Genomic DNA, 57,671 nt, shown 5'->3' with positions numbered 1-57,671 from the left:
CTGTAATGATTTATTTAATTGTTTAAAAAGGATAATGTGGCGCTTGAGCCTGTACAGTAATCCATTGCCACTGGGTAAATTCATCCGCATTGGCAGGGCCGCCAATACGCGTACCATTACCTGATGAACCAAAACCACCAAATGGATTGACCGTTTCATCATTTACGGTCTGATCGTTGATATGTAGCAAGCCCACTTTAAGCTGTGCACCGAGTTGCATTCCTCGTCCCACATTGGAGGTAATAATGCCTGCTGAAAGCCCATAATCGCCGTCATTGGCTAATTTAATGGCCTGTTCATCTGAGCTAAACGGAATCAACACGGCAACAGGGCCAAAAATCTCTTCACTAAAAATCGAATTGTTTGCAGTCACATCTGTCAGTACAGTCGGTTGAAAAAACACCCCATCGGCATGCCCGCCGATTTCCAAAGTTGCGCCTTCATTAACCGCAGCACTGACCAATTGTTCTACACGTTGCGCTTGTTTGGCATTGATCAATGGCCCAATGGTGACATTCTTGTCACTAGGATTGCCCACCACAAAATTCTGCACTTTTTCAATGACACGCTGTTTGACCTGTTGATAAATTTTTTGATGAATCAAAATCTTGCCAGAGGTCATACAAATCTGCCCAGAATGTAAAAATGCACCCCATGCAATATTTTCTGCTGCCAACTCAATATCCGCATCATCCAAAATAATCAGTGAGTTTTTCCCACCCAGTTCTAGAGAGACTTTCTTTAAGGTCTTTGCTGCATTCGCCCCCACAATCCGTCCAACTTGGGTTGATCCCGTAAATTGGATACTGGCAATATTTTTATCCAAAGTCAGTGCTTCACCAACTTCTGCCCCACCTGGCAATACATGCAGCAGCCCCTTTGGCAATCCTGCAAGTTCAAAAATCCGTGCAATCACATAGCCACTGCACACTGCTGTACGCTCATCAGGTTTTAACACCACCGCATTACCAAAGGCCAAAGCCGGTGCCACAGCACGTAAAGCTAAGTACAGTGGAAAGTTAAATGGAGAAATGACCCCAACAACACCTAAGGGCAAGCGTTTCGCTATACTTAATTTGCCATTTTGCGTAGGTAATAATGTGCCCTGTTCAGTTGCAGGTGAAGCAATACAATGTTTAAGCACTTGAATCGCAATACTCACTTCAAAGCCTGCTTTCAGTTGTAATGAGCCACTTTCCTTAACCAGCCACTCAATCACTTCCGCTTGATTTTCTGTCAGTAAAGCAGCAGCTCGCTCAAACACTGCCTGACGCTCTTGATAATTTAAAGCCCACCACTGTTGTTGAGCGGCTTTGGCTTGTTGTGCAGCACTCACCACATCAGCGGCAGAGGCATAACCGATTTCACCAAGCACTTGACCTGTTGCAACCTCAATCACACTGTAGGTGTCTTGGGCTGACTGCCATGAACCGTTAAATAATTTTTTATCCCAAACTTCTTTTGTGAATATAGACATGATGACCTCTTCAAAATTTATTTAAACAATTGCTTTACTGTTCCAACTGCATCCTTGTAAAAAATGACGCAATCAATGTGTTACACCTGCTTTAAATTAAAAAATGTAAAAAACACGAAAATTCAAACCGTAATCCTTCTTAAATCCGCTTTCTGTTCGTGTGTCTGAAAGCAACTGCGCACTTAATTGAGTTTTTGCATTCAGCATTTGCTGAAACTCCAATCGCGCTTGTTGTTTTTCCATGTTCTGATCCAGTTTGATTCCATCCAATTGTTGCTCACCCCCATAATTTGCGGCATAACCGAGGGCTATTCTCTGTTTAGAATTCAAGTCGTAACGTAAGTTAAATTGAGTTTGATAGCTGGTCGCTTGTGAAAGTGTTTGATCGCCCTTTCCCGCTTCATCGTTGTCTCCATACAAAATCACATCTTGATAAAGTTCAAAAGCAAGCTTGCCATATAGCGGCTGTACCCATGCCAGTTGAAGATCATACTTAAATCGGTTTTCGCCTAAATTCACCGCGTCATTTCGATCATATTGCCCAAATGGCAGATAAATAAATGGGGTAAATGCCAGATAACGACCCGATGAACCTTGTTCAGGTTGATTAATCAACCAAAAAGCAGAAGCAATCACTGGATCTGCAAAACCTGAGGCATTGTTTAAATCAGTATCGCCAATTTGCGTATGCCGTATTGTTCCAAATGGTAAAATTATTTGAGGTGTTGCACGTAAACCAGCGATGTCGGTGTAATGAATTAAGCGCGCAATACCGATATCCGATTTAGATTCAGCTCTGGTTTTATCGCCATTTTGGTAATAACCCTCCATTTGACTATGTTGATAATAGAACACACCTGCATTGGTCCCTTTTGGCAATGCTGTATAATCCCCCACGTTTACGTCAATCGCATGGCTATACTGTACAAACATGCCACTCAACATAAGAAGCAGGCTATTTTTATTGCTAAAACGCATCATTTATTCCCTTTAGTTTCAAGCATCCTTTTCACTACTCATTGCACTTGTTTAAATTTTGAATCAAAAATCAATCGATTTATCCATGACGAATTGACCATCTACACTTGATAAATCGTTTGATAGATTTGTTTTAATCAAATATGAGCCATAGAATATTTGCAGTTAGCGTGCCAATATTTTTATAATTAATAATCATAGACTTAAAACAAGGTTACATTTCCAATGTCCAATAAATGGACAGAATTGAGAATGCACTGTCCAATCAATGGACAATCACTGGGGGCATAAAACAAGGATGGGGGTTAAATATGAATAAGGATTAAAAACAAGAATAAGGGCTAGTTAAGTTTAAAAATAATGCGTACATAATAAGTTGATATTTAGGCAACGTTGAGTTGCCCTAGCATGATGAACAATCAGAAAAAAAGCCCAAGCTGTTCCGACAAGACCTAATATACAGTCCCAAGATCAAGCTTTGGATGGAGTAAACGTTGCAATAAAATCAGTATTAATTGCCAATATATTTATATATCGTTGTTCTTGAAATGTTTAAGCGTTTCGCTGTCCTTGCGATATTGCCATTTTCTTCTTGTAACACCTGCACAATCATTTGCTTGGTCAAGCTATTTAAGTTTTTATTTTCATCTATTATCAGTTGCTTACTTTGCTGCTGAATCGCTAAATCAGCTTCAGGTAAATATAAATGATTTAAAATTTCACTGTCTTTAAATGCTGCGGATAGCTTCACTACATGAATTAATTCACGAATATTTCCTTCCCATGCGTGCCTATTAAATTGTTCTTCTACATGGCTCGACCATTGTGCTATACCAAATTGATCCAGAACGTGATGTAAAATGATCTGTTTATCTTGACGTAAGCGTAAGGGTTGTAAATGTACCTGAAAACCGCAAATACGATAATATAAATCACGGCGGAATGACTGCTGTTGTATTTTACTTTTTAAATCCTGATGTGTTGCACATAACAGTTTAAATGCTGACTTGATCGGTTTACGTCCTCCGACCCGATAGAACTGCTGATCTTGTAACACTCTTAAAATTTTCACTTGTAAATGTAACGGTAAATCACCAATCTCATCGAGAAAGAGTATGCCTTGATCCGCCAGTTCAATTAAACCTTTTTCGCCTTGCCGTTTAGCGCCTGTAAAAGCACCGCCTTCATAACCAAATAATTCTGCTTCAAGCAAATGATCTGGTATTGCACCGCAATTAATCGAAATAAAAGGTAAATCTACATCGAGCTTCTGATGTAACTGCTGAGCAAAATGATCCTTACCTGTACCTGTTTCTCCGGTAATCAATACAGGAATATCGGCTTTTAATGCTTTCAGCGCTTGATCAAGCAAATGCTGTGTCGTGAATTTGCTTGTTTTATTCTGCAACGGCCCATTCACACTGCGTAGCTGGGCATAAAAAAATGCATGGTCAAAACTCTGAATTAAAAAACAATCACTCGAATTTAATGGATTCAAATGCTCAGTGAGTAAAAAATGATCCATTGGTTGCTGCAACAATTGCTCAATAGAACAATTTAGCAGTTTCAACGCCATTTGGTTGGCTTTGAGGATTTTTCCTGATTGATCCAGTACCATCATGCCCGTATAGGCATTGTCCAGCAAATCTTTGGAATGTTGAAAATAAAGAACCCGTTGTTCAGGTTGTAGTGCTGCCTGAATAATCTTATTTTCCAAAATATAACTTTGGTAAAGTAAGTGACGCAACCAATTGCTCGCCAAAAGCCCTTGTGGTGAAGTGATATCTAAAGCACCGAGTACATCACCACAGCCATTGAATATCGGAACCGATGCACAAGAATAATTCGAAAATTCATCTAGATAATGTTGATGCCCTGTCATGATCATAGGCTGTTTAGACATCACACTACATGTCGGTGCAATCGCACCAAACACAGAGGGCTCAATAATACGACCCGTGCATAAATAATGATATTGATCATCTAAATCAGGATTGTGACGTTCAGCAATAATTTTAAGCTGATGATTAATTAAGAAAACGATAACATCCTGTTGCCCAAATAAGCGCCAGACATCATTTAATACACCTTCAGCCAATGCGGCTAATTTTATATCGCCCTGTGAAAGGTCAGCGACAGGAAACTCGTCTAAGTCAGTGATTTTGGAGAAAGGACTTAAGCCCGAATTTTTTGCACTTTCCCAAAGCTGTAAAATAGGTGAATCTCGTTGCACAATCTCTGGCAGTTCTCCAGTATTGTAAAAGTTATATTTAATATTTTGCCAAGAAAATTCAGATAACCCATCCATAAGCCTATTCCAAATCCAGCAGTTGCTTTCGATCATCCCTTTGATGATCCCAATATAAAATCACCCTCTCTAGAATATGACAAGGGCTAAATACAATTAAATATGTAGCGCAAAACCAGCACCATCACAAAATCCTATACGGAGATTTAAAATAAATATTGATGTAAATCAATTATATTACACATTGCATACTGTCTTTAAATGCAATCTAGACTTCATTTTTCAATCTAAATAAAATGAAATCAAACAATATGTTTAATCAATGAAATCATAAATGGCGCAAATAACACCATGATGATTCCTGAAATAATCATGGATAGACTGGCAATCACCCCTTCCAATTCATGGCGCTGTCTTGCTCGCGCAATCCCCATCGCATGAGCGGCATTTCCTAGAGCAGCGCCTTGAGCAATACGGTTTTTATAGCGCATCCATAACAGTAAAAAATCACCAAATAACATCCCCACTAAGCCTGTTATGACCGTAAACAAGGGAATTAAACTGATTGAGCCGCCAATTTTTTCAGTCAACTCCAAAGCAAATGGAATAGAAATCGAACGTGCCAAAAGACTATTTTTCAAAATTTCGTCGAAATTGAACATACTTGCCAATAGCCAACTACTTAAAATCCCCACCAGCATAGACACACTAGAACTGACGATTAAAACGAAAAAATACTGTTTGACGATCGCTCTATAACGAAATACAGGAATCGCAAATGCCACTGTAATTGGTCCTAACATGGCAACCAAATATTGAGTGTATTGGTAATAGTCTTGAAAGCGATGTTGAAATATAAAGATCAAAATAATACTGAGACTCGGTACTACAATAATCGGAGAAAAATATATTTTCTGGGTAAAAACAAATACGCGCTTTGCCAAAAAGTAACACAGTACTGTCCACAGCAAGTAAAAAATTCCCCACAACTCCATCATTCCACATCATCCTGTTGCAAGAATAGTTTCACCATCAACACAGAGCTTGCCATCACCAAAGCGGTACTGAGTAAAATCACCAGAAATATTTTCCAACCACTGATCAAAAGCAATTGCTGATACTGAATCACACCGACCACTGGCGGAATAAAAAACAGTAACAGCTCACCCAACAGAATATCTGCACCTAGACTCACCTTTTCCAAATTGAGCCATTGCATTTGCAATAAAATCAGCAATATAAAAAAACCTAAAACACCTGATGCAATGGGTAAATTCAACAGTTTTTGCAACATATATGCAAAACCCCAAATCGCTATAATCAAGCTGATTTGGTAGCTCGCGCGCTTAATGGTGGTTAACTCAGATATTGTATAAAACACTGTCATTTACATCCGTATATTCATCATGACTCAAGCTAAATATAAAGGTACATACCTTTTTTCAACTTGAAATTGAGTGATATATCCGTAGTTTGCAGTGCATTAAAGAAAAAAAATAGCTACAAAAGCAGTCGATAAAAATATAACAGTTTAGCCATGTTTTAAAAATCTGTTATATTTTTTCTCCTCATTTTCTGTACCTACATCCCAACTAAATAATGGTGCAAGATCATAATAATTATTTCTAAGTAGGTAGTTTTTATGGAACGATCTATGGTTTTTTCCATACTTAATCATGACGGTCATGGGTCTATAGAAATCCAATGCCTCAAGCAACCATGGGGCATGCGATGAGTCTCGGATTAACTGCACTAGAACTGGCAAGAATTCAGTTTGCTTTCACTGTGTCTTTTCACATTATTTTCCCTGCAACCTCTATTGGTTTAGCCTGTTTCCTTGCACTGCTGGAATGGAAATGGTTGCGGACACAAAACCCTGTTTACAAAGATCTATTCAAATACTGGATTAAAATTTTTGCTGTTGCATTTGCTATGGGTGTTGTTTCAGGCATTGTCATGGCCTACCAGTTTGGTACCAACTGGAGTGAGTTCTCGCGTATCTCAGGGAGTGTGACGGGACCATTACTCACCTATGAGGTTTTAAGCGCATTTTTCTTAGAAGCAGGCTTCTTAGGAATCATGCTTTTTGGTTGGGGCCGAGTCACCGCAAAAGCCCATTTTTTTGCCACACTTATGGTCGCCATTGGAACCTGTATTTCCATGTTCTGGATTTTATCCTCTAACAGTTGGATGCAAACACCACAAGGCTTTGCAATAGAAAATGGCATCATTGTCCCGACAGACTGGTGGGCAATTGTATTTAACCCCTCGTTCCCCTATCGCTTTGCACATATGGCAACAGCTGCATTTTTAGTGTCTTCATTATTGGTTGTAGGCACAGCGGGCTGGCACCTGCTTAAAGGTCGTCGTGATGAATTAATTAAAAAATCATTCTCTATGGGTTTATGGATGGTGCTGGTAACCTCTTGTTTACAAGTGGTTATTGGCGACAACCATGGTTTAAACACCTTAAAACATCAACCAGCGAAATTGGCAGCAATTGAAGGACACTGGGAGACCAACCGTGACCATGCGATGCCACTTCTGCTGTTTGCAACACCAAACATGCAACAAGAAAAAAATACAACTGAATTCGGTATTCCCTATTTAGGCAGTTTGATTCTAACCCACTCCTTAGATGGCGAAGTCACTGGATTAAAGGATTTTGCAGCTGAAGATCGCCCAAATGTAGCCATCGTGTTCTGGAGCTTCCGTGTCATGGTGGGGCTTGGCATGTTAATGGTACTGCTGTCTTTAACAGCCTTATGGTTACGCAAAAAGAATCGGCTATACGAGTCTACATGGTTTCATAAATTCGCCATTGTGATGGGCCCAACGGGTTATATCGCTTTACTCGCAGGTTGGGTTACAACAGAAGTAGGAAGACAGCCTTGGGTGGTTTATGGCGTGTTACGTACCAAAGATGCGTTATCGCATACCGTAACAGCAGACCAAGTGGGACTCAGTCTGATCATTTTTGTATTGGTGTATACCGTTGTATTTGGTGCTGGGATTTATTATATGTTCAGACTCATGAAATCTGGACCTGAGTTTTTAACTCATTTAAATCCTGAAATAACCGGTTTAGGGCATTTTAAAACCCCATTACGACCACTCAGTGCTGTGGATGATCCAATCGATGGACAACAAGCGCCGCTAGATCAAAATAAGGAGAAACATCATGATTGATCTCGCTTTAATATGGGTCGGCATTATCGGTTTAGGTGTACTGATTTATGTAGTGATGGATGGTTTTGATTTAGGTATTGGAATTCTCTTTCCATTTATTCCAGACCGACAAGAACGTGATGTCATGATGAATACGGTCGCCCCTGTCTGGGATGGTAACGAAACATGGATGGTGCTTGGCGGCGCGGGATTATTTGCAGCCTTTCCGCTGGTCTATTCTACGGTACTCTCTGCTTTATACCTTCCCATTATATTTATGGTGGTCGCATTGATTTTCCGTGGTGTTGCCTTCGAGTTCCGCTTTAAAGCAACTCGAACCAAATACTTATGGGATCAAGCCTTTATTTGGGGATCGATCTTATCTAGCTTTTTCCAAGGGGTTATCCTTGGTGCATATATCCAAGGTATTCAAACCTCTGCGGGTATTTATAGTGGCGGTGTATGGGATTGGTTTACCCCTTTTTCACTTTTCACTGGTTTAGGTGTTGTTGTCATGTATGCCACTTTAGGTTGTGGCTGGTTGATTTTAAAAACGGAAGCGCGTTTACAAGACATCATGTATACGCTGATGCCAAAGCTGTTAATTACGTTAATGATTATTTTTGCTGCCGTCAGTATCTATACCCCGATCACACATCCTGAAATTGCCCAGCGCTGGTTTGCATTACCAAACCTTATATATTTCAGCCCTGTGCCTATTTTAGTTGTACTCTTTTCTGGTTTAATTTTACATGCCTGTAAGCAACGACATGAGGTCAAACCTTTTGTTTATACGCTGGCATTGGTTTTTCTGGCATTTACTGGATTTGTAATTAGTTTATGGCCAAACATCATTCCACCATCAGTTTCAATTTGGCAAGCCGCTGCGCCAGAATCAAGTCTTAAATTTACCTTGGTCGGTGCGGCAATTCTGATCCCAATTATTATCGCTTATACCTTCTTGTCTTACTGGGTTTTCCGAGACAAAGTCCGTATTGGTGATGAAGGCTACCATTGATCAAGGAGTTTTAGATGAACAAATACATCAAACAACTCACCCCTGTAACATGGTTTATTTTGTTGTGGTGTTTCGGTTTTGCGGCATTGGCTTTAATTGCGGGTTTATTTAGATTGATGCTTATTAGGCATATACCTATTGATGATCTGACTAGCGAAGAAAGGATAAGTATTTAACTATGCTTATCCTTATTTATAGCCAAACCACCTAAATATTTATACAACTGATTTGCATCAAGTCATTGATCAGAAATGAAGCTTAAGTATTTGTATAAACTTTTAGAAACTGCTGGTTATCAATTCACTTTTTGTGCTTTTGAAGCATAGATACTTATCCTACCGTGGGGCGACAAGGATGTCGCCGTTGAGCGGGGGTATAGGATGTACCCCTCGCTCAATAAAAGATTTTTGTCCCTTTTTATCTCTAAAAAGGGAGGCATCGCCTACGCAAAGATATTTAAACTTTGAATGTAAGGTGTGGCAATGCAAGCTTTTTAGAATCAAACAATTTATTTTCTCCATACAATTGATTTAATTAAAAATGTTAATTAAGAGAAATTATATTCTTGTGTCTCAGTTTTTACAGGTTAACTATACTTGGACGCTTAAATGTCCTGACTACTAAAGATGATACCCCTTGTTTTTAATAGGGGCACCATTTAATTTATCGGATTAAGCAAAAATTTAGAATTTAAAGGTATAGGTTGTGATAAAACGATTTTCCACAAAATCTTTGCCTGGCATGTTTCCAACCCCATATTTAATATTGGCATCAATATAGCGCCATTCCACTCCAAGCCCCTTTAACCGTCCTTCTGGAACAGTATAGTTTACAATCAAATTCTTCTCGGTTTCTTTATTATCCTTAAAGCCAGCCCGATAAATGTCACTACCATTTAAATAACGCAAGGTCAGTTTCAAGCCCGGTACGCCATGATCTTTAAAGTCATAACTATATAAGGCATGCCAAGTAAACTCTTTCGCTTTATAAAATGCAATTGCAGACCAAGTCTGTAAATATCCTTGCGGGACATAACCATTTAAAAGTGGAATATTATCCTCACCGAAATGTTTTTGCACACCCGCTAAAAAGGTATTTGGACCATGTTGTGCACTCGCTTGTAATCCTACAGACTGGACATCGATGTTTCCAAAATAAGCATCGCCATCCTCTTTATAATTAAAATAGCGCGCATCTACTTTTAGCTTGGTCTCATTGACTTTTTCTGTATAAACCGCATTGAAATAGTGTTGTTGATAAATATCTTCCAACTGACCAAACCAGTATGAACCAGTGAAGTTTGGGCTAAACTTATAGTCTAATCCGATAAAATTTAAACCATCACTTCTTTTGTTGGGATCTGTGGAGTTGCCCAAAGTGAATTTTCTATATTCATCATCATCTCGGGCATTAACATGGGTAAAACGGCCTGCGGACAGTTTTAAATTTTGAATGTCTTGGCTTTCTAACATTACCCCAGCATAGGTCGTCACCAATTGTCGAGAATCATCAATAAATAAAACTGGTGTTTTTGGAAAAAGCTCCCCCACTTTAAGCTCTGTATTTTGATATTTAAGTTTTAAGGTGGCACCTAATTTTAAATAATCCCGTGCTTGTTGGGCTTCACTTTTGTCATATTTAAAAACGGTATCTAAACGTTCATCATAACGATCATTTAAACGTAGGGCATATTGAAAACCAAAATCCAAACCGACTTGTAGCGCAGTGTCGCTATAACCCGATTCAAAGCGCCCAGATGCCGCCTGCGACCAACTGCCGAGGTCATGTTTGGTATCTTCGTAGTCACGTTCATTATAGAAATTACGTAAATAAATACTGGTGTTACTCTCTTCTAAAAACTCGGCATAAGCGGCATCTATACTCAGACATCCAAACAGCGTATAAAGTGCAACTCGTTGAGTTCTATAAAGCAGATTTAGCTTTAACATGGGAAATCCTTTCCTGAATCTTTGAAATTCTTGTTGTGTAAGTTCTAGGGTGTTCTTTGTCTTATCCTCCAGACAAAAACTTTTGCACTTCCTTAAAATATAAATAAATTCAAAACGATATAATTAAGGGAATACATCAGCACTCCCCCATTATCAGAATTATTAATGTAATTTTCCATGTATAATGTGGTATATGTTTATACCTTTTCAGTCATACCACTGCTATTTTAAACCTAGATAAACAATTTTTTGCTGTATAAAAATACATTTTAAGATATTGAAAAATAAATATTTTTTATTGTTTTTTAATGATCTAACAACATTGTTATTTTCAAGCTATAGCATGACAGCATCACAGTTTTATCATTTGAGCAGGTTAAATATACCTTTTAAGTATTTAAAGATACCGAATTCAGTCTAGATAAGGGGATTACATTCAATTAAGGTATATAGAAGGATTTATGAACCAAGCAAGATTAGGAATGATGCTGGCTCAACGCACAACATATCTTAAAAGATATGACGCAAGCCAGCATTATGGCAAGATTAAGGAGATAGCCATGACAGCCAATAATATTAGAATTTTCGAGACGGAAGAAGTACAGAATTTCATTAACCTACTCAGCGGACTTGAGCAAGACGGTGGAAATCCTCGTACTAAGCAAATCATTCATCGAGTGGTTTCTGACTTATTTAAGACCATTGAAGATTTAGAGATTTCTTCTGACGAATATTGGGCTGCAATTGCATATTTAAACCAGTTAGGTACCAGTCATGAAGCAGGCTTACTTTCTCCTGGTTTAGGCTTTGACCACTTCCTTGATATGCGTATGGATGCAATTGATGCCGCTTTGGGTATTGAGAACCCAACCCCGCGTACCATTGAAGGCCCCCTTTATGTCGCAGGTGCACCTGTTGCCCAAGGTTTTGCTCGTATGGATGATGGCAGTGATCCAAATGGTCATACCCTGATTTTGCACGGTACAATTTACGCTGCAGATGGTCAACCACTGCCAAATGCACAAGTTGAAATCTGGCATGCCAATACCAAAGGTTTTTATTCACACTTTGACCCAACTGGCGAACAACAGCCTTTTAATATGCGTCGTACCATTATGACAGATGCTCAAGGTCAATACCGTGTACAAACGATTCTGCCTGCAGGTTATGGCTGTCCACCAGAAGGCCCAACTCAACAATTGTTAAATCAATTAGGCCGTCATGGTAATCGTCCTGCACATATTCATTTCTTTGTATCTGCAGATGGTCATCGCAAACTAACCACGCAAATTAACGTTGCTGGCGACCCGTACACTTACGATGACTTCGCCTACGCAACACGTGAAGGCCTTGTGGTTGACGCAATCGAACATACAGATGCAGCAGCGATCCAAGCCAACGGTGTTGAAGGTCCATTTGCCGAAATGGTATTTGACCTCAGACTTAGCCGCCTTGTAGATGGTGTTGATAACCATGTGGTTGACCGCCCTCGCCTACAAGCTTAATTCAGCTAAAAGTCATTTTGTGAATCTTGAAATCAGGCGAGCTGTAACGGTTTAGCCTGATTTATTTTATGGAAAAGATATTTAGATGGATATTCATACTTTTGATGCAGCAAGCAATACTATTTTAGCCGTTGTACCTGAAGATGCGAAAGCTCTGGCTCGACTGCGTGCCATTCTACAGGCAGGTCAATTTCCGACGGTTACAGTGATTGGCAAATATAATCATGGTAAAAGCCGACTGTTAAATGAGCTTATTGGTCAAGATATTTTCTCAGTTGCGGATAAACGAGAAACGGTAGCCCTCTCCGAACATCTGCAACATCAAATCCGCTGGTTAGATGCACCAGGTTTGGATGCTGATGTGGCGACAATCGATGATCAACTTGCTCAAGATGCGATGTGGAACAAAGCGGATATTCGCCTAATGGTGCATTCGGTACGTGAAGGTGAGTTTGATCCTTATGAATTACACTTATTCCAGCAATTCGAGCGAGATGCAAAGCAAACCCAACGACAAAGCTTACTGCTGCTTACTCAAATTGACCAGATTCCAGATCAAGCCGTTTTAGCACAGATTATTGATAGCATTCAAAATCAAGCACCAACTGCAACGATACGACCTGTATCAGCTACACGGCACCGTCAAGGTATCGAAAATTCCAAACCCGTACTGGTACAACGCAGTGGTATCCCCGAACTACAACACACACTTCATCTGATGCTTGAGCAAGTCCCCGCAATACGTCAATTTGAAAAAAAACAGATCATTGTTGATCTAAAAACGCGCTTATCCCAGCATCTAGAAACCATTCAAAGCAACATTCAGCAACTTACAGCAAGCTTACAGCAGCAACGCCAAAATTTTGAGCGTGATCTCAATCAAATATTAGATAAAGTGCGTCAAGATTTACAACCGGTCCTACAGATCTCTGGGCAGGATAATTCGCTAGAACCAGATTCTTTTGCCAATATGTATAAAGTAACCGCGGGCAAACGTGATCGTAACCGTATTCAAGTGGCTTATTCTCGTGCCTGTATCGAAATCAATAGCCATCTGGTGCGCTATGGTGTGGTGGGTTTACCCGATACGCAAAAAAGTAATGTCCGCAGTCTAGATACGGTCATGGTTGCGGTGATGGGGGTTTCAGTCAAACTGCGTAAGGATCTCAATCTTATTTTTGTCGAAGAATCAGGTCGTCAGCGTTTACGTGGTGAATTTGCCCATTATTTTGAATTGTCTTCTGATCGAATGCAGTTGCAACAGCAATTACTTAATTTGCAGCAGCAACAGCAGCTCATCATACAAGCTCAACAGGCATCAACCACTTTGGAGCAGGTATAATGACCGTCCATGATTCGCATGATTCGATTCAGACACTGATTGCGAGCACCGAAGCTTTTGATCAGCAGGAACAGGACATCATCCTGCATTTAAATAAGATGCACACGTGGCATCAACAACTGGCGATCAATCTCAATAAACAACGTATCAATCCCATTGGACTGACATCATATAGTCAGATTGCCCAAGACATCGCAGTACTCAATTCACAGCTTGAAAGCTATCTCAGCCATTGGGAAACACAATTAGAAACCCTACATGCTGCACAATCCATCGCAGATCATTTTGACGATAAGATTATTTTGCTGATTTTCGGAAAATTCAATGCGGGTAAAAGTTCATTCTGTAATGTATTGGCAGAGTGTTTTCACAGACGCCAGCAAAGCGTTGAATATTTTTATCTCGACTCAGGTCAAATTATCAATAGTCAGGAGCGTTTTAAAGAAGGTGCCACAGAAACCACCACACGCTTACAAGGGGTTTGTTTAGCAAACAACCTCATTTTATTGGATACCCCAGGACTTCATTCCGTTACGCCAGAAAATGCAGCATTAACCCAACGCTTTATGGATAGTGCGGATGGTGTCCTTTGGCTCAGTAGTTCCTCCTCACCCGGTCAAGTCAAAGAATTAGCGGCTTTGGGGCAGGAATTACGCCGACATAAACCGTTATTGCCAGTGCTGACACGCAGTGATTATTTTGAAGAAGATGAAATCGATGGCGACATTTGCCAGATTCTATGCAATAAAACCTCTGACCAACGTTATCTGCAAGAAACCGATGTTCAAACCCGCGCTATTGACCAACTGATCGCAATGCAAGTTGATCCTGTGCTGTTGCAATCGCCAATTTCAACCTCCTCACAGATGTTGAAAAATGCGGATTTCAATGATCAGGCCATGCAAAATGCAGGTTTTAATCGTTTATTTGATGCACTTTTACATTTGATCCAACCTGCTCTGGCTTATAAACATCGTAAACCTGCGGAAGCCTTGTTACATCATTTACAAGAACAAATTCTAACGCCTTTACAACTTGAGGTTGTGCCACAACTGCATCAATTACAGCTGCAGCTAAGCAATGCTATGAGCGCTTTGCTGCAACATAAACAGCAAATCATTACGCAAACATGGCGCAGTATGATTGCAACCCTACCAAGCTTATTAGAGCAACATGCCGAGCAGCAAGCGGTGGATGAATTGTATAGTGCACTGACCCAACAGGCTCAACAGCTTCTATCACAACATATTGCAAATACTTTATCGGATTATCAACTGCAATATACCCCTCTCAGTCCGTTACAGTTTGCTGAGCATCTGGCATATGAAGTGATTTATGCTGATGATGCAACCGAGATCTTAGCCATTGGCCATGACCGTTTATATAGCGAGATCTCACATAGTTTGTGGCAAAAGCTTGATCAATATAGCGATGAAGTTATCGCACAATGCCAAGAACTGCTGAGCAATCTTCAAGAGCAAATTGCCATCATCCAGCAAGGCATAATCAATGACGAACAGGAACTACAATACATTGCGAATTCATTAAGAATGCAAGGATAAAGACCGAAAATGTCATTTTAAAATCATTAATTCAATAGGTCTCATTCATAAATCAAAAAAGATCATATTGAGTGAATTAGATTGGTATTGAAAGTCCCTTCTCCCGTTGGGAGAAGGCGAGGATGAGGGGACTTTAGCTTGATCTCAGCGCAGACACAGACTCGATTAATCCCCATCGAGTTGAAGTGGAATCCCTTCCTCTTCAAAGACTTGCCGAATACATTCTAAAATCTTAGGTAAATAAGGACTTTGATCCATATTTCTCACGGCTAATGAAATAGGACTATAGGCCTCTATATCCAAAATCGGAATATAGACCAGATTTTTCATGCCTATTTCACTGGCGCTTTCAGGAATAATGCATATCCCCTCCCCAGATGAAACCAAGCCCAAAGCCATATGGATTTCTCGAACTTCAACCATATCTTTCGGTACCAAGCCTAATTCGGTAAAAATAGATTGAATCAAGGTTGAGAAATTGGGCTTCTGTGTGGCTGGATAAGAAAAAATAGGTTCATTGATAATTTGCGATAAATAAATACCTTTATCGATATAACTGGTTAAATGATGATTTTTATGCGCGGCTAATTTTAATTTCTCTTTGTACAATAAAATGCGCTTAATCGATGGATCACTAATTCTTAAACGACCAAAGCCTAAATCTATTTTACCCAGTTTGAGTGCTTCGATTTGATCTTTGGTACTGTGTTCAATCAGCTCAACCTGAATGTCAGGGTTATTTTGACGAAATAAATAAATTACCTGAGGCAATAACGCATACAGCAATGAACTGACATAACCAATACGGACAATTGTATTCATTGAACTAATACGCTTCGCCATAGAGGTGGCTTGCGCAGTATGAGTCAAAATTTGTACCGCATGTTGGTAAAAGAATTGTCCTGCTTCAGTTGTTCTTACTGGACGTGTGCCACGCTCAAATAAAAGAATACCGAGTTCTTCTTCTAACTTTTGAATCTGACGGCTCAATGGCGGTTGAGCAATACATAATTTTTCTGCAGCTTTGGTAATACTCTGCTCTTCGACCACTGTAACGAAATAACGAAGATATCTTAATTCCATCTCTATAAATCCCTTTTATATACCTTTTAAGTATCTAAAAATACCAAAATCGGCCTAGTTAAAGATATTACATTAAATTAGGGTATATAAATAGATTGATACTTAAGAAATAACCACGATGTACAAGTCCATAGAAACGCTGTTAATCGAAATTCCAACGATACGTCCTCACAAGATGGCCGTTGCGACAATGCAAACCCAAACCTTGGTCCTGATTAAAATCACGACTGAAGATGGTTTAATTGGCTGGGGTGAAGCGACCACAATTGGCGGTTTAGGTTATGGCGAAGAAAGCCCTGAAAGTGTAAAAACCAATATTGAAACCTATTTTGCGCCATTGTTAAAAACACTGTCTGGTGCCAATATTGCCCAAACAATGCAAGTGATCCATCGTAATATCAACGGTAATCGTTTTGCGAAATGTGCTGTTCAAACTGCATTATTAGATATTCAAGCGCAACGTTTAGGTCAACCCCTGAGTGAGATTCTAGGCGGTCGCTTACGTGACAGTATTCCTGTGCTTTGGGTTTTGGCATCGGGTAATACCGAAAAAGACATTGCCGAAGCAGAAAAAATGATTGCGTTAAAACGTCACAATGTCTTTAAGTTAAAAATCGGCTCACGTCCTGTTGAACAAGATGTTGAGCATGTATTGGCAATCAAAAAAGCCTTGGGCGCAGACATCTCAATTCGTGTAGACGTTAACCGTGCTTGGTCTGAACTGAATGCAATTAAAGGGATTCAAATGCTTCAAGATGGTGGCGTTGACCTGATTGAACAGCCTTGTGCAATACATAATATTGATGCTATGCAACGTCTTAGCCGTAAGTTTGATATCGCGATCATGGCAGATGAGTCGTTAACAGGTCCGCAAAGTGCTTATAACTTGGCAAAAACCAATGCAGCCTCAGTTTTTGCGGTAAAAGTTGCGCAATCTGGTGGTCTGATTGAAGCATGTGAAGTCGGCAAAATCGCCAATCTGGCAGGTATTGATCTTTATGGTGGCACTATGCTTGAAGGTCCTGTTGGAACAATTGCCTCAGCACATGCCTTCTCTACATTTAGCAATCTCGCAGCGGGAACTGAATTATTTGGCCCACTGCTACTGACTGAAGAAATTTTAAAAACACCGCTTCAATATGGCAATTTTGAGCTCAAAATTCCAACTGGTCCGGGCCTCGGCATTGAACTAGATGAAGACAAAATCGACAACCTACGTCGTCAATAATTCAAGGAGCTGACATGCTTTTCCAAGTACGAATGGATGTACACATCCCCCTCGATATGCCCGTCGAAAAAGCCAATGAAATTAAAGCAATTGAAAAGGCTTATTCACAAGATTTACAACGTCAAGGGAAATGGCGTCATATCTGGCGTATTACAGGTCAATACTCAAACACCAGTATTTTTGATGTAGAGAGCAATGAAGAACTCCACAATATTTTACAGGGATTGCCTTTATATCCTTATATGAATATCGAAGTGACTGCCTTAAACCGTCATCCGTCTTCAATTCGAGAAGATGACCATTAAGCAGCGGGTGTAAATTCATTGACCAAATAACTGTGAGATAAGTTCTTTCTCACAGTTTTTTTAAGTTTCTATACATGTCTATCTTTGCTAATGCGGCATGTATAGAAATTTAAAAACATGGATAAAAGGTTCGTCTTATGATTGATAAAAGTAAGCTCTCGTTGACTGAGGTTCTGTCCCACATCAAAGATGGTGCAACCATTATGATTGGTGGCTTTGGAACAGCAGGACAGCCCGCAGAGCTGATCGATGGGCTGATTGAACTTGGCGTTAAAGATCTGGTGATTGTCAATAACAATGCAGGCAATGGCGATTATGGTCTGGCTAAACTGCTTAAATCGGGTGCAGTTCGTAAAATCATTTGTTCTTTCCCACGTCAGTCTGACTCTTGGGTATTTGATGAACTCTATCATGCGGGCAAGATCGAACTGGAACTGGTTCCACAAGGTAATCTCGCGTGTCGTATTCAAGCCGCAGGAATGGGTTTAGGTGCAGTGTTTACCCCAACAGGTTTTGGCACCTTATTGGCAGATGGTAAAGAAACCCGTCATATCGATGGCAAAGACTACGTGCTTGAATATCCAATTAAAGCAGACTTTGCACTGATTAAAGCACATCAAGGCGACCGTTGGGGCAACTTGGTTTATAACAAATCAGCACGTAACTTTGGTCCAATTATGGCGATGGCTGCAGATGTCACTATTGCACAGGTTTCAGAGGTGGTTGAACTGGGTCAGCTCGATCCTGAACACATTATTACCCCAGGGATTTTTGTTCAGTATGTGGTTGCAGTTAATGCAGCCAATGGTAATGGAGAATAACAATGAGCTACCAAAAACTAAGCCGTGACCAAATTGCTGAACGTGTTGCCCAAGATATTCCCGATGGTGCTTATGTCAATTTAGGTATTGGTTTACCGACCAAGATTTCAAAATATCTGCCAACAGACAAAGATGTCTTTCTACATTCTGAAAATGGTTTATTGGCTTTTGGTCCTCCACCCGCCAAAGGTGAAGAAGATCCTGAGCTGATTAATGCAGGCAAAGAATATGTCACCATGCTAACGGGTGGCTCGTTTTTCCATCATGGTGATTCTTTTGCCATGATGCGTGGTGGACATCTGGATATTGCTGTATTAGGTGCATTCCAAGTGGCAGCTAATGGTGATCTTGCCAACTGGCATACCGGTGCGCCAGATGCGATTCCTGCGGTGGGTGGTGCAATGGATTTGGCTGTAGGGGCAAAGAAAGTGTTTATCACCACCGATCATGTAACCAAACAAGGTGAACCTAAGATTGTTGAAGAACTAAGCTATCCCGTGACAGGTAAGCATTGTGTTGATCGTATTTATACCGACTTATGCGTGATTGATGTGACTACAGATGGCTTAAAAGTACTTGAAAAAGTTGCAGGTCTGAGCTTTGAAGAATTACAGGCTTTGACGGGTGCTCACTTAATTGATGCGACACAGGGATAATAAATCCTTCCTTTGCGGAATGATTAAATCTCCCCTAACCCCTCTTTATGAAAGAGGGGAACTTCTTCTTTTACAAAGAGGTGAGCTGTGGTAGTAGCAGCGCAAGGGAGATTATTTAAGGATATAAACAACATGAAAAACGCTTACATCATAGATGCCATCCGTACTCCATTTGGTCGTTATGCCGGTGGTCTTGCACCAGTCCGTGCAGATGACCTCGGTGCTATTCCAATTCAAGCATTGATACAACGTAATCCAACGGTAGATTGGCAGCAAGTCGATGATGTGATTTATGGTTGTGCCAATCAGGCTGGTGAAGACAATCGTAATGTCGGGCGTATGTCAGCATTATTGGCAGGTGTGCCATACCAAGTGCCAGCAACCACTGTGAACCGTTTATGTGGATCATCACTGGATGCAATTGCCATGGCAGCTCGTGCCATCAAAGCCAATGAAGCAGATTTAATCATTGCCGGTGGTGTAGAAAGCATGAGCCGTGCGCCCTATGTGATGGGTAAGTCGGACAGTGCTTTTGGACGCAGTCAAAAGATTGAAGACACCACCATGGGCTGGCGCTTTATCAACCCAAAACTCAAAGAATTGTATGGTGTGGACAGCATGCCACAAACTGCTGAAAACGTGGCAGAGCAATTCAATATTAACCGTGCGGATCAAGATCAGTTTGCGCTCAACAGCCAACAACGTACTGCGGCAGCACAAGCTCAAGGCTTTTTCCAAAATGAGATTGTGCCTGTCACTATTCCACAGCGTAAAGGTGATGCTGTGCTTGTGGATACCGATGAACATCCACGTGCATCAACCACTTTAGCAGCACTGACAAAACTTAAAGGCGTGGTCAAAGCTGATGGTACGGTCACGGCGGGTAATGCATCAGGGATTAATGATGGTGCAGCGGCATTATTGATCGCCTCAGATGAAGCTGTAGAAAAATACCAATTAAAACCACGCGGCAAAATTATTGCAGCAACCACGGTGGGGGTTGAACCACGAATTATGGGCTTTGCACCTGCGCCTGCAATTAAGAAACTGCTCAAACAAGCTGATCTTAGTTTAGCGCAAATGGATGTGATTGAACTAAATGAAGCTTTTGCTGCCCAAGCTTTGGCTGTAACCCGTGATTTAGGTTTGGCAGATGATGATGCACGCGTCAATCCCAATGGTGGTGCAATTGCTTTGGGTCATCCTTTGGGTGCATCAGGTGCCAGACTGGTGACCACTGCCTTAAATCAACTTGAACAGATCAAGGGTGAATATGCCTTATGTTCAATGTGTATTGGGGTAGGTCAAGGTATCGCACTCATTATCCAACGTGTTGATCAAAATTAAGGAACGAGCAATGCCAACTTTTCAATCAGCGGATGCACAAATTAATTATCAAAGTTTTGGAAACCCTAACTCCCCTGCACTGGTCTTTTCAAATTCCTTAGGGACCAACTATGGCATGTGGCAAAAGCAGTTCAATTATTTTAAAGAACGTTTTTTTGTCATTTGCTATGACACCCGTGGACATGGTTCTTCATCTGCGCCACTAGGTCCTTATACCTTGCCCCAATTGGCTGAAGATGTGATTCGATTACTGGATCATTTAAATATTGAAAAAGCCAGTTTCTGTGGCATTTCTATGGGGGGGTTAACAGGTCAATGGTTAGCCATCCATTATCCACAACGATTTAATGCTGTTGTTATCAGTAATACTGCAGCAAAAATTGGACAAGAACAAGCATGGCTAGATCGTGCCCAACTTGTCCGAGAACAAGGTTTAACTAGCATCGCAGCAACCGCTGCATCACGTTGGTTTACAGATCCCTTTATCCAAAGTCATCCTGCAATTGTCAATAATCTGTGTAACGACTTAAGTGCTGGCAGCGCAATAGGTTATGCCAATTGTTGTGAGGCTTTGGCTAAAGCGGATGTCCGCAATCAACTCAAAGACATCACAATACCAGTTTTGGTCATTGCAGGGACGCAAGACCCTGTAACTACAGTTTCAGATGGGCAATTTATGCAACAGCACATTCCGCAATCCCAACTTGTGGAAATTCAAGCATCGCATATTTCAAATATTGAATGTCCTGAAGCATTCAATGCTGCACTTGAAAAATTTCTCTCAGCAATTTTTGCGACTGAACTTTGACACTTTATCTTTGACACTTAATTTTTTGAAGCAGCATAAAGGGATAGAACATATCCCTTTATTTTTTGGCATTTCACCAAGACTTGATAAAGCATATTTAAAATAAAATGATGAGATAAAATTAAGTCTATTTATTTAAAAGTATAAATATATACCCACAAAGTAATAGAAAATTACATATAAAAATAACAATCATTTTATTTAATCAGGACCTGCATATCGATAAATCTGCTGTTTTTAGAAAACATCTAAAAACATTTCTTTCTCAATACTCTATTTCTCAACAATAATGAAAAGGATATTTCAATTGAAAAAAAGACCCTCAAATAATCAACTGAGCGATAAACACCACTTAATCAAATTAGGTGTTTTAAGTTGTTTATTGCTTGCAGGATGTAGTTCATCCTCTCGTTTAGAATCAAACCCAGTGCAAAAACAGGTCACGATTCAACGTGACAATTTTGGCACACCGCATGTCTATGCCAAGGATACTTATGGTCTTTTTTATGGCTATGCTTATGCAGTCGCAACTGATCGTTTATTTCAAATGGAAATGTCAAAACGTACAGGTTTAGGCACTGTTGCTGAAGTGCTCGGTCCTGACTATCTACAGTATGATATTGCAACCCATAGTCGTTTTAATCCTGAACAGATTAAACAACAAATTGCCCGACTTTCTCCTGAAGATCGTGCCATTTTCGATGGTTATGCTGCTGGTTTTAATAAGCGTGTCCAAGAGGTTTTGGCCAATCCAGAGCTGATGCCTAAAGAGTTTGTTGATTACGATTTTAAACCATCAACATGGCAGCCAGAAGATATCGCAATGGTCTGGGTCGGCTTAATTCTCAATCGGTTTTTTTCAGCCAGTTCAGAAGTTTCAAACTTAGATTTACTGACTCAACTACAAAAAGAAAAAGGTCCAGAAACAGGGTTAAAAGTTTATCAGCAATTACGTTGGCTAGATGATCCGAGTGCTCCCACAATTATTCAATCTAAAGTAAAACCACAAGTTTCAGCACATCAGCAACACATGTTAAAAGGTATAGCGCCTATATCAGACCAAGCAGCCAAAAACTATTTAGCTCAAGCGCGTATAGCATTGGGTAAAAGTGTGGTTGATGGCGTCCCTACAGCCAGTAATGCTTGGGTGGTCAAAGGAGATAAAACGGTAGAAGGCCAAACGGTTTTATATAATGGCCCTCAACAAGGCTGGTACACGCCTGCAATTACTTATGCGGTTGGGTTACATGGTGCTGGCTATAATCTCACTGGGATTACCCCTGTCGGTCTACCTGCTATTTTATTTGGAACCAATGGAAAAATTGCTTGGGGTTCAACTGTCGGTTCGCTTGATACCAATGACGTCTATCAACTTAGCTTAAATCCGAGCAATCCAAAACAGTACCGTTATCAAGGCAGTTATATTCCCTTTGAACATCAACAGATCAAGATTAAAGTCCGTAATCAGCCAGACCACGTTTTAGATGTGTATCAAAGTAAACAAGGCTTTGTCAGCACATGGGATGAAAAAAATCATACCGCCTATGCACAAAAACGTAGCTGGGAAGGTGTAGAGATTGAAACTTTATTGGGCTGGGCCAATGCAGCAAAAGCGAGCAACTGGCAAGAATTCCTAGATCAAGCCAAACGTGTCGCGGCTTCGATTACGTGGTTTTATGCCGATACCCAAAATAATATTGGTGTCGCTGCATTGGGTCGTTTACCGATCCGCCCTGAAAACCAGCATATTCAACTGCCTGCTCAAGGTGATGGCTCAATGGAATGGCAGGGTTTCTATGATTTCTCACATAATCCCAAAGCCTATAACCCTGAAAAAGGCTATATTAGCAGTTGGAACAATAAAGCTTATGCGGATTTACGTTCCGATTCCTCCAACTTCTCTCATGTTGACCGTGTCAATGAACTGATTGAACCCCTAGAAAGTAAAGCAAAATTAAGCCAACAAGACATTTGGGATATCAATAAAATGGGCGCTTGGTCGGATCTGAATGCGCGTTATTTTATCCCCTATATGGTCAAAGCTGCGCAAAGCCCGAACGCCTCACCTCTGGCAAAGAAAGTTGCACCAATATTGGCGAGTTGGGACTTTAAGCTTCGTCCTGACAGTGAAGCTAAATTCTATCAAGGCGCAGCACCTGTCATTATGCGTACATGGCTCAATCAAATGATTGAATTGGTGCTTAAACCAAATCTATCTGAAAATATTTATGCGCGTTACACAGATACCCTTTACCCAGTAAATAATGACCCACGGAGTACACAACCTGCCAATGCATCTAAACTGATCTGGAATGCGCTGCAAGGTAAACAAGCCAGCGTTGTTCAAACCGTTGATTTCTTAAAAGGACAATCAGCAGATGATGTGGTGTTAACTGCCTTGGAAAACACCTTAATTCAGCTTTCAAAACAATATCATTCAGACCAACCCAATGACTGGAAAATTCCTGTTGCAACAATGGGATTCTCCAACAAAAACTCAGTGGGTATTCCATGGGCTGATCAGGCACATCAACAACAGCTGAGCACCTATGGAAATACAGGGAGTGCAACCTTTAGAGTGGTACTCAATCCTGATCAAGTCAGCATGTGTTCAATTCTTGCACCTGGTCAAAGTGGATTTATTCATCGCAATGGAAAGACCGATGCACACTTCGCCGACCAGCTCGCATTATTTGAAAATTATCAATGTAAGGATGATGCGGTAAGCCAAAAGCAAATTGATCAATCGACACAACAAAGTATGACTTTAACCTATTAATTTTTACTCGAAACAGCCCAATATATAGATATATTGGGCTGTTTAAATTTTAAAGCTTGTTCAATCCATCATTTATGAAAATGATGTACATACCGGAAAATCATGCTGGTTCCTTGTGGTCGATTTTCTGCATCTTGTTCAAAATAGGCATTTGCAACAAGATGGTCATGGGGAGAAAAACTATACATCGCCCCTGGACCGATCGCCCAGACCTGTTCACGTCGTCCTTTGATATTTTCACCATCCACCTGTGTATCGGTGATTTGATTGAGCCAATATCCATTTATTCCTAACCGAAGCTGTGGTGTGACTGCATAACTACTTTCAAAATTGGCATGTAACGCTTGCCCAGCCTTTATGTCTTCAGCATTCCCAAAACTATAATTTGGATCATTATTCTTAAAGTTATAAAGATAGTGTAGGCGTGTTGAAAGCGTCCATTTGGGATTCAGCCAATAGGTTGCAGCCCAGTATGGATCAAGTGACACCGCATTGGCACTAGGGTTTATATCCTTATTACGATCATATTCACCTGTAGGTAAATTGATTTGAAATTCAAAACGATGGGAAAACTTAGGCCCATCTTGTCCCATCACTGGATCAAATTGGATAAAAGGACCGATAATAATGTCGCCCAGTCCCCTATTTGCTTTAATGGCTTGATTATTGAGGCCATCGTCCACATCTACATGTGCCAGCACAGGAATCACCATATTTAAGCCAAGATTACCATTGCCCAATTTGATATCTGACATATAACTGATTTGCTGAACAATCGATTGATAATCAATCTCTGACTGAGGGAGTGCGATTTTGTTGCCATGTGTATCGCGAATACTATCCGCGCGATAATTCTGAAAATAGGTTTGTGCATACCAACCACTACCTGCTGGAACTGCACCGTCTACAAAACTCGATAGACCTAAATTCACAGTTGGCAGATCACTGGCAAAACTTGTATGCGTAATAAAAATAAGACCCAGTATTTTCTTATTCATCTTCAATGTCCTTATTGTTGAGGCAAAATCCTCCTACAGGTAGCAATTGATGCTGCTACCTTTTTCTAACTGGATTTGCCTGTTTAAATAATATTGTTCATTTTTAATAGCGGATTATCACTGACTTTAATTCAGTGTAATCCTCAATAAATGCGTCTGAAAATTCACGACCCAGACCAGATGCTTTGACACCACCAAAAGGAACGGCAGGATCAAGGAATGTGTGCATATTCACCCAGACTGAGCCTGCTTCAATTTGTGGAATGAGCCGCAAAGCTTTCGCCAAATCATTGGTCCATATACTTGCAGTTAAACCAAAACGAGAATGATTCATCATTGAAATTAACTCTTCATCACTTTCAAAAGCAATCACATCCACCACAGGTCCAAATGTTTCCTCAATAAATAAGGGATCATCAATACCCCGCACTGTTAATAAAGTTGGCTCTACAAAATAGCCTGTTCCTGCAACGACTTTACCACCACAAATGACTTGGTTATTTTGATGAGCAAGATCCAGATAATGTTTAACCTTCTCAAAATGTGGCTTATTTGAAAGTGGACCAAACATAGAGGATTCATCCAGTGGTGAACCTATTTTAAATTGCTGAAGAGCTACGGCTGCTTTTTGAATAAACTCTTCATATTTAGAGCGATGCACAAAAAAACGTTCTGGTGCTGCACAAACTTGACCTTGATGAACAAAACTGGCTTGTAACAGTGTTGGTAAAATTTCATCAATTTGACTATCCGCTAAAATCGCAGCTGCATTTTTTCCGCCTAGTTCTAAGCTGACACGGGTTAAATCGTTATTCATCGCTTGTTTGCCAATCGCAATTCCTGTGGGTACAGAACCTGTAAACGAGACTTTTTTAATCTTTTTAGAGTCAATTAAATATTGGCCAGTTTCTCCTGTGCCTGTGACAATATTAATCACACCTGCGGGGATACCCGCTTCTATTGCAAGCTCGGCTAAACGTAATAATGAAAGTGTTGTGAACTCACTAGGTTTAAGCACGATTGTACAACCCGTTGTCAATGCCGAACCAATCTTCCAACATCCGATCATCAAGGAAAAATTCCACGGCACGATTCCTGCTACAACCCCAACAGGTTGACGCACTGTATAAGCTGTATATTTTTCACCATTGGCTGAGGGAATAGAAGGTTGCATGGTTTGACCATGAATCTTGGTGGCCCAACCAGCAAAATATCTTAAAAACACGACAGTCTGAGCAACTTCTAAGTGTCGAGAAAGATTAATCAACTTGCCTGTAGTCAAGGTTTCTAGTTGTGCTAATTCCTCCGCATGCTGTTCAACCAGATCAGCAAGCTTATTCAGCTTTTGCCCGCGCTCATAAGGTGATGTATTGGCCCAAACATTTAGAAAAGCATCTTGCGCACTGTTTACAGCGGCCTCAACATCTAGTTTAGTCCCAATCGCAATACTTGAAACAGCCTGTTCCGTTGCTGGGTTAACCAGCTCAATTCGAGTACGCGTATCATCAACTTCAATATGTTGACCATGAATAAAATGACCATGTTGACGTTGCAAAAAAGTTTGGACACTCGCTAAAATTTGTACTTGGTTCATCTTATTATCCTGTGTTCTATATAGAAATCTTGGCAATTTAGGTTCAGCAATCTCTATGAGATTCAGTTATGCATTTAGAATAAAGTCAGCACCTCGCTCACCAATCATGATGGCAATGGCGTTGGTATTTCCACTTGGTACTTGTGGGCAAATGGAACAGTCAATCACGCGTAAATTTTGAAAACCATACACTTTAAGGGTTTGGTCAGTAACGGAGTCTTGTGAAGAATTGCCCATTTTACAGCTGCCTGCGGGATGGTAGACCGTTTTAATATTTTGACGCATCCACAGATCAATCGCAGCAATGTCATCGGGATCGATATTTGCTGGTTCAATAATATCTTTGACTATAGATTTTAATGCAGGCTGTTGTAGTAAACGCAGCCCTGCCTGAACCGCGCGGATATTGGCATCAATATCTTCTTGATGACCTAAATAGTTTGGATCAATGATTGGCAAAGCATTTGGGTCTTTACTGCTTAAACGTAAACTGCCTCGTGCTTTGGGTTGTACATGTCCAACCTTAATGGTGAGACCATGTTCTTGTGCCACTGCTTTTTCACCTGGCGTATTATCAAAATTATCCAGTACTGGCAAGAAATGGAACTGTACATCAGGTCGGCCATGGTTATTGGTATCAATAAAGCCACCACCTTCTAAAATATTAGACGTTAATAAACCAGAACGGGTAAAGTGCCATTGTAAAAAGTGCCGTAGTGCTTTTAAACCTTGATCTTCCCCAAGCAAACTATTCTTGGTTGTAACAATTGCATTCACTGACATATGTAAATGGTCATGAAAATTCTCACCCACAGGTAAGTCTTGAATACATTCAATGCCCAGTTCATTTAAATGCTGTTTTGGGCCAATACCTGAGAGTAATAAAACTTTTGGACTACCAATTGCACCAGCACTGACAATAATTTCTTTGCTTGCGTGTACAGTAACAGTGGGTTTTCCAGCAATGCTATAGGTTACGCCTGTCGCCCGACCAGCATGTGTTTCGATTTTATGAACCAGTGCATCGGTCACCACAGTAAGATCTGCAAGATGTTCAACCGCTTTTAAATAGGTCTTTGCAGTACTGGCTCTTTCACCGCGCTGTGTTGTGGTTTGATAAAAGCCGACACCTGCTTGATCCCATCCATTGAGATCATTGACATATTTCATCCCCATTTGCTGACCTGCTTGGATACAAGCAAGTGTTAAAGGATGACGATAACGATTTTCACTGACAGGCAAAATACCCTCTTGTCCGTGATACTCATCTGCAAGACTTTCATTCTTTTCAGCTTTTTTAAAAAATGGAAGCACCTTTTGATAAGACCAATTGTTGCAGCCCCATTCAGATGACCATAGATCATAATCCTGACGTTGTCCACGACAGTACACCATGCCATTGACAGAGCTCCCTCCACCAAGGACTTTTCCTTGTGCAAGAATCATTTCACGGTGATTACAATGTTTTTGTGGAACCGTCATATACGGCCATGATTTTTGTTGAAATACTTTGATCACTGTTGCTGGGATCGTATGGAACATACTATTGTCCTTCGTCCCCGCCTCTAAAACCAGCACTCGTCCTGCTTTTGCTTGTAATAATCGTGCTGCGACCACACAGCCTGCTGACCCTGCCCCAATAATAATATAGTCATATTCTGCTTGCATCATGCTTGCCTACTCATCCAATTCCTTGAATAAGATTTCACCATGATTACAGCGGATGTTCTTGTTTAAACGTGACTCACTTTATGCAAAATTGTGACATTGACAACAGATCTAAAAATTCATTGACTACACTTTTAAGCGATATTGTTTCGGTGAAAGCCCGATCATCTTACGGAATAATTTTGAGAAATGGGCACTGTCACCAAATCCCCACTTCAAAGCAATTTCAGTAATCGATAGACTTTTATTTTTGCCATCTTTTAATTCATACTGAATTTTTTCGATACGATGCATTTGAATAAACTTGTGTACAGATTGCTGTTGATGTTCAAATAATCGGTGTAAATGCCGAAGTGAAATCCCTAAGTGATTTGCGATCATTTGTGCATTTAAACTTTGCTGATTGAGATGTTCAAAAATAAATCGCTCTGCTTTTATTTTGAGATGACTGGAAATTTCAATATTTTTATAGTTAATTGTCGGTTTGATTAAAGCAATTAAGGCATCTTCAAAAGCATTGCCATCCTCTTTTGCATACCAAAGTTCAATATTTTCAGGTGATAGATTTTGCAACATACCTTTCAGCAAATGCCCACTCATATTGGAAGTGTTTAATTTGCCAAAATGATCAACTGTAATGCCTTGCCTGAATAATTTCTCACGCGATAAATGCACTGAAACATGACTAAATAAACCTTGTGGATACATATCAATCGTTTCATCAGGATCAAGTAAGGTAATCTCTCCTTCATTTAAATCAATATTTTGATCTTTATAAACAATCCGCATCTTGCCTGTGTACTGAATCACCAAAAAACAGAAACGATCTTTCACCCGATCAGGCATACCACTTTTTCTGCAAATATGACTGGCATTACTTTTTATAAAAGCAACCTCTGTCTCACCCAATAGGAAGAACTTTACTTCACCAATAAATAAATTATTCTGTTTATCAAAGGTCGTTTCAAAATCACCACAGACCTTTTGAATAGATTGCTTCCACTGCACAATTTCATTTTCTTTAGCTTGATTCATATCCATTCCCCTTGGACAGATCGATTCAATAATTTGAGTAGCCTTGCTTTGTCTTTTCCAACACCGTTAAAAATTCTATCTCAATAAATCCAAATAACCGACAAATTCATCTAGATATTTGTCGGTCAGTTGATGTTTATACAATCCCCGCAATATCCTTTAAAATTTTAATAAAAATTTCCTTTTCATTTTCAGGATATTTTTCAAAAACTTCATTTTGGTGGCTATCGGCAATATCAAACAGATAATGAGCGGTTTTCTTGCCCTTTTCCGTTAACTTAAAAAACCCATCCGTTTCAATCAATAAACCATCTTTTTTTAAGATAAGCGCAGCTTGTTCGATCTCACGCATCGGCATGGCAATATCACGTGGTAAATCTGCTTTATTGGATGCGGTACCACTGCCCAACACCAATAATAATCTTGCTTCACTGGTGCGAAATCCAGTGATTAACTGCTTCGGAATATAATCGGTCTGATAAAATTTAAACGCCCGACTCATTAAATAGCAGACATTACTATATAAATGCCCTTGATGTAATTCGCCTAAGTCTTCTGCTTCTACAGTATCTTTGAGCTGTAATAATGGATGAGGAATCACACCTGAATACGCACCTTGATGATACACCAACGGACTACGCCCTTGATCATGAAACTTAACGACTTTGCCAATTATAATCCAGTGATCACCACCTTCAATAATTTCGTGTCGTTCACATTCAAACACTGCTGAACAATGGTCTAGAACTGGTGATTGACCTGCACCAACCTGATAACTTGTACCTTCATACTTATCGATATTGCGACGGGAAAACTTATTGGATAACTCAATTTGAGAACCCGATAAAATATTTACCGCAAAATGCGTAGCTTGCTCAAATACAGAAAAACTCGATGATTTTTTATCGATACTCCATAAAATGAGTGGTGGGTCTAAAGACACTGAGTTAAAACTATTTGCAGTGACTCCAACCTTCTCACCTTGCTCATTTTGTGCCGTCACAATGGTCACACCTGTAGCAAAATTACCCAATGCCCGTCTAAATTGCATTGGATCTATTTTGATTTCATCCATTGATTTTAATGAATTCATTATTCTCTCCTGAATCTTTTATCCTATTTAGCTCGGTATCTGAAATTGCTTAGTCCTGTTAAAAGCAATTAAATATCCAGTACCAATCGTGCTGACTTTGCACGGGAACAGCACACCAGTATTTGTTCATTACTGGCTTTTTCTTCATCAGTAAAATACACATCACGATGATCAGGCTCACCTTCGATCACATCGCACATACAGGTTCCGCAGACACCCTGTTCGCAAGACATTTCAATCTCAATCCCTTCTCGTGCCAGTGCTTGCAGAATGGTTTCTTCGGCATTGACCATGATGATCTTGCCGCTACGCTCAGCAACAACTTCAAATGCATCACCGTTGGTTTCAAGCTCAACCTGAAAATATTCCTTATGAATCTGTTGCTCAGGAAAATTTTGTGTCAAAGCCAAATTAATCACCCAATCCATAAATCCATTGGGACCACAGGTATAGATATGGCTTGCTTTGTCTATGTCCTGAATGGCAGATTGAAAAAACTCACGATGGCTGGCCCCTTCCGATTTAAAATGAAATGTGGTAAAGGGCGCCAATACACTATTTCTAATTTCATCAACAAAGGCACATTGCTCTGGGCTTGCCCCGCAATAATGCAGTTCAAAAGATGCGTTTTCTTGTACCAATTGATAGGCCATAGTGATCAAAGGGGTAATTCCAATCCCCCCACCCACCAGTACAGCATGTTTGGCTTTGACTAATGGAAACAGGTTTTTGGGTTCACTGACCTGTATTTGCATACCATCTTTTAAATCATCAAAAGCCGAGACTGAACCACCACGCGATTCTGGATCACGTAAAATCCCCAGTCGGAATATGCCAACATCTTTTGGGTTTTGGCATAGTGAGTACTGACGCACCATACCATTGGGTAAGTGCACATCAATATGCGCACCTGCTTCAATTTTTGGTAATGTGGCAGAATTTGCAGATTCAAACTCCATGACTGCAACATTCCCACCTTCTACATGACGGTTTCTGACAACCACGTTATAGAGTGTAGCCATGATTTATCTCCCTTTTATGCATCTCGCCCAAGGCTTAACGCATAAATAATCCACCGTTAATATCCCACGTCGCCCCAGTGACAAAAGCTGCGCTTGGGCTTGCCAACAAGGCACAGGTTTCAGCAATAAATTCCATACTACCTAATGCTTTGACTGGGATATTTTGAATAAATTGCGCCATTTTTTCGTCAGATACCACACTGTGTACAATCGGTGATTCCATTGGCCCAGGTGCTATGGCGTTTACAGTCACACCTTTAGCAGCAAACTCTTTGGCAAAGATTTTGGTCAAAGTCACAATTGCACCTTTGGTTGCAGCATAGTGTGCTCCTGTTGCAGTGCCTCCATTTTGCCCTGCCAATGAAGCCATATTGACGATACGGCCATAGCCTTGATCTGCCATATATTTGCCAATAATCTGACACGCTTGAAAGGTTCCTCGTTGATTCACTTGGGTGATCCAGTCGAAGTCAGCTGCAGTAATCTCTAAAACAGGGGTTGCCTTGGTGACCGTCGCATTATTAATCAACACATCCAATTTGCTGAATTTTTGTTGAATCCACTGCACTGCAGCATGAAAATCTTGCTGAACTGAAATATCCAGTTTTAACGCAAACATATTCTCTGCATTAGGACTACGTGCTTTGGCATTTTCAGCCTTTTCTAAGCTGCTAGCAGAGACAATCACTTGATGCCCCTGTGCTGCAAAATATTCGGCGATCACATTCCCTAAACCAGATGCTGCGCCCGTGACTAAAACAACCTGTTTCATTTTTTTGCGCTCCTAGAGGATGTAACTGATACCCGCCAAAGTATCGGTCGAGTTGACTAAGTTGATAATTTTACGATTGATCTTAAAGCCTTGTTCTGAATCACGAACCAAATGAAAAATCACATCTGCGGTGTAATGTTTTAAGCTTTCCTTACGGAATTCACGGAGGTTTTGTGCACAGCGTAAAATGATTTCACCATCCTCATCTTTTACGACACGGATACGTGACACGCTACGGACGGTATTGGCTTTGGGTGCAGTCGAAATCGCTTCACCATTTTCCAAACGTTCTACCCGTAATGTACGCATATGATTGTTGTCATAGGCATAGTTCAAATTATTTTCATAATCCTTGAGTGTCGGATCAATCGGAATGATATACACGCCTTTTTCATTCCAGAGATTGAGCCATTCACGGTATTCACTGTGATCTAACATGTCAGCTTCAGCCCAAACAAAAGCAGTCACTTCATTTAATAATTGCAAATTCATGTTCATGCTACTCTCCTTAAGCTGTCATCATCTTTTTCCACTGCTGATAAGCAGCGCGCATTCCAGTTTCTGCACTGACATCGCTCTTTAAGCCATCTTCAGTTTTTACTTCACCGGGTAAACCACGGTTCAACATGATCCATAAATCATGACCAGCATTGGCACCATGTTGCACACGTTCCCACGCTTCTGAGTCATCAGGTGTACCAAAACCAAATGGACCTTGGAAATGTTCATGTAGACGTAAGCGATATTGATTGGCAATCTGTGGACCACCATCCATCGTGATCACGGAATGATGAATTTCAGTTTCATTGACTGAAATCGGTTGCATGACACGGAAAAAGGCCATTGAACAGGCAATGTTTGGGAACAGGTTTAAGTTAAAACCAGAACCACCCACAGCACGTACAATACGGCGTACTTCAAGTTCTTCATGTCCTTCATCACGTAACGCTTGAGCAAGCTCTTCAAAACGTTCCTGAATTGGGCGTTCCATCAACTCTTCATCTAAATCCACCAGCTCAGGAATCATCACCATGACACTGTGCCCATTGCCTAAATCTTCAACATAGCCAGGTTGATTTTCAAAATTAAATAATTCTTCAGTCTTCTCATCAACTGAACTTAAGAATGACTTATGTACCAGCGGGAAATGATAGGCATCGGTGGTGTTTTCCAGTTGAATTTTCCAGTTGCCTGGGAAACGGAAACGATGTTCACCCAATACTTTAATTGGATAACCTGCGCCTTGTTTCATAAACAAATCAATCCATTTTTTCGCTGCACCTAAGAAATCCTCTAAAGGTTCAATATCATCTTTAAAGGTGGCGAAAATCATACCGTTGTATTCTTCAACACGTAGGCTAATCAATGGAAACTCTGATTTATCCAGACATTCACCATAACTTTCAGGTGAAGGTACACCACGTAATGAACCATCCAGTGCATAGCTCCATCCGTGATATGGGCAAACAAAACTGTTGGTTTTGCCTTTTTTATGTTCACATACCGTTGCTGCACGATGGCGGCAACGATTGAGCAATACATGGACTTTTTTCTTACGGTCACGTACAACGACCACAGGTTGCTTACCAATATTAATGGTTTTATAGCTACCACCATCTGGAATTTCGCTGGCATGTGCCACCCAAACCCAAGTGCTGTAATAAATCTTTTCCATTTCATCATCAAAGACACGCGCATCTTTATATAAAGAGGTATGCGCACGATCACTTTGAACTAACTCGCTGTAATCAATATTAATATTCTGCATTGGAATAATACTGTTCATATCCATTATCCTTTTCAATTTATCCATAACTTATTGCTGAGACGGTACTGGCAATATCGCTGTACTGTTCCAGTGAGACACGGGGCGACTAAAAATATTTTCAGTCTGAAAATGTTTGATCTTCCATAGACCATCGGTTTGCTGTTTAAATTTCACGCGGAGTTTTGCGGCATTTAAATGGCTATCTCCATTGAGAAAGGTCGAGGTTTGCAACATCAACCAGCTTGCATTGGCCTGATCGCCTGCAATATAAATTTGTTCTGAGCTGACAAAATGCGCATTCATCACAAAATGTGATTCGGCTTGGGTATAGCTTTTAAACATGTCAAAAATGGCTTGCCATGAAGCATAGCGACCAAAAGATTGCGCATATTTCTCACCAATCCCTTCCCAAATACTGTCCTGATCAAATAAATCCATTAATTCATTGAGGTCAGTCTTGGCATTTAATTCATCACAAATTTCCATATAACGATGAATACAATTACGAATCGCGTTTTGTGCTTCGAGCTGCTCTAAGCGTTGTAGGATAACGGTCAAATCCATCTGGCTATTCATGTCATATTCATCCTTGGACATCTCGTGATTATTTAAATTCGGCTTATAAATAACCAGGTGCTGGCTGCATACCAAAGCTCACCAAAGCGGCATTTTGTAAAGTGGCATCGCCCATAAAGGCATGCTGAGTCACCACATTGGTATCATTCACAAAACGGCTAAATGGGTTATGGGTATAAATTGCAGTCATGCCCGCCAGCATTTGAATTTTGCGCGTCACACGTGCGCAAACTCGAGCAACATGGGTACAAGACAAACGCATCTCACTGATCTGTTCTGGCGTTGGCGTAGCACCTGCAATAATCTCATTCCAAACGATTTGCATAGTGTCGTAGAACCAAACACGCGCTGCTTTAAACTCAGCTTCGACTTGGGCAAATTCATATTGAGTGACTGGGCGACTGGCAATTTCAGCACCACCTGTGATAGATGATTTGCCAGGCGCTAACTTTTGGAATTCTTCCAACGCTGCTGCTGCAACACCGATCCCGACCACAGTTAACACCTGTGTTGCCAATGACAGTGATGGATATTTAAAAAATGGTTCCGAAAGTTTAGACGGTTCACCACGAATAAAGGTCCAGTCATTGTTTACAAAGACATTATCTACCAGCAGATCATGACTGCCTGTTCCTTTTAAACCGACCGTATCCCAAGTCATTTCGATTTGCGCTTGTTTTGCTGGGATAATTGCTAAACGTGGGAGACCTTGTGTGGTGTTATTGACCTGTGGACTAATCCCCACTCCAATAATATCGGCCCCCATACAACCGCTGGAAAATTTCCATCGACCTTTCACCACCACGCCATCAGCTCTTAAATCTGCGGGTTGCGGTGGAAAAATACCTGCTGCAAATACAATATCTGGGCTCTCTTTATATAATTCTTCAAGCGTTGCTTCAGGCAGGCTACCCAAATAAGCAGGGCTCATCCCAAAACTCGCAACCCAGCCCACTGAACCATCTGCTTTAGACAAACGTTCAATCAACTCACAAAATTGTTGAGGTGACCATTCATTGCCGCCAAAACGTTTCGGTACCAATGCACGATAGACTCCAATCTGCTTTAACTTATCAATGATGTCTTGACTCACATACGCTTGGTTATCAAACTCGCCTGTACAAGCACGTTCTCGAATCTCCTGACAGAGTGCTTCTAATTCCGTTATTGTTGTGTCCATTACAAATTCCTTTGTCGATAAATTATTCATTACCCAACTCCTTGTCATTTATTGCGATGCATCCACGATATATTTCGCAATTGCACACACCAGCTCATCCGAATTTCGTTTCGCCACGATTTGTAAACCCACTGGTTGCCCTTCGCTGGTTTTGAGCGGTATTGAAATTGCCGGATGTCCAGATAAATTGAATGGACGCACCAATGAAGTTAAGTTCAACAGTGCAACCATATGTTCTGCATCGATTAATTTGGGTGGGATTTGCGGAAGGGTTGGCAGTAACACAGCATCATATTTTTCCAATAAGCCATCAATTTCATTGATAAATTGTGCTTTGACCGCTTCCGCCTCTTTTACTTGTTGCGCCGTGGTTTGCGCAGATTTGAGCAAGCGAGCATGGATATCGTCACCCAATAAACCGGTTTTGGTTAACTCACCATACGCCTGCCAATTTTCATAATTAATGATCTGCATCCCTGCATCATAAGCAGGCTCAAACCATTCAGATTTCACTGGTGTAGCTGACAGATTCGCCTGAGCAAGAAAAAGCTGAATACAGTTCAATACCGTTGGATTTGCATTTACCTCAAGCCAAGCCAGTTTCGGCGTATGCGCTAATTTTTCCAAAGCATGAAAACTTGGATCAATTATCTGCATCGCGGTTTCAATCATTGCAACCGAAGCAGCAAATGGTCCCACGCAATCCAACGAACTCATGGCTGGATGTATCCCTTGACGACTGACGCGATTGAATGTCGGCTTAAAACCATACACCCCACAACATGCCGCTGGCATACGAATTGAACCACCAGTATCGGTACCTAAAGTAAAATCAGCCAGACCTGCGGCTACGGCAGCAGCAGACCCACTCGATGAACCACCTGGAATTAGATCAGGATATTGAGGATTGATTGCAGTGCCAAAAACAGGATTGATCCCGGTAATTCCAAAAGCCAACTCATGTAGATTGGTTTTTGCGGTAATTTGGCAATCCGCTGCCAAAATACGCTCTACCACTTCTGCATTTTTTGTTGCAGAAGGCTTATCCATCAAGGCTTTGCTCCCGATCATGGTCTTTAGACCTTGAATATCAATGGAATCTTTCACCATGACTTTTAAAGCACCGCGTCCTATTTGTACGTCTTGTACAACAATATTCATTCACTTTTCCATGTATTTTTGTACTTAATACTAATATCGGAAAAAGTAATGTAATTGTCAAGATGTTTTTATCAGAAAGAGCAAAGATTTTTTCTTTAATTTTTGTATAATGATGAATATTCATCTTTATAAAGTTATCACTTTGCTATGCTTACTCATTTAGAACAATTTCTACCTAATAATGAACCTAGCAGCTTACAAAGCTATCCTTTCTTTTGGATTTCTCAAGTGAATGGTAAATACACACAACTTATTGAAAAATCAATAAAAAAACTAGGTATCGACAATACACGTCGTAAAATCATTTTAAGTACCAATGCTTTGCAACAAGCCAGTATTACCGAAATTGCCAACCTCTCTACCCTTAAATTGACCACAGCAACCAAAGCCATTTATCGCCTAGTTGAAGATGATATTGTGCAGGTTTTTTCTTCAGAGTCTGATGAACGTATCTCGATGGTCAAGCTCACAGACAAAGGTAAAGAACTGGTGGAGCAAATCAATCAAATCAGCCAAGTGACTCTATCTGGGATTTTAAATGCCTTTGAAGATGAGGAATTACATCAGTTAAATGCACAATTGAAAAAGCTATTCAATTTGATGCCATCAAGCTAAAAGTTGTAAATAAATGCCCATTTGCTGAGTGCAATGGGCGAATTGTTCAGTTCATCACGTTGTGGACTGTAAAATATTAAACGGTGGTTTTAACTTACTTTTTTCAATTCGATCTGAAAAGGTCCGCAAAACATCTTGTTTATATTGATGAATATCCACATCCGCATAATTATAAAAACCCTGCTTTTCACGAAGGCCATTACGCTGCTGCCGCATATTTTCCGCAATAATTTCAGGTGTACGAAAACGCTCACCCAGCTCTTTTTGCAAATATTGCGAGGCATAATACAAGATATCACCACCGCCCCAATCAATAAACTCCAATAAGCCTAAAACAGAAAAACGCAAACCAAAACCGGTACGAATAGCAATATCAATATCTTCTGCCGAAGCGACTCCATCTTCAACCATACGTGCCGCTTCATTCATTGCCAAGGCCTGAATCCTTGGCACGATATAGCCCGCCTTGGCATTACAAACCACAGGTACCTTACCAATCACCTGTAGGAAATGCTTAAGCTGAGTCAGCACCTCATTTGAGGTCTGCTCAGAACGGCTTAATTCCACCAAAGGCATGAGATAAGCAGGATTTAGCCAATGTGCATTGACCACTCGCTCAGGATGCGAAATCATTTGCGCAATATCCGTCACTAAAAATGTGGATGTGGTCGAAGCCACAATACACTGCTGTGAAAGATATTGATCCAGCCAAGCAAAAATTTCTTGTTTGGCTTGTTTTACTTCTGGTACAGCCTCAAGGATCAACGCACAGCTTGGCAATATGCCTGTAGCAGCCTGTTTAGATAAAATCGCAATCTTATCCAAAATAAAATCTTGCTGCTCCACTTGAATAAACTGAATTTTCTCAAGCAACTGTAACTCTTGCTGTAAATCAGCACGAATTTGAGTTTGATATTGTTCAAATTCAGCTTCACTACGTTGTTTTGCATCAATCAAATCAACGTTTAGTCCTGCATAGGCAAATGCAATCGCAATGGCTTTGCCCATACGTCCAGCACCAAGCACCGCAATTTTTTCGATCATCTGCATTTTAGACTCCTTGTTGCAAAATCGCTTGCAGTTCTGCTGGACTTTTATCCGCAAGACCTAAACGCTCAAAAGTACGTCCTTGTTGATATAAATCCTTACCCGTAACCGCTGACGCGATATTCAATAAGCCCTCAGCAACAGGGGTTGCAACACCTGCCCAACGTCCCACAGAAACTAAAAAAGATAATCCTAAACGAGTGTCTTCTAACATATAGCGATGTGAATCTAAGTCGATATCCTCACGCCAGTCACCGCTGTCGGTTAATTTTCCATGTGCCCCACGTCCATACATCCATTCATCACCCTCACCTTCATGATTATAATGATCCGCCAAAGGAAAATGTGGTGCGGCATATCCCAATGCTTCACGTACTTGTATTCGTTCCGCATCGAGTTGATTGGTGACACGACGAATTGAGGGTTGAGTACCTTCGTTATGAATATCCCACGCTTCAAAATGTTCAAGTGGACCCGCATTCATCAAAATCAAAGGTGGATGAATAATGGGTCCAGCATTCATCAATGCACCACTTAAGCTGTCTTCAACGGGTTCAACGCTAGGATATGCCTGCTTAAGCACTTGAAATGCCTGTTGTGACAACACGCTTGGAAACACGCCTGTGGGTAACCGGGTCGCATAACCACTAATCACAATTTGATTCACCCCATGTTTACGCACCAAATAAGGCAAAGTTCCCGTTTCTGCAAATGCCACTTGGGCAGTGTTGCCTGCTTGTTGCATCGCCTTGGCAAAGATAAAACTACCAAATGTCGCTGGTGGTAAGTACACCACTTGCCCTGCTTTAAAAAATGGCGCTGCTTGATGGGCTAAATCATCATGTGTGGTCGCAGGTAATGGAATAATAATCAACTCGGCATGTTCAATGGCGCGTTGCAAATCATCAGACAAATTAATCTGACTCTTTTCAAAACCCACCGTCACAGTACGATCACCCTGATAATCTTTAATCTTTAATTGCCCAGTGGCAGCAAGTTGTTGCAAAGCATCTGAATCACGGCGCCATAACAGCACCTCATGTCCTTTTTCAGCCATTTCTGCCGCAGCTGCATAACATCCATGACCGCCACCTAAAACTGTAATTTTCATCATTGATCTTCCTGATTTATTTCAATTCATCATAGAAGTGCAATAACCTGCTGGCTTATCCAAACACGCAACACGTATTCAGTTTACGAAAGCATTGTACTCATTTGAACAGGACTCATTTTTAAAGTTTTAGAAGGTAAACACCCATAGCGTTTTTTATACAGCGTAGAAAAATGCCCTAAACTTTGGAAGCCGTGACGCAACACAATATCCGTCACTGTTTCATTGGTTTGAGCATGCTGCAAAGCCAAATGTACCCGTTCAAGTCGCTGATCACGGATATACTCAACTGGGGTTTGTTGTAAATACTGGCTAAAGCCTTTTTGCAATGTGCGGATCGACACCTCACAACACTGGCTTAAATCTGCTAATGAAATCGGTTGTTCTAAATGATTCTGAATATATTTTTGTGCTTTTTTTAGATAGCCGGGCAAAATATGCTGTCTTTGCAAATTAAGCTGGGCACTATAGTTATTTGGAATCTTTAATAAAATCAGTTCAATTAAATACTGGGTAAAACTCGCAGAGATAAAGCTCCAATTTTGAATATGGTAATAGGCATGGCACAAATAATTGAGGGTTTCAATAATCGAGTCTATGCCTTCTTCGGTACAGGACAGGCTCATATCAAAGATAACTGGTTCATGACTGGTATGCCCCAACATTTTAAACAATTGGGTTTCTACATCATGTTGAGCAAGTTTTAAAATAATATTTCGGCAATGCTGATTGGTCTGGATTTGCTGTTGAGTATGCGGATGCGTAATCGACATAATCCCGACTGACTGTAGCACCTGTTGGTCTTCTATACCGACTTTACATTGACCTTCCAGTGTCAAACGAAATAAATAAAAATCGGAAACCTCATCAATGGTGATTATCACAGGGGCACTATATTTTAGATCGTACAAGGCACAATTTCCAAAGCGAAAACCATTTAAACGGGTATTTAACGGTTCACGCACTTCCACCTCAAAACGATGAGGGCTTAAATAATAACTGACCTGATCTTTAATGGTTTGATAATCATCCGATTTAAACAACAGCAGCTCATTTAGATAATCCAATTTGAAAAACTGTTCCATTCTTTCACTCCCTGATTATGGATTGACCAAACAAGTCATAAAGCCCATTACAAAGAATGGGCGTTGAGACTGATTGAGAATACCATTGAATTAAGAGGCATGTTCCTGCTGCATACTGGCGCTAAATGCCTTACAGCCCTTTTTCAATAAGATAAATGCCAACACGCATGAAATCGTACCCACGATAGACAAAGACATCCCCACCATCAGTGGATTTTCAAAGATTTTATCTGTAATCAATGCCACCAACGTGGTACCGATTCCAACTGCAACCAAATTACTGATCAGCAAAAATACAGCTGAGATTTGTGCGCGTAACTGATTCGGTGCCAGCATTTGCATTGCTGTGGTTGAAATTGGCATTGGGAAAGAGGCAAAAAACATGGCAGGGACCAGAAATACCACAGAAAGCCACAGCTCATTGACTTGGGTAAACACCATAATTGGTAAAATTAATCCCACGATGCCGATCACACCGGTAATCATTGGCGCGTCCTTACGTCCTTTTTGAATAAACCAGTCATTAAGCCAGCCTGCACAGAATACGCCAAGAATATTTGCCACCAATAACACCGTGCCTAGCATATAGCCTGCTTCTGTCGGTGTAAGGCCAAACTTACGCATGTAAAATGCTGGTGACCAACTAATCAAGCAATACAGTGCCATTGCATAGAAAGTAAAACCTAAATAATGGCAAGTAAAAGTACGACTATGTTTTTTGATAAACTTAAACGCATCTTTCATATTGGTCTTTTCAACTTGACCTTGTGCATTTAAACGCTGACCTTTGCGTTGCGGTTCTCTCACCGTAAGTAACACCAGTAAGCCAATAAACACCCCAGGTAAGCCCACGATAATAAATGCCGCCTGCCATGCTCTTAATGCACCAAATAAAGGAACCTGAATGGTGTCCATATTTTTAAGCAAGCCAATCACATAACCGCCGACCAGAAAAGCAATCCCTCCACCGACAAATGAACCAATTGAATATACTGCAACAGCACGGCCTAATTTGTCCTTACTGAACATATCACTAAACATTGAATACGCTGCTGGAGATAAAGCAGCTTCGCCCACCCCAACCCCCATACGGCTTAAAAACAGTTGAATAAAGTTTTTACTTAAGCCACAGAATGCAGTTGCAATGCTCCAAAACACCACCCCGACTGCAATAATTTTTGGTCGAGAAAATCGGTCTGCCAAATAGGCCAGTGGCAACCCCATAAAGGCGTAAAACAACGAAAAGGCGAGACCATGTAATAGACTAAATTGGGTATCTGACAAACCTAGATCAGCCTTAATCGGTTCAATCATCAGTGCCAGTATTTGCCGATCTATAAATGAAAATATATAAGCCAACATGCAAAGTGAAACAACATACCATGCATATGTATTTGAATGAGAGCCTGTTGACTCTGGTGAATGAGTATCCATTTTTCTTCCTTGTCCATGCATTTTTATGATTGGTATCTTTAAGAAGATGTCGCGTATTTAAGGAAATATCCATTTCCTATCCACCTTCTTGATAAAAGCTTAACCCACTATAATTATTTTTACATGGAATTTTCCATGTTATTTTAAGTATATAGTTATACCTTTTACTTCACAATGCTCAACTCGAACAAATTTATTTTATTTAAAATACTATATATCAATAAGATACTCTGTTTTTTAAATTGTAAATTATTTTTGGGAGCGTTCTTGAAACATACGTTAAAAATTTAATTTTAAAATAATATTGAATTTTACATTTATTTTTACATAATATAAAAAATACACCTCTCATAGGAAATGGATATGCCGCTGTCAAAACAAGATGCAATTGAAAGTATACATAGCATGCACGTACTGATTGAACGTATTTTTAACGGGAAACATACAGAACAAGATCTTCCCCTACTTATTGAATATTTTTCCGATCATTTTGAGATGGTCGGTGCAGCTGGAAAGCGTTTTTCCTTGGCCGATGTCAAAGGGCTGTTTAGCAATAATCAGGGCAAGATGCCAGATCTAAAGATCGAAATTTATGATGAACAAATTTTGATGCAAAGTGAACAAAGCATTGTTCTCACCTATACTGAAAAACACACCAAGGAATCAGGAATTCTAGTTCGACGTTCATGTGCACTGATTGAAGAGATTCAAGGAAAAATGCAGTGGAGTTATTTACAAGAAACCTTTTTACCTTAAATAGCCGTCAGTCTTAATAACTTCATTTTTCAATGCAACGCTTTAAGTTCAATAAGATATCAATTTAGAATATAAATGATTGAGTTGCGACTTAAAGCTTAGCTCCCCGTTTTTGGCAAACACTTTGTCTATTTTCATCCCCATTATTAAAATTTTACTTAAAAATACAATTACGGTGAAGTCCAATTCAAAAATATTATTTATTTCAAAAGCATGCATCTTTTTATATGCAAAGTTGATTCAACAATCCTATCGCAATCTCCTCAAGAAAAATGTATCTAAGCATTTAATCTGCATAAAGTGGATAAACACATGGAAAATCTGGATAGAGCCCTTCTTTAAATCGCGGTTCAATCAAACAAAGGACTGATTGGATAGAGGAAGAGCCCATGACTGCACGTAACCTCGCCGAATGGCAAAATTTTGTACACAGCTGTATCGATTTTCGACCAAATGATGGTGTTTATCGAATTGCTCGCGATATGTTTACCGAACCAGAACTGTTTGATCTCGAAATGGAACTCATTTTTGAAAAAGTCTGGATTTACGCTTGCCATGAAAGTGAAATTGCCAATAACAATGATTTCATTACAGTACAGATTGGCCGACAACCGATCATTATCAGCCGTGATGGTAAAGGCGAACTACATGCCATGGTCAATGCCTGTGAGCATCGTGGTGCAACCTTGACCCGTGTGGCCAAAGGCAATCAGTCTGTATTCACCTGCCCGTTTCATGCTTGGTGTTATAAGTCGGATGGCCGTTTGGTTAAGGTCAAAGCGCCAAATGAATATTGTGAAGATTTTGATAAATCCAGCCGTGGTTTAAAACAAGGCCGTATTGCCAGCTATCGTGGATTTGTTTTTGTCAGTCTGAATACTCAGGCTACAGATTCACTGGAAGACTTTTTAGGTGATACTAAAGTGTTTCTTGACTTAATGGTTGATCAATCACCAACAGGTGAGCTTGAAGTATTACAAGGTAAATCTGCTTATACTTTTGCAGGCAACTGGAAACTACAAAATGAAAATGGTCTGGATGGCTATCACGTTAGTACCGTGCATTATAACTATGTTTCCACCGTTCAACATCGCCAGCAAGTCAACGCAGCCAATGGCAGTGAACTCGACACACTTGATTATAGTAAATTAGGTGCGGGTGATGCCGAAACTGACGATGGCTGGTTTAGCTTTAAAAATGGGCATAGTGTGCTGTTTAGCGATATGCCAAATTCAGCAGTACGTCCTGGTTATGATGTGGTGATGCCTTATCTACTGGAAAGATTTGGGGAAAAACGCGCTAAATGGGCCATGCATCGTTTACGTAACCTCAACCTTTATCCAAGCCTGTTCTTTATGGATCAGATCAGTTCACAACTGCGTATTGTCCGCCCAGTGGCGTGGAATAAAACTGAAGTTATTAGCCAATGTATTGGTGTCAAAGGTGAATCAGCGGAGGCACGTCGTAACCGTATTCGTCAGTTTGAAGACTTTTTCAATGTATCTGGATTGGGTACACCAGATGATCTGGTGGAATTCCGCGAACAACAAAAAGGCTTTCAGGGCCGTTTAGAACGCTGGAGTGATATCTCACGCGGTTATCATCAATGGAATTATGGTCCAACACAAAACTCACAAGACCTTGGTATTGAACCGGTGATCACAGGACGTGAAATTACCCATGAAGGACTATATGTCAACCAGCATGGTCACTGGCAACGCCTGCTCCTCAATGGACTCAATAAAAAAGCACTTAAGATGCAAGAAGTCACTTTTTTAAATCAATCTGTTACGGATGAGGTGTAACCATGTCTCAAGAACTTCATTTTGCAGTTTCTCAATTTCTTTATAAAAAAGCGGAACTGTGTGATCGCTATGATTGGGATGCTTATCTCGAACTCTATGATGAAGACAGCGAATATCATATCCCACAATGGATTGATGATCATCACTACGTTGAAGATCCCAATCAAGGTTTGTCCTATATTTATTACCCCGATCGTTCAGGACTTGAAGATCGTGTGTTCCGTATCCGCACTGGAAAAGCAGCTTCTGCAACGCCTTTACCGCGCACTCAACATAATATTCACAATGTACAAGTAAAGACTCAGGAAGATGGTTTGGTCGAGGCAAAGGTAAGCTGGCGCACGCTTTATAATCGTCAGGGCCTTGAAGGATGCTTTTATGGTCATGCCACTTATTTACTCCGTCCAACTGAAGATAGCTTCCGTATTCGTCGTCAACACAGCGTATTGCTTAATGACAAGATAGATTCGGTTCTCGATTTCTATCACGTCTAAGGAGAAATACAATGAGTCATTCTGTTGCACTCAACTTTGCCGATGGTAGAACATTTTTTATCGCGGTACAGGAAGATGAATTACTGTTGGATGCAGCAGTTCGTCAAGGAATCCACCTTCCGCTTGACTGTCGTGAAGGTGTTTGTGGAACCTGTCAGGGAAAATGTGAAACGGGTATTTATGAACAAGAATATGTCGATGAGGATGCATTAAGCGAACGTGATTTGGCTGAACGTAAAATGCTGGCTTGCCAAACACGAGTTAAGTCTAATGCCGCTTTTTATTTCGATCATAGTTCCGAAATCTGTAATGCGGGTGAAGCTTTAAAAATCACCACAGTAGTTACTGCTATTGAATTGGTTTCAGAAACCACCGCGATCTTGCATCTCGATGCCAGTAGTTTTGACAAGGAACTGAATTTCTTACCGGGTCAATATGCACGTTTACAAATTCCAGAGACTGACGATTGGCGTTCTTATTCATTTGCCAATCGTCCCAATGCCAACAATCAACTTCAGTTTTTAATTCGTCTGCTGCCAGATGGTGTAATGAGTAATTATCTCAGAGAACGTTGTCAGATCGGACAAAGCCTGATAATGGAAGCACCTTTAGGTAGTTTTTACCTACGTGAAGCTGAACGCCCTCTGATCTTTATTGCAGGTGGTACAGGCTTATCGGCTTTTTTAGGTATGCTCGATAATATTGCCGATCAACCAAATCAACCCTCAGTGCAACTCTATTATGGTGTCAATACAGAAGCCGATCTATGTGAACAAAAGCGTTTGATCGCCTATGCAGAAAAGATCAAAGACTTTAGTTATCATCCGATCATTTCAAGCGCCTCAGAACTATGGCAAGGAAAATCAGGCTATATCCATCAACATCTGGATAAACAACAACTTCAACAACAACGCTTCGATATGTACTTATGTGGCCCGCCACCGATGATCGAAGCCGTCAAATCTTGGCTAGATGAGCAGTCTATCGAAGGTTGTTCGATTTACAGTGAGAAATTCTTACAGAGCAATACGGTTAGAACTTAGTTTTAACAACAAAATGCGTGTCATATCTTAAGATATGACACCAACTCACAGCAGGGTTAAGCTCAAGATGATTCAAATCTTAATTGGGCAACAAAACTTATTAAATAGCGAAATCATAGAATGATTTATTGATGGAATTTGGATATTTTTTCTACGTCGTCTGAATATTTCAGTTTTGTTATATCCTGATATTTAAAATAATATGAGGATTTTTAATATAATCATATTATTCAATAATTTAAACCAATAAAAACAACCAAAAATAAATTGATCATTTTAGTCAGATTTGCTATACATAGAGATAGATCTTAAGGAATAGGATCATATAAAGAGTACAAAGCATGATCAACGCTATCCTTTATTTTTTTAAAAATACCATGACGTTTTTATTGATTTGATCACGCCAAACTAGACTAAAAATATGTTGTATCGCGGTATTTTACTTGGTCTATTTTTTGCTTAACTCTTTATATCACTGCCAGCCACTTAAAGTTTTAAGTATTGTTTAGTGCATTTTTAATCAGGTCATCATGTGACATAAAGATTAGCTGTAATAAACAAGCCAGCCAAAAGGAATATTTATGAGTCAGGTCGATCCTACTATGGAATTCAATGGACGTCATTTACAGCAATGCCCCATTTTTTCATCACAAAACTTAGTCTTTCAGCATCAAGACTTGGGCGAAACCTGCAAAAGTGTTGGGCAAATCTTCAAACCACATCTATTAAAAATCGTACAACAACAAAACGATTTTCACTCATCCATGCACCATCTTAAAGCAGGACGATTATCCATCAGTCGTCTAGAATACAGTGCCGATGTCTATATTGAACCTGACCATTTAGAAAAATTTTATCTGATTCAAATTCCAACACAGGGATATGCAGAAATTGAAATAAATCAACAAAAATTTATTTCTTATCCGCAAGTTGCCTCTCTAATCTCACCCGAACAATCGCTAAAAATGCGCTGGCATGCCAACTCCCCACAGCTGATTCTTAAAATTGATAAAGATGACCTTTTACAGCATTGCCGCCAGCATCTTCCAGACGCACAGCAGCACCCTCCTATTTTTGAACCCAAGCTTGATCTTTCTACCCAAGGCGGTGCTTATTTTTTCCAATTGATGCGTACATTGATGGATGCGCTTGCTTGTGAACAGCATCCTTTGCATCACCCAATGGCATTTAAGCAGTTTGAATCCAGTCTATTTAATGCCCTGATTTACGGCCAAGCCAACAGCTTATTGCATCAAATCGATCAGTACCGAGAAAAAGCCATTTCACCTTATTTTGTCAAACGTACTGAAGCCTATATGCGTGAAAATCTACACGCAAATTTAACCATTGAACAATTGGCTGAACAGGCAGGCGTAAGCGTACGTACATTATTTGCAGGATTTAAAAGCTTTTTAAACACCACTCCAATGTCATACTTAAAAGAGTTGCGTTTTGAACAAGCGCATATGGAACTCCTACAAAATGAGCATGTCTCAGTCACAGATGTCGCGTTTAAATGGGGCTTTAGTCATCTTGGGCGTTTTTCTCAGGAATATAAACGTCGTTATGGTGAATTACCTTCTTGTACACGCCGTAGCACCCTTGAACAGCAAGATCTTAGGTTTAAGCCATATTCTTAAGCAACCGATGAGATTTAGTTAAAGAGATTTTATTCATTATAAAAAATTAAAAAACCTATTTAGACGTATCTAAATAGGTCAAGTATATCTGTCAGGATGTTGCCATAGCGTTTCAAATCAGAAGTGATGAATATAACGTAATTGCAAACGAGTTCCTTCAGGACGATTTTTTGCATCCTGTTCAAAATAGGCATTTGTCACGATATGATCATGTTTAGAAAAGCTATACATCGCCCCCGGTCCAATCGCCCACACTTGTTCACGTGTGCCTGTTAATTTTTCACCCTCTACTTCCGTGTCAGTCATTTGCTTGAGCCAGTAACCATTGATCCCTAAGCGTAATTGTGGTGTAAGCGCATAGTCGGTTGCAAAATTGGCATGGATCGCTTGCCCTGCCTGAATATCATCTGCAAGACCAAAGCTATAATTTGGATCATCATTTTTAAAATTGTACAAATAGTGCAGACGTGTAGAAACCGTCCACTTTGGATTAAACCAATAAGTTGCTGCCCAGTATGGATCAAATGAGACGGCATTATTGCCCGGATTAATATTTTTATTCTGATCATATTTCCCTGTCGGTAAATTAACCTGAAATTCAAAACGTTGTACGAATTTGGGCCCATCTTTGCCCATGACTGGGTCAAACTGGATAAATGGCCCAATCATCAGATCACCAAAACCCCCTTGGGCTTTAATCGCGGCATTATTTAAACCATCATCCATATCCATTTTACTGACAAATGGAATCAGCACATTCAATCCTAACGATGCGTGTTCACCTACACGCACATCGGACAGATAACTAACTTGTTCAACAATGACTTGATAATTTAAGTCGGTCTTGGGTAAAGCTAACCGATGAGCTTGATTGTCTTTTAACTTGTTCGAATCATAATTTTGCAGATACGTTTGAGAATACCACCCCGGCCCAGCAGGCAGTCCACCATCCAGAAAACTGGTCATGCCCAGATTCACTGTTGGCAAGTCATATGCGTGTGCTGCAACCGCTGTTAAGACCACTGTTCCAGCAAGAAAACCTCTTTTGATCACATTATTTTTCATTTTCGATCCCCGAAAAAATCACGATCAAAATTGATCGTGATTGTTGCTGTTAAATACTCAGTTCTGGATGCGCTGCAGCAATACGATACTTGCCCGCATGAAACACCAATGGCTCACCAATACGATGTTGATAATGTTCAATCTGACCAATAAAAATCAGATGATCCCCCCCTTCATATTGATTTACGTTTTTACATACCAATGTTGCCAATACATCTTCTAGTAACGGTAAACCGCGCTCACACTCACGATGTGCAATGTTGGCAAACTTATCCTCTGAACCACGGGCAAAATGCCCTGAAAGTGAGTGATGTTCTTGTGCCAGCATATGAATCGCAAAATATTCGGCCTCAGTAAAATCCAATAAGCTTGGTGCAGTCTTTGACAAACTCCATAAAATCAGCGGCGGATCGAGTGACAGTGAAGAAAACGAGTTGGCTGTCATCCCAATTTTTCGTCCATCTCGTCCACGGGTTGTAATCACCGTAACCCCTGTAGCAAACTGCCCTAACAGGTTGCGGATTTCTCTTGGATTTTCCGTATCAATCGGTTTTAAATCCAGTTCCTGCGATGTGTTGATATTCATACCATTCACCTTTGACTTTGCTTCCCTGTTAAGCCACTTTTTGACAGCTTTTCGATTCGATAAAATGCTGTGCCTGTTCTGGATCAAACCACCATGGGGCAAAATTGCGTGGATTATCAAAATTATTGGCAATACTCGAAGCAATGGCATGGTTCTGCTCAGCCGCCGCCAAAAGCTCAATCATGTGCGGTTGTGGAGGCAACAATAAACTGTTGGTCCAAGCCACGACTTTTTCGGCATATGCCCAATAACGTTCAAATGTCTGTTGCATCCATTCAGCTGTAAATGTTTGATTGTCATGCGCTAAAATGGCATCGAAATAAATTTTGCTACACTTGGCGGCATTGTTTGAACCTTGCCCAGTGATTGGGTCGTTCACCACTAATGCATCGGCCATACCAAAAACTTTACGACCAGATGGCAGGGTTAATATCGGTTTACGCACTCCCGGTGGAAAACGTCCAGACAGATAGCCACCTGCATCGGTTAATTCAATATTTTCACAACGTGCTGCTTCCCAAGGCACATATTTGTTTAAAATATCTTTACTCATTTGCAAATGCTGTTCTGGTGTTTTTGCATCTTGCCAGCAATCCATCGGCCCACCGGGAATGCCTTCAAACACCATAATTTCACAAGCACCTGTAACTGTAAGTGCTGGAAAACAGAAATATTCACCCACTTCTGGAATCACATTAAAAGTCACACGTGAATACGGCGACATTTGCTTCATACCTGTCACATAGGTCAAAGCAAGCGCGCGTTGTGGCTTATCAAAACAACTACGCGCTTCATCACGCTCGAACTGTTTAACCACTTCCCCCTTACCTGCGGCCAGTAAGACCAGCTCATATTCAGCAGTGAGCTGTTCCAGTTCATCTATTCCAACATCTTGAATAATCAACTGACCACCCCGACGCTCAAACATTTCCATCCAGTACGGCATCTTGACGCGCTGATCTACCGATTGTGCATAACGCTCCAATCGCGCACTCCATGCAAAGGCAGGCTGTTTTGTTTCTGGGTTGACCAGTGTAAATCCAATCCCTTCAACCGCTGGACATTGCTCTTCCCAAAAATTAAGTCCAACATCACGCTCTGTTTGCAAGGCAGTGTGAAACATACACTGACTCGACATGACCTTGCCCTGACGAATTTCATCGCCAGTACGATTGGTGACAATCGTCACCTCATAACCTGTGTCTAATAATCCTAAACCGAGCTGCAATCCAGATTGACCCGCTCCTACTATAGCGATACGACGCATCATGGTTCTCCCATATTTTTTAATTCATTGAGTGTTTTAAATGTTTGATTTGCTATCACGCTTCATCGGCTAAACGTGGAATAGCTGGTTGATTCCCTTCAGGCCCCATGACGGAGTAACCACCATCGACGGCATAGTCTGCGCCCGTCACAAAACTTGCGGCTGGCGAGAGTAAAAACAGCACCACATTGGCCACCTCTTCGGGATGACCTAGACGTCCCAGCAAGTGATAGTCAGCTGCTACGGCATCAGCTTTGATTCGGTTATTGCCACTGACATCGGCAATCACCCGTGACCATGTCCAACCAGGTGATACCGAATTAACCCGCACCCCATCTGCTGCAAAATCCATCGCCATGGACTGGGTGAGTTGTCGCATCGCTGCTTTTGAAACGGGATAAAGCCAGCGTCCTGTTTGCGCAAATTTGGCGGAGATCGAGGTGAAATTGACTATCGCACCATGCTTGGTTTTTAAATCCTCATAAAACGCACGGGTCAATTCGACTGCCGAAAGCAGATTAATATTCAATGCTTGTAACCAGTCTTCACGTGAGGATTTAAAGCCATCATCCAGATAGGTACAGGCCAGATTGACCAAATAATCAACTTTGCCAAAGCTGTCGTGAATTGTTTTTACTGCGTTTACAATCGCCACATCACTGCTTAAATCAGTTTGAATAAATTGCGCCTGTCCGTGCATGGCATCCGCCACTTGCTGTCCTTGTTGGTCAATATCCAGAATAATGACTTTTGCACCTGCATCGACCAATGCTTGAACTACGGCCTGACCAATCAGGGTTGCGCCGCCACTGACCACAGCGATTTTCTGATTCAATTGAATATCCATATTCCACTCCTGATAGTTAAAACGATTTGCCTTCGCTGCTTGACCAAGACGGCATGAGGGTATTGGATGGCAAATCTTCATCCAGTAGTTTTTGAGCAGTTTCTACACCAGCAACGGGTAGCCCTTTAGGATTGAGTAATCCAATTTGAACCAGAACGGATGCCTGATCCCAGTAGATATGTTCATGGCAGAGTTTTGGGCCACGGAACTGAATCACACCCAGCATAGGAATCTCAACATACTTCCCTGTTGGCGCGACTCCCGGCAGTAACCAGTCAATTTCACTGTCATGGGTAAAACTCATAATGAATTCATCCACCACCTGTGTTGAACCAACAGTGCGTGAGATCGACGTGATCTTCATATCTTTAGGATTTTGATGAACGAAGTGATATTGATAGAAGCGGGCAAGTTGGCTATATCCCACACCACCTGTCAATGTTGGAATATGATTGACATAGGGTTGCGCCACCATGGTTGCCATAGTGGCAGGTACATCGCGTGTATCAAATTCATAACGGATATGCGCTTCCCAAAGTGCAACCAAATCATAAACTGGTCCGATACTTTGATGCAGTGCGGTAATACTGCGTTCATGGGCAAAGCGTGCGGAAGGTTTGTGATAATGTTCGCTGTTTGGTCGGGCAAAGGCATGATCTACACCCTCATAGACATAAGCCTGAACATTGCTATATTGGGCGGCAGCATCCAGAATCTTCTGGCGTGCCTCTGGCGGTGTAAACTTGTCTAATTCAGCAATATGTAAAACTACACGACCTTTGGCATTTTCAAGCTCATCGAGTGTCTTCTCGATTCCTACCCCGTAATACCCCACTGCACAGGCCACTTCAGGAATACGACAACCTGCCAGATACGCCAGTTTTCCACCCAGACAATATCCCACGACACCTAAGCCTGCACTGGCATCGCAACTCTCTAAAGTTTTGAGAAAATTCAAGCTATCTTGAATATCTTCGACACCTTGATCTTCATCATAGTGTTGATAAAGCTCGAAGGCTTTTTGAAAATCTTGCTCGGTATAACCCAGTTCAATGCGGGGTGCAGTCCGCCAGAATAAATCTGGAACCAATACGGTATAGCCTTCCTCAGCCAAAAAATCAGCCTTGATACGCATTGCTGCATTCACACCAAAAATTTCCTGACACAGTACAATTCCAGGCCCTTTTCCGCCCTCTGCAATTGCCAAATACCCAGCAAATGACTTCCCTGTTTGTGTTTTTACTTCAATATATTGACCTGACATTTCATCCACTCCAGACCTAACCGTTAGCGTTATCATGTCTGTGAAAGGTATTTAACGTCTGTCCAAAATCTGCGAGGATTATCCAATCAGTGCGGAATACTGTGAAAGATGAAAATTCAATGCATAAAATTTATTTTAGAAATCATTAGATCTTTTTCATAAATCAAAAAATGAGCATATTGAGCGAATCGTTTTGATATTGAAATTGCCTTTGGGCTGAGGCGAGGATGAGAGGGCTTTTATGTTGAATTGTGGTTTTAATAAGGACTTATGATAGAAGCTGATTGCCACTTTTTATAAATATCTTGTCATCTACTATTCTGAACAACATTATCTTAAACAAGATTTTGCTCACCACATCAGTAAGCAATAAGTAAATCTGCAATTTTGCAAAAGTTCTCAATAGAACTCATTGTTAAAGTCCATCTCTCTCAGCAATACATTGCAACAATACCCTGTTGTTCAGTAAGCTATGTTCAACGCTACATGTAATGCACGCTTCTGTGCGATTCGTCCCAACTTCTATAAAGCTGATTCTAGCAAGCTGAGTGAATATATTAGACATGGTTTCTGATTTATTAAATTCTAATATGCACCTTGCATTTTCTGACAACAATCAAGTTCGTGTAGTAACGACTTTTTCTGAACTTGTAAATACGACATTTCAAGGCGAGATAAATGCTATTTGTTGGAACAGAGATTTGCTGGGTGATTTTAAAGAAATTGTGTCTAAACTTGAATTAAAAGAAAATATTACCGAAGTTTCCACTGAAGATCTTTTAGCACTACAACTTTCAGAAAAAGGTATTCTGGCAAGGGACATCATCTTAAACGATATACAACTATTAACTGATTTCGGCGCTTCGCCTTCACTGAATTTACTTAAACATTATGAACGGGATCAAGATCTGGATTTCATTTCTACAGATGTATATTCGTATCATGTTGATCGTTCACCCATTGAAACAGATACTTTTTTATGTACCTATCATGGCGCTGCCAGTGACATCATCTCCAATGATCAAGTGGAACAAAAAATTTTGATCCCAGAAATCAGGGAAAAGCTTAAAGCATTACATGACGGTCCTGAAGCAGAATTTGAAACCTTTCTGCAAGAGTATTTTTTTGATCTGCATTACCAGCCGAAACCCAACTCAGAACCTGTAAATTTAGGCTCAGGACATCTTTGGCGCTTAGCGGTAGATCATCCAACCCAACAGGTTTTACCTTGCGTTCATCGAGCGCCCGTTGAAAAGGATGGCGAGTATAGGTTGTTGTTAATTTGTTAGAACATGCCCCAATACAGCTAATAAATAGAGAAAAATTGCCGCTCGATATGACAAGTTTAAAACGGTTGATCAAAGCACGCGCTTGTAAATAATGCTGTGTAATTCCATTTTAAAATAATCAACGACTCGCACTTTAAGCAAGAGACTAAAGTGGTTTATTAACGCTTTCCCATTTTGGAAAGAATCGGGTTAAAAGCGCGAATGAATTAATAGATTATATTTTTACTCGATTCTTGGTTTCACTTGGATTCTCTCCAAATTCTTCACAATATTCATGCGAAAAACGACCCAAGTGATTAAATCCCCAATCAAAAGCTAATTTTGAAATGGAAATATTTTTATCCATAGAGGTACTTAAGGTCTTATAAACTTGTTGTAAACGATATCTACGTAAAAAAGTCAAAGGACTTGTTCCATAATACTGTTGAAATTCAGCATATAATTTAGACTTTGATACGCCAGCTAATCTTAGCAAATCTTCTGCACGAATCTCCTCATGGGCATACTTCTGAATATAGTCGCATACCTTACGTAAGTATTCTGGCGCTTGTTGATCAGATAAGGATCTTAACAAGCTTGAATAATTATTTTCTTGCGAGAGTAATAAAGCTTTAATCAGGAAATTTTCATAATCCTCTGACCAAAGTTGTAAGCCCTGCATACTTTTGTATTGAGATCGCAGCAACAAAAAATGATTAATATTTTGCCACCACATCCCGATCCCCTGATCAATCTTCAAACTCATTTCAGGATTGAAAACCACGGGCTCTTCAACAGACCGACGTAGTAATTCTCCTAACACCTTCTGCATACTTTTTTCAGGAATAACCACTTGATATTTTTTACAATCTTTATCAATCGCTAAATCTTGTAAATCTGCATTAGATAAAATTAAGCCTTTATCCGCACTGGAAATATAATTGGTGCCATTGATTGCTAAAGTCTGCTTACCTTGAATCGGCAAGCTAATACTATATGCCCTTAAATTAGACGTGTTAATGAGTACATTTGCACCATAGCTGATCTTACCGATCGCCATACGCTTGTGGGGTAATCGAATCCCTTCATAATGGAAATCTAAGACATTTCGACCGCATGTATCTAAATGATGCTCCCCACATATTGAGGACATTAAACTGTGTGCAAATTCTGCCTGACGGGAATAGTGATTTAGATCCATCTCTTGGCTTAGTGATAACATATTCTTTTCACCTAGCTAACGCTCAATACTTGTTAAGGGGCAAATTACGTGCCAATTCCTTTCCTTAAAATATTAAGCTCTGTTTATCCATACACAATGTAGAAAATCAATTTTGTATCTTTCTTTATAACAAATTTAATTGAGAACTTATATACTATTTGAGTATGAAATTATTACTAAAATAAGTCCCCTTGCAAAAGGTCTCCAGCGTTTAAAAATCTGACTACAACATAAAAATATTATTTTCTTTAGCTTGTGATTAAAAATATAAGCATAGATATTAAGATATCCAAAAAACTAGAATTCCCATCATCTATATTGTTTATTTAAGCTATCTTCAACATAATGAAAAATTATGAGGCTATTGACTCTAATTCACCTTAACTTGTAGCGATACTCAATATAACCTGCAATACTTATCATTATTTATTAAAGCTTACATCTAATAATCAAAATTATTTAAAATAATTCGACCTCTATTGAATAAATCAAAAAATAAGCATGTTAAGAAAATCATACTGCTATTCAAAGTGCCTTCTCCACTTTGAAGAAGGCTAGAATGATAGGTTTATACTTTAAAAAAACTTATGCAAGAAAACTACTGATGATTACCATTGATAACGAAGTCTAAATAAATGCAGATCAGGCGTTGCTTTACTATCACTGGTATATAATCGCTCATAGTCAAAACCAATACCATAATTAAAGCGCAATGCCATACCTACTCCCAAATCGCGTCTTGAAAAATCCTCACCTTGAGTATATTTAATATGATCACCCATAACATAAGGTTGTATCGATTGAATACCATAATTTTGCACTTTAAACTTATATCCTGCATAGTATTCAATACCATAAGCTTCAGTATCCAAATAATGTTCTACGCCATAAGGCGCTGGCTGATTGCGCGCAAGATTATTCGGCACTAAGTTCTTATACCATCCTGCTCCCACTCCCCACATCCACTGACCATCAAAATAATATAAAGCTGTAGCGATTACATGTTGAGATAGATTATGATTATCTTGTGAATCCGATAAACTGACTTGATTATGTTTATAAGAAGTTCCCCAATGTAAATTTTTGCTCAAATGAACATCGGTTGCGATCTCTTCACCTGATTTCAACTTATAGTGGAAGTTGTTCAGTGAGGTTTCATCTCCAAATAAATACGCTGCATAAAAATCAACATATTGATTTTTCTTTTCATAACGTAATGTTTTACTTGAAACTAAGGTTCCATCAAAAAATGAAAAAGGACTCCACGTAGAAACTTGACCTAGCATATCGTAATCCCAAAGATCTGTTTTTACTCCAACGACATCATGGTAAATACTATACATTTTGCCAAACTTTAATGTGCCATATTGAGAATTTTCCATACCCACATAGGCTTGAATCGTTGTGAACTCTTCATCATTCTTGGCATAATGACCATCCCAATCCAAGATTTTTGGCAAATTGAAATAATTTTGATACCCTACAATTAAATGTGTATTTTCATTCAATTTATAATCAAGATCTAAATACATACGGCTCGCAGCACTATAACCATTTCTACGATATTTTTGACTTTGATTGTTCGCATTATATTCATCAAAGTTTAAAGCTTGTAAGCGCATGCTCCCATGTGTTTTAACTGTCAAACTATCTTGATCAGAAAAAATTTGATCTTGATTAATCAGCTCAACTTCAGCAAATACTGTTGTTGCATTTAGTATTACCCATGTGAAACAAGCAATTTTTAATGTATTTTTTAACATTTCTACATCCTTGTTATTCAGATTTAAATCGTTAGACTATCCTTTCTAACCATCATGAAATTTATAACAATTAAATATTATCCGTGTATTTCAATGTAATATTTAAATTATGATTAAAATTTTCTGAAATTTTTATTCATTCAAATCAGAACTTCAACAAGCATAATATTACAATCACATTTACGGCAAAATATTCAAAGCATCAATATTTTAGAATT

At 40.2% G+C, this 57,671-nt stretch carries 49 protein-coding genes and 1 pseudogene; 20 read left to right on the top strand and 30 right to left on the bottom strand.

Translation table 11 applies throughout. The features are described 5' to 3' along the window. Nucleotides 1-22: 22 nt before the first annotated feature. The 5 genes from ACZ5QH_RS08115 to ACZ5QH_RS08095 form a co-directional block, all read right to left on the bottom strand. Nucleotides 23-1,477, bottom strand: a complete 1,455-nt coding sequence (locus ACZ5QH_RS08115; protein WP_303577368.1) for a benzaldehyde dehydrogenase — start codon at nt 1,475-1,477, stop codon at nt 23-25. Nucleotides 1,478-1,573: 96 nt separating this feature from the next. Beyond that, nucleotides 1,574-2,455 (bottom strand): transporter, encoded by an 882-nt coding sequence (locus tag ACZ5QH_RS08110; RefSeq protein ID WP_034616032.1) that lies wholly within the window; start codon nt 2,453-2,455, stop codon nt 1,574-1,576. A 511-nt stretch (nt 2,456-2,966) separates the two neighbouring features. Beyond that, nucleotides 2,967-4,763 carry a sigma-54-dependent Fis family transcriptional regulator gene (locus ACZ5QH_RS08105; protein WP_303577369.1) on the bottom strand — a complete coding sequence of 599 codons (1,797 nt, stop codon included), beginning with the start codon at nt 4,761-4,763 and terminating at the stop codon, nt 2,967-2,969. A gap of 242 nt (nt 4,764-5,005) precedes the next feature. After that, nucleotides 5,006-5,701: an LrgB family protein gene (locus ACZ5QH_RS08100; protein WP_303577370.1), complete on the bottom strand. Its 696-nt coding sequence runs from the start codon at nt 5,699-5,701 to the stop codon at nt 5,006-5,008. Beyond that, nucleotides 5,698-6,090, bottom strand: coding sequence for a CidA/LrgA family protein (locus ACZ5QH_RS08095; protein ID WP_262085659.1), 393 nt, complete (start codon nt 6,088-6,090; stop codon nt 5,698-5,700). The genes ACZ5QH_RS08100 and ACZ5QH_RS08095 overlap by 4 nt, the downstream gene beginning before the upstream one ends. Before the next feature lie 344 nt (nt 6,091-6,434). On the opposite strand from ACZ5QH_RS08095, the gene ACZ5QH_RS08090 reads away from it, so the two are divergent. From ACZ5QH_RS08090 to ACZ5QH_RS08080, 3 genes and pseudogenes are all read left to right on the top strand, one after another. Next, a complete protein-coding gene (locus ACZ5QH_RS08090; protein ID WP_303577372.1) occupies nt 6,435-7,892 on the top strand; it encodes a cytochrome ubiquinol oxidase subunit I in 1,458 nt (485 codons plus the stop codon). After that, entirely contained in the window at nt 7,885-8,889 is a 1,005-nt protein-coding gene (gene cydB, locus ACZ5QH_RS08085) for a cytochrome d ubiquinol oxidase subunit II (protein WP_239045976.1), read from the top strand. The genes ACZ5QH_RS08090 and cydB overlap by 8 nt, the downstream gene beginning before the upstream one ends. Nucleotides 8,890-8,903: 14 nt before the next feature. After that, a pseudogene (locus tag ACZ5QH_RS08080) lies at nt 8,904-9,011 on the top strand (DUF2474 domain-containing protein); the annotation flags it as partial. A 561-nt stretch (nt 9,012-9,572) separates the two neighbouring features. Here ACZ5QH_RS08080 and ACZ5QH_RS08075 read toward each other — a convergent pair. Beyond that, nucleotides 9,573-10,838, bottom strand: coding sequence for an OprD family outer membrane porin (locus tag ACZ5QH_RS08075; RefSeq protein WP_303578119.1), 1,266 nt, complete (start codon nt 10,836-10,838; stop codon nt 9,573-9,575). 560 nt (nt 10,839-11,398) lie between these two features. Between ACZ5QH_RS08075 and catA the strand changes: the two genes are divergently transcribed. From catA to ACZ5QH_RS08060, 3 genes are all read left to right on the top strand, one after another. After that, on the top strand, nt 11,399-12,343 hold the full coding sequence (gene catA, locus ACZ5QH_RS08070) for a catechol 1,2-dioxygenase (protein WP_004721555.1): 945 nt from the start codon (nt 11,399-11,401) through the stop codon (nt 12,341-12,343). 85 nt (nt 12,344-12,428) lie between these two features. Next, nucleotides 12,429-13,685, top strand: coding sequence for a GTPase (locus ACZ5QH_RS08065; RefSeq protein ID WP_004820446.1), 1,257 nt, complete (start codon nt 12,429-12,431; stop codon nt 13,683-13,685). Continuing rightward, nucleotides 13,685-15,247: a dynamin family protein gene (locus tag ACZ5QH_RS08060; RefSeq protein WP_303578120.1), complete on the top strand. Its 1,563-nt coding sequence runs from the start codon at nt 13,685-13,687 to the stop codon at nt 15,245-15,247. Before ACZ5QH_RS08065 ends, ACZ5QH_RS08060 begins: the two co-directional genes overlap by 1 nt. Nucleotides 15,248-15,412: 165 nt before the next feature. Here ACZ5QH_RS08060 and catM read toward each other — a convergent pair whose 3' ends face one another. Next, the gene (gene catM / locus ACZ5QH_RS08055) at nt 15,413-16,330 is read right to left on the bottom strand and encodes a cis,cis-muconate-binding transcription regulator CatM (protein ID WP_004721564.1); all 918 of its coding nucleotides are present in this window, start codon (nt 16,328-16,330) and stop codon (nt 15,413-15,415) included. Nucleotides 16,331-16,448: 118 nt separating this feature from the next. Here catM and ACZ5QH_RS08050 point away from each other — a divergent pair, with 118 nt between their 5' ends. The 7 genes from ACZ5QH_RS08050 (at nt 16,449) to ACZ5QH_RS08020 (ending at nt 24,274) form a co-directional block, all read left to right on the top strand. Further along, entirely contained in the window at nt 16,449-17,558 is a 1,110-nt protein-coding gene (locus ACZ5QH_RS08050; protein ID WP_154131035.1) for a muconate/chloromuconate family cycloisomerase, read from the top strand. 14 nt (nt 17,559-17,572) lie between these two features. Then, entirely contained in the window at nt 17,573-17,863 is a 291-nt protein-coding gene (gene catC / locus ACZ5QH_RS08045) for a muconolactone Delta-isomerase (protein WP_004820442.1), read from the top strand. Between the two features lie 137 nt (nt 17,864-18,000). After that, the gene (locus tag ACZ5QH_RS08040; protein ID WP_464016789.1) at nt 18,001-18,684 is read left to right on the top strand and encodes a 3-oxoacid CoA-transferase subunit A; all 684 of its coding nucleotides are present in this window, start codon (nt 18,001-18,003) and stop codon (nt 18,682-18,684) included. Nucleotides 18,685-18,686: 2 nt separating this feature from the next. Then, on the top strand, nt 18,687-19,340 hold the full coding sequence (locus ACZ5QH_RS08035; RefSeq protein ID WP_004721573.1) for a 3-oxoacid CoA-transferase subunit B: 654 nt from the start codon (nt 18,687-18,689) through the stop codon (nt 19,338-19,340). A 132-nt stretch (nt 19,341-19,472) separates the two neighbouring features. Further along, nucleotides 19,473-20,687, top strand: coding sequence for a 3-oxoadipyl-CoA thiolase (gene pcaF / locus ACZ5QH_RS08030; protein ID WP_239045980.1), 1,215 nt, complete (start codon nt 19,473-19,475; stop codon nt 20,685-20,687). Between the two features lie 10 nt (nt 20,688-20,697). Then, nucleotides 20,698-21,495 (top strand): 3-oxoadipate enol-lactonase, encoded by a 798-nt coding sequence (gene pcaD, locus ACZ5QH_RS08025; protein WP_303576548.1) that lies wholly within the window; start codon nt 20,698-20,700, stop codon nt 21,493-21,495. A gap of 289 nt (nt 21,496-21,784) precedes the next feature. Then, nucleotides 21,785-24,274 (top strand): penicillin acylase family protein, encoded by a 2,490-nt coding sequence (locus ACZ5QH_RS08020; RefSeq protein ID WP_303576547.1) that lies wholly within the window; start codon nt 21,785-21,787, stop codon nt 24,272-24,274. A gap of 68 nt (nt 24,275-24,342) precedes the next feature. Here ACZ5QH_RS08020 and ACZ5QH_RS08015 read toward each other — a convergent pair whose 3' ends face one another. The 12 genes from ACZ5QH_RS08015 to ACZ5QH_RS07960 form a co-directional block, all read right to left on the bottom strand. After that, nucleotides 24,343-25,272: a SphA family protein gene (locus tag ACZ5QH_RS08015; RefSeq protein ID WP_303576546.1), complete on the bottom strand. Its 930-nt coding sequence runs from the start codon at nt 25,270-25,272 to the stop codon at nt 24,343-24,345. 103 nt (nt 25,273-25,375) lie between these two features. Further along, on the bottom strand, nt 25,376-26,866 hold the full coding sequence (locus ACZ5QH_RS08010) for an aldehyde dehydrogenase family protein (protein WP_303576545.1): 1,491 nt from the start codon (nt 26,864-26,866) through the stop codon (nt 25,376-25,378). A gap of 66 nt (nt 26,867-26,932) precedes the next feature. Beyond that, entirely contained in the window at nt 26,933-28,534 is a 1,602-nt protein-coding gene (locus tag ACZ5QH_RS08005; RefSeq protein ID WP_303576554.1) for a GMC family oxidoreductase, read from the bottom strand. Nucleotides 28,535-28,660: 126 nt separating this feature from the next. After that, nucleotides 28,661-29,569 carry a transcriptional regulator FeaR gene (gene feaR, locus ACZ5QH_RS08000; protein WP_303576544.1) on the bottom strand — a complete coding sequence of 303 codons (909 nt, stop codon included), beginning with the start codon at nt 29,567-29,569 and terminating at the stop codon, nt 28,661-28,663. 136 nt (nt 29,570-29,705) lie between these two features. Continuing rightward, nucleotides 29,706-30,665: a p-hydroxyphenylacetate 3-hydroxylase reductase component gene (locus ACZ5QH_RS07995; protein ID WP_171287945.1), complete on the bottom strand. Its 960-nt coding sequence runs from the start codon at nt 30,663-30,665 to the stop codon at nt 29,706-29,708. A 65-nt stretch (nt 30,666-30,730) separates the two neighbouring features. Then, nucleotides 30,731-31,684, bottom strand: coding sequence for a PDR/VanB family oxidoreductase (locus tag ACZ5QH_RS07990; protein WP_166782742.1), 954 nt, complete (start codon nt 31,682-31,684; stop codon nt 30,731-30,733). A 34-nt stretch (nt 31,685-31,718) separates the two neighbouring features. Then, nucleotides 31,719-32,456, bottom strand: coding sequence for an SDR family NAD(P)-dependent oxidoreductase (locus ACZ5QH_RS07985; RefSeq protein ID WP_303576543.1), 738 nt, complete (start codon nt 32,454-32,456; stop codon nt 31,719-31,721). 12 nt (nt 32,457-32,468) lie between these two features. Continuing rightward, nucleotides 32,469-32,954, bottom strand: coding sequence for an aromatic-ring-hydroxylating dioxygenase subunit beta (locus ACZ5QH_RS07980; protein WP_303576542.1), 486 nt, complete (start codon nt 32,952-32,954; stop codon nt 32,469-32,471). 10 nt (nt 32,955-32,964) lie between these two features. Beyond that, the gene (locus ACZ5QH_RS07975; protein WP_166783557.1) at nt 32,965-34,242 is read right to left on the bottom strand and encodes an aromatic ring-hydroxylating oxygenase subunit alpha; all 1,278 of its coding nucleotides are present in this window, start codon (nt 34,240-34,242) and stop codon (nt 32,965-32,967) included. A gap of 30 nt (nt 34,243-34,272) precedes the next feature. Further along, nucleotides 34,273-34,800, bottom strand: a complete 528-nt coding sequence (locus tag ACZ5QH_RS07970; RefSeq protein WP_166783556.1) for a nuclear transport factor 2 family protein — start codon at nt 34,798-34,800, stop codon at nt 34,273-34,275. A 43-nt stretch (nt 34,801-34,843) separates the two neighbouring features. Continuing rightward, nucleotides 34,844-36,010, bottom strand: a complete 1,167-nt coding sequence (locus tag ACZ5QH_RS07965; RefSeq protein ID WP_166783555.1) for an acyl-CoA dehydrogenase family protein — start codon at nt 36,008-36,010, stop codon at nt 34,844-34,846. Between the two features lie 18 nt (nt 36,011-36,028). Beyond that, nucleotides 36,029-37,141, bottom strand: a complete 1,113-nt coding sequence (locus tag ACZ5QH_RS07960; RefSeq protein ID WP_303576540.1) for an amidase — start codon at nt 37,139-37,141, stop codon at nt 36,029-36,031. A gap of 147 nt (nt 37,142-37,288) precedes the next feature. Between ACZ5QH_RS07960 and ACZ5QH_RS07955 the strand changes: the two genes are divergently transcribed. Next, the gene (locus ACZ5QH_RS07955) at nt 37,289-37,756 is read left to right on the top strand and encodes a MarR family winged helix-turn-helix transcriptional regulator (protein ID WP_004721604.1); all 468 of its coding nucleotides are present in this window, start codon (nt 37,289-37,291) and stop codon (nt 37,754-37,756) included. A 54-nt stretch (nt 37,757-37,810) separates the two neighbouring features. On the opposite strand, the gene ACZ5QH_RS07950 is transcribed toward ACZ5QH_RS07955, so the two are convergent. The 4 genes from ACZ5QH_RS07950 to ACZ5QH_RS07935 all read right to left on the bottom strand — a co-directional run bounded on the left by ACZ5QH_RS07950 (nt 37,811) and on the right by ACZ5QH_RS07935 (nt 42,433). Beyond that, on the bottom strand, nt 37,811-38,806 hold the full coding sequence (locus ACZ5QH_RS07950; RefSeq protein WP_303576539.1) for a 3-hydroxybutyryl-CoA dehydrogenase: 996 nt from the start codon (nt 38,804-38,806) through the stop codon (nt 37,811-37,813). Between the two features lies 1 nt (nt 38,807). After that, nucleotides 38,808-39,914 carry an NAD/NADP-dependent octopine/nopaline dehydrogenase family protein gene (locus ACZ5QH_RS07945; protein WP_303576553.1) on the bottom strand — a complete coding sequence of 369 codons (1,107 nt, stop codon included), beginning with the start codon at nt 39,912-39,914 and terminating at the stop codon, nt 38,808-38,810. 83 nt (nt 39,915-39,997) lie between these two features. After that, nucleotides 39,998-40,999: an AraC family transcriptional regulator gene (locus ACZ5QH_RS07940; RefSeq protein WP_303576538.1), complete on the bottom strand. Its 1,002-nt coding sequence runs from the start codon at nt 40,997-40,999 to the stop codon at nt 39,998-40,000. Nucleotides 41,000-41,089: 90 nt separating this feature from the next. Further along, nucleotides 41,090-42,433, bottom strand: a complete 1,344-nt coding sequence (locus tag ACZ5QH_RS07935) for a spinster family MFS transporter (RefSeq protein WP_004721612.1) — start codon at nt 42,431-42,433, stop codon at nt 41,090-41,092. A 363-nt stretch (nt 42,434-42,796) separates the two neighbouring features. Here ACZ5QH_RS07935 and ACZ5QH_RS07930 point away from each other — a divergent pair, with 363 nt between their 5' ends. From ACZ5QH_RS07930 to ACZ5QH_RS07910, 5 genes are all read left to right on the top strand, one after another. Further along, nucleotides 42,797-43,189 (top strand): hypothetical protein, encoded by a 393-nt coding sequence (locus tag ACZ5QH_RS07930; RefSeq protein WP_034614166.1) that lies wholly within the window; start codon nt 42,797-42,799, stop codon nt 43,187-43,189. A gap of 389 nt (nt 43,190-43,578) precedes the next feature. After that, a complete protein-coding gene (gene antA / locus ACZ5QH_RS07925) occupies nt 43,579-44,994 on the top strand; it encodes an anthranilate 1,2-dioxygenase large subunit (protein WP_303576537.1) in 1,416 nt (471 codons plus the stop codon). Nucleotides 44,995-44,996: 2 nt separating this feature from the next. Further along, the gene (gene antB / locus ACZ5QH_RS07920) at nt 44,997-45,488 is read left to right on the top strand and encodes an anthranilate 1,2-dioxygenase small subunit (RefSeq protein ID WP_303576536.1); all 492 of its coding nucleotides are present in this window, start codon (nt 44,997-44,999) and stop codon (nt 45,486-45,488) included. Nucleotides 45,489-45,499: 11 nt separating this feature from the next. Continuing rightward, complete coding sequence (gene antC / locus ACZ5QH_RS07915) at nt 45,500-46,531, top strand: anthranilate 1,2-dioxygenase electron transfer component AntC (RefSeq protein WP_303576535.1); 1,032 nt, start codon at nt 45,500-45,502, stop codon at nt 46,529-46,531. A 581-nt stretch (nt 46,532-47,112) separates the two neighbouring features. Next, nucleotides 47,113-48,171 (top strand): AraC family transcriptional regulator, encoded by a 1,059-nt coding sequence (locus ACZ5QH_RS07910; protein WP_303576534.1) that lies wholly within the window; start codon nt 47,113-47,115, stop codon nt 48,169-48,171. 117 nt (nt 48,172-48,288) lie between these two features. On the opposite strand, the gene ACZ5QH_RS07905 is transcribed toward ACZ5QH_RS07910, so the two are convergent. The 5 genes from ACZ5QH_RS07905 to ACZ5QH_RS07885 are packed head-to-tail and all read right to left on the bottom strand — an operon-like array spanning nt 48,289 to nt 53,200. Next, nucleotides 48,289-49,236, bottom strand: a complete 948-nt coding sequence (locus ACZ5QH_RS07905; protein ID WP_303576533.1) for a SphA family protein — start codon at nt 49,234-49,236, stop codon at nt 48,289-48,291. Between the two features lie 49 nt (nt 49,237-49,285). Further along, entirely contained in the window at nt 49,286-49,822 is a 537-nt protein-coding gene (locus tag ACZ5QH_RS07900) for a flavin reductase family protein (protein WP_004721623.1), read from the bottom strand. A gap of 28 nt (nt 49,823-49,850) precedes the next feature. Next, complete coding sequence (locus ACZ5QH_RS07895) at nt 49,851-51,089, bottom strand: styrene monooxygenase/indole monooxygenase family protein (protein ID WP_303576532.1); 1,239 nt, start codon at nt 51,087-51,089, stop codon at nt 49,851-49,853. Nucleotides 51,090-51,144: 55 nt separating this feature from the next. Continuing rightward, nucleotides 51,145-51,936 (bottom strand): SDR family oxidoreductase, encoded by a 792-nt coding sequence (locus ACZ5QH_RS07890; RefSeq protein WP_303576531.1) that lies wholly within the window; start codon nt 51,934-51,936, stop codon nt 51,145-51,147. A gap of 16 nt (nt 51,937-51,952) precedes the next feature. Next, complete coding sequence (locus ACZ5QH_RS07885; protein WP_004820381.1) at nt 51,953-53,200, bottom strand: dienelactone hydrolase family protein; 1,248 nt, start codon at nt 53,198-53,200, stop codon at nt 51,953-51,955. 590 nt (nt 53,201-53,790) lie between these two features. On the opposite strand from ACZ5QH_RS07885, the gene ACZ5QH_RS07880 reads away from it, so the two are divergent. Beyond that, entirely contained in the window at nt 53,791-54,489 is a 699-nt protein-coding gene (locus ACZ5QH_RS07880; protein WP_303576552.1) for a DUF1826 domain-containing protein, read from the top strand. A 214-nt stretch (nt 54,490-54,703) separates the two neighbouring features. Here the strand turns inward: ACZ5QH_RS07880 and ACZ5QH_RS07875 are convergent, their stop codons facing one another. Both ACZ5QH_RS07875 and ACZ5QH_RS07870 read right to left on the bottom strand, forming a co-directional pair. Beyond that, the gene (locus tag ACZ5QH_RS07875; RefSeq protein ID WP_303576530.1) at nt 54,704-55,690 is read right to left on the bottom strand and encodes an AraC family transcriptional regulator; all 987 of its coding nucleotides are present in this window, start codon (nt 55,688-55,690) and stop codon (nt 54,704-54,706) included. A 608-nt stretch (nt 55,691-56,298) separates the two neighbouring features. After that, a complete protein-coding gene (locus ACZ5QH_RS07870; RefSeq protein ID WP_303576529.1) occupies nt 56,299-57,453 on the bottom strand; it encodes a porin in 1,155 nt (384 codons plus the stop codon). Nucleotides 57,454-57,671: the final 218 nt, after the last annotated feature.

The organism is Acinetobacter sp. Ac8 (genome assembly GCF_055392545.1).
This window is presented reverse-complemented; position numbering and strand designations above follow the sequence as displayed.

Bases quoted from the DNA above. Each gene is read 5' to 3' on its own strand.
- ACZ5QH_RS08010 (WP_303576545.1), bottom strand. From the start codon at position 26,866: ATGAACCAAGTACAAATTTTAGCGAGTGTCCAAACTTTTTTGCAACGT.
- pcaF (WP_239045980.1), top strand. From the start codon at position 19,473: ATGAAAAACGCTTACATCATAGATGCCATCCGTACTCCATTTGGTCGT.
- ACZ5QH_RS08115 (WP_303577368.1), bottom strand. From the start codon at position 1,477: ATGTCTATATTCACAAAAGAAGTTTGGGATAAAAAATTATTTAACGGT.
- ACZ5QH_RS07990 (WP_166782742.1), bottom strand. From the start codon at position 31,684: ATGGCTACACTCTATAACGTGGTTGTCAGAAACCGTCATGTAGAAGGT.
- ACZ5QH_RS07985 (WP_303576543.1), bottom strand. From the start codon at position 32,456: ATGAAACAGGTTGTTTTAGTCACGGGCGCAGCATCTGGTTTAGGGAAT.
- ACZ5QH_RS08015 (WP_303576546.1), bottom strand. From the start codon at position 25,272: ATGAATAAGAAAATACTGGGTCTTATTTTTATTACGCATACAAGTTTT.
- ACZ5QH_RS08005 (WP_303576554.1), bottom strand. From the start codon at position 28,534: ATGCAAGCAGAATATGACTATATTATTATTGGGGCAGGGTCAGCAGGC.
- ACZ5QH_RS07945 (WP_303576553.1), bottom strand. From the start codon at position 39,914: ATGAAAATTACAGTTTTAGGTGGCGGTCATGGATGTTATGCAGCTGCG.
- ACZ5QH_RS08110 (WP_034616032.1), bottom strand. From the start codon at position 2,455: ATGCGTTTTAGCAATAAAAATAGCCTGCTTCTTATGTTGAGTGGCATG.
- ACZ5QH_RS07870 (WP_303576529.1), bottom strand. From the start codon at position 57,453: ATGTTAAAAAATACATTAAAAATTGCTTGTTTCACATGGGTAATACTA.
- ACZ5QH_RS07905 (WP_303576533.1), bottom strand. From the start codon at position 49,236: ATGAAAAATAATGTGATCAAAAGAGGTTTTCTTGCTGGAACAGTGGTC.
- ACZ5QH_RS08075 (WP_303578119.1), bottom strand. From the start codon at position 10,838: ATGTTAAAGCTAAATCTGCTTTATAGAACTCAACGAGTTGCACTTTAT.
- ACZ5QH_RS07895 (WP_303576532.1), bottom strand. From the start codon at position 51,089: ATGCGTCGTATCGCTATAGTAGGAGCGGGTCAATCTGGATTGCAGCTC.
- ACZ5QH_RS07980 (WP_303576542.1), bottom strand. From the start codon at position 32,954: ATGAACATGAATTTGCAATTATTAAATGAAGTGACTGCTTTTGTTTGG.
- cydB (WP_239045976.1), top strand. From the start codon at position 7,885: ATGATTGATCTCGCTTTAATATGGGTCGGCATTATCGGTTTAGGTGTA.
- catC (WP_004820442.1), top strand. From the start codon at position 17,573: ATGCTTTTCCAAGTACGAATGGATGTACACATCCCCCTCGATATGCCC.
- ACZ5QH_RS08060 (WP_303578120.1), top strand. From the start codon at position 13,685: ATGACCGTCCATGATTCGCATGATTCGATTCAGACACTGATTGCGAGC.
- ACZ5QH_RS08050 (WP_154131035.1), top strand. From the start codon at position 16,449: ATGTACAAGTCCATAGAAACGCTGTTAATCGAAATTCCAACGATACGT.
- ACZ5QH_RS08105 (WP_303577369.1), bottom strand. From the start codon at position 4,763: ATGGATGGGTTATCTGAATTTTCTTGGCAAAATATTAAATATAACTTT.
- ACZ5QH_RS07955 (WP_004721604.1), top strand. From the start codon at position 37,289: ATGCTTACTCATTTAGAACAATTTCTACCTAATAATGAACCTAGCAGC.
- ACZ5QH_RS08020 (WP_303576547.1), top strand. From the start codon at position 21,785: ATGAAAAGGATATTTCAATTGAAAAAAAGACCCTCAAATAATCAACTG.
- ACZ5QH_RS07885 (WP_004820381.1), bottom strand. From the start codon at position 53,200: ATGTCAGGTCAATATATTGAAGTAAAAACACAAACAGGGAAGTCATTT.
- ACZ5QH_RS08040 (WP_464016789.1), top strand. From the start codon at position 18,001: ATGATTGATAAAAGTAAGCTCTCGTTGACTGAGGTTCTGTCCCACATC.
- antB (WP_303576536.1), top strand. From the start codon at position 44,997: ATGTCTCAAGAACTTCATTTTGCAGTTTCTCAATTTCTTTATAAAAAA.
- ACZ5QH_RS07880 (WP_303576552.1), top strand. From the start codon at position 53,791: ATGCACCTTGCATTTTCTGACAACAATCAAGTTCGTGTAGTAACGACT.
- antA (WP_303576537.1), top strand. From the start codon at position 43,579: ATGACTGCACGTAACCTCGCCGAATGGCAAAATTTTGTACACAGCTGT.
- ACZ5QH_RS07900 (WP_004721623.1), bottom strand. From the start codon at position 49,822: ATGAATATCAACACATCGCAGGAACTGGATTTAAAACCGATTGATACG.
- ACZ5QH_RS08035 (WP_004721573.1), top strand. From the start codon at position 18,687: ATGAGCTACCAAAAACTAAGCCGTGACCAAATTGCTGAACGTGTTGCC.
- ACZ5QH_RS07950 (WP_303576539.1), bottom strand. From the start codon at position 38,806: ATGCAGATGATCGAAAAAATTGCGGTGCTTGGTGCTGGACGTATGGGC.
- ACZ5QH_RS07975 (WP_166783557.1), bottom strand. From the start codon at position 34,242: ATGAACAGTATTATTCCAATGCAGAATATTAATATTGATTACAGCGAG.
- ACZ5QH_RS08100 (WP_303577370.1), bottom strand. From the start codon at position 5,701: ATGATGGAGTTGTGGGGAATTTTTTACTTGCTGTGGACAGTACTGTGT.
- feaR (WP_303576544.1), bottom strand. From the start codon at position 29,569: ATGAATCAAGCTAAAGAAAATGAAATTGTGCAGTGGAAGCAATCTATT.
- ACZ5QH_RS07930 (WP_034614166.1), top strand. From the start codon at position 42,797: ATGCCGCTGTCAAAACAAGATGCAATTGAAAGTATACATAGCATGCAC.
- ACZ5QH_RS07970 (WP_166783556.1), bottom strand. From the start codon at position 34,800: ATGAATAGCCAGATGGATTTGACCGTTATCCTACAACGCTTAGAGCAG.
- ACZ5QH_RS07935 (WP_004721612.1), bottom strand. From the start codon at position 42,433: ATGGATACTCATTCACCAGAGTCAACAGGCTCTCATTCAAATACATAT.
- ACZ5QH_RS07965 (WP_166783555.1), bottom strand. From the start codon at position 36,010: ATGAATAATTTATCGACAAAGGAATTTGTAATGGACACAACAATAACG.
- pcaD (WP_303576548.1), top strand. From the start codon at position 20,698: ATGCCAACTTTTCAATCAGCGGATGCACAAATTAATTATCAAAGTTTT.
- ACZ5QH_RS07960 (WP_303576540.1), bottom strand. From the start codon at position 37,141: ATGAATATTGTTGTACAAGACGTACAAATAGGACGCGGTGCTTTAAAA.
- catA (WP_004721555.1), top strand. From the start codon at position 11,399: ATGACAGCCAATAATATTAGAATTTTCGAGACGGAAGAAGTACAGAAT.
- ACZ5QH_RS08090 (WP_303577372.1), top strand. From the start codon at position 6,435: ATGAGTCTCGGATTAACTGCACTAGAACTGGCAAGAATTCAGTTTGCT.
- ACZ5QH_RS08065 (WP_004820446.1), top strand. From the start codon at position 12,429: ATGGATATTCATACTTTTGATGCAGCAAGCAATACTATTTTAGCCGTT.
- ACZ5QH_RS07875 (WP_303576530.1), bottom strand. From the start codon at position 55,690: ATGTTATCACTAAGCCAAGAGATGGATCTAAATCACTATTCCCGTCAG.
- ACZ5QH_RS07940 (WP_303576538.1), bottom strand. From the start codon at position 40,999: ATGGAACAGTTTTTCAAATTGGATTATCTAAATGAGCTGCTGTTGTTT.
- catM (WP_004721564.1), bottom strand. From the start codon at position 16,330: ATGGAATTAAGATATCTTCGTTATTTCGTTACAGTGGTCGAAGAGCAG.
- antC (WP_303576535.1), top strand. From the start codon at position 45,500: ATGAGTCATTCTGTTGCACTCAACTTTGCCGATGGTAGAACATTTTTT.
- ACZ5QH_RS08095 (WP_262085659.1), bottom strand. From the start codon at position 6,090: ATGACAGTGTTTTATACAATATCTGAGTTAACCACCATTAAGCGCGCG.
- ACZ5QH_RS07910 (WP_303576534.1), top strand. From the start codon at position 47,113: ATGAGTCAGGTCGATCCTACTATGGAATTCAATGGACGTCATTTACAG.
- ACZ5QH_RS07890 (WP_303576531.1), bottom strand. From the start codon at position 51,936: ATGGATATTCAATTGAATCAGAAAATCGCTGTGGTCAGTGGCGGCGCA.